Source organism: Paenibacillus sp. NPDC058367 (assembly GCF_042723305.1).
GTDB lineage: Bacteria > Bacillota > Bacilli > Paenibacillales > Paenibacillaceae > Paenibacillus_AQ.
On the sequence record NZ_JBHXIZ010000006.1, the window covers coordinates 173,015 to 230,685 of the forward strand.

The 57,671-nt window shown below is 43.8% G+C and carries 58 protein-coding genes, 2 riboswitches and 1 other annotated feature (1 of these 61 cut by a window edge); of the genes, 22 read left to right on the forward strand and 36 right to left on the reverse strand.

The genetic code is table 11. The annotated features are described in order from the left end of the window. Window positions 1-376 carry the start of a TrkH family potassium uptake protein gene (locus tag ACFWMP_RS26175; protein ID WP_339271789.1) on the reverse strand. The gene continues 920 nt to the left of window position 1, outside the view, so 376 of the gene's 1,296 nt are visible here — the first part of the coding sequence; the start codon lies at window positions 374-376; its stop codon lies beyond the left edge, outside the window. A gap of 134 nt (window positions 377-510) precedes the next feature. Then, a riboswitch (cyclic di-AMP (ydaO/yuaA leader) is annotated at window positions 511-692 on the reverse strand. Window positions 693-1,006: 314 nt separating this feature from the next. On the opposite strand from ACFWMP_RS26175, the gene ACFWMP_RS26180 reads away from it, so the two are divergent. Continuing rightward, the gene (locus ACFWMP_RS26180) at window positions 1,007-2,692 is read left to right on the forward strand and encodes a CPBP family intramembrane glutamic endopeptidase (RefSeq protein WP_341059539.1); all 1,686 of its coding nucleotides are present in this window, start codon (window positions 1,007-1,009) and stop codon (window positions 2,690-2,692) included. Between the two features lie 106 nt (window positions 2,693-2,798). On the opposite strand, the gene uvrC is transcribed toward ACFWMP_RS26180, so the two are convergent. Together uvrC and trxA are read right to left on the reverse strand one after the other, a co-directional pair. Next, on the reverse strand, window positions 2,799-4,751 hold the full coding sequence (gene uvrC, locus ACFWMP_RS26185; protein ID WP_339267016.1) for an excinuclease ABC subunit UvrC: 1,953 nt from the start codon (window positions 4,749-4,751) through the stop codon (window positions 2,799-2,801). A 121-nt stretch (window positions 4,752-4,872) separates the two neighbouring features. After that, window positions 4,873-5,190, reverse strand: coding sequence for a thioredoxin (trxA, locus tag ACFWMP_RS26190; protein WP_042130884.1), 318 nt, complete (start codon window positions 5,188-5,190; stop codon window positions 4,873-4,875). Window positions 5,191-5,548: 358 nt separating this feature from the next. Between trxA and ACFWMP_RS26195 the strand changes: the two genes are divergently transcribed. Next, window positions 5,549-5,704 carry a YqzM family protein gene (locus tag ACFWMP_RS26195; protein WP_143759540.1) on the forward strand — a complete coding sequence of 52 codons (156 nt, stop codon included), beginning with the start codon at window positions 5,549-5,551 and terminating at the stop codon, window positions 5,702-5,704. A 165-nt stretch (window positions 5,705-5,869) separates the two neighbouring features. On the opposite strand, the gene dnaI is transcribed toward ACFWMP_RS26195, so the two are convergent. From dnaI to ACFWMP_RS26210, 3 genes are all read right to left on the reverse strand, one after another. Then, window positions 5,870-6,826: a primosomal protein DnaI gene (dnaI, locus tag ACFWMP_RS26200; protein ID WP_042191560.1), complete on the reverse strand. Its 957-nt coding sequence runs from the start codon at window positions 6,824-6,826 to the stop codon at window positions 5,870-5,872. Between the two features lie 18 nt (window positions 6,827-6,844). Then, window positions 6,845-8,383: a replication initiation and membrane attachment family protein gene (locus ACFWMP_RS26205; RefSeq protein WP_379425166.1), complete on the reverse strand. Its 1,539-nt coding sequence runs from the start codon at window positions 8,381-8,383 to the stop codon at window positions 6,845-6,847. 292 nt (window positions 8,384-8,675) lie between these two features. Then, the gene (locus tag ACFWMP_RS26210) at window positions 8,676-8,972 is read right to left on the reverse strand and encodes a YuiB family protein (protein ID WP_042130887.1); all 297 of its coding nucleotides are present in this window, start codon (window positions 8,970-8,972) and stop codon (window positions 8,676-8,678) included. A 281-nt stretch (window positions 8,973-9,253) separates the two neighbouring features. On the opposite strand from ACFWMP_RS26210, the gene hemQ reads away from it, so the two are divergent. Then, window positions 9,254-10,006, forward strand: coding sequence for a hydrogen peroxide-dependent heme synthase (hemQ, locus tag ACFWMP_RS26215; RefSeq protein WP_042191564.1), 753 nt, complete (start codon window positions 9,254-9,256; stop codon window positions 10,004-10,006). Window positions 10,007-10,063: 57 nt separating this feature from the next. Here the strand turns inward: hemQ and ACFWMP_RS26220 are convergent, their stop codons facing one another. Continuing rightward, a complete protein-coding gene (locus tag ACFWMP_RS26220) occupies window positions 10,064-10,342 on the reverse strand; it encodes a hypothetical protein (protein WP_379425169.1) in 279 nt (92 codons plus the stop codon). A 1-nt stretch (window position 10,343) separates the two neighbouring features. After that, the gene (locus tag ACFWMP_RS26225) at window positions 10,344-11,537 is read right to left on the reverse strand and encodes an NAD(P)/FAD-dependent oxidoreductase (protein WP_042130890.1); all 1,194 of its coding nucleotides are present in this window, start codon (window positions 11,535-11,537) and stop codon (window positions 10,344-10,346) included. A 331-nt stretch (window positions 11,538-11,868) separates the two neighbouring features. On the opposite strand from ACFWMP_RS26225, the gene ACFWMP_RS26230 reads away from it, so the two are divergent. Continuing rightward, a complete protein-coding gene (locus ACFWMP_RS26230) occupies window positions 11,869-12,843 on the forward strand; it encodes an NAD(P)/FAD-dependent oxidoreductase (protein ID WP_094877850.1) in 975 nt (324 codons plus the stop codon). Between the two features lie 131 nt (window positions 12,844-12,974). Here ACFWMP_RS26230 and sda read toward each other — a convergent pair whose 3' ends face one another. Together sda and ACFWMP_RS26240 are read right to left on the reverse strand one after the other, a co-directional pair. Beyond that, a complete protein-coding gene (gene sda / locus ACFWMP_RS26235) occupies window positions 12,975-13,118 on the reverse strand; it encodes a sporulation histidine kinase inhibitor Sda (RefSeq protein ID WP_036685584.1) in 144 nt (47 codons plus the stop codon). A 314-nt stretch (window positions 13,119-13,432) separates the two neighbouring features. After that, window positions 13,433-14,095, reverse strand: a complete 663-nt coding sequence (locus ACFWMP_RS26240) for a YheC/YheD family protein (protein WP_379425172.1) — start codon at window positions 14,093-14,095, stop codon at window positions 13,433-13,435. A 330-nt stretch (window positions 14,096-14,425) separates the two neighbouring features. Here ACFWMP_RS26240 and ACFWMP_RS26245 point away from each other — a divergent pair, with 330 nt between their 5' ends. Beyond that, window positions 14,426-14,635 carry a hypothetical protein gene (locus ACFWMP_RS26245; RefSeq protein ID WP_042191571.1) on the forward strand — a complete coding sequence of 70 codons (210 nt, stop codon included), beginning with the start codon at window positions 14,426-14,428 and terminating at the stop codon, window positions 14,633-14,635. Between the two features lie 67 nt (window positions 14,636-14,702). Here ACFWMP_RS26245 and ACFWMP_RS26250 read toward each other — a convergent pair whose 3' ends face one another. Both ACFWMP_RS26250 and ACFWMP_RS26255 read right to left on the reverse strand, forming a co-directional pair. After that, complete coding sequence (locus ACFWMP_RS26250; RefSeq protein WP_076285244.1) at window positions 14,703-15,155, reverse strand: GNAT family N-acetyltransferase; 453 nt, start codon at window positions 15,153-15,155, stop codon at window positions 14,703-14,705. A 101-nt stretch (window positions 15,156-15,256) separates the two neighbouring features. Then, window positions 15,257-15,616, reverse strand: coding sequence for a HesB/IscA family protein (locus ACFWMP_RS26255; protein ID WP_042191575.1), 360 nt, complete (start codon window positions 15,614-15,616; stop codon window positions 15,257-15,259). 371 nt (window positions 15,617-15,987) lie between these two features. Here ACFWMP_RS26255 and mqnE point away from each other — a divergent pair, with 371 nt between their 5' ends. Beyond that, a complete protein-coding gene (gene mqnE, locus ACFWMP_RS26260; protein WP_076285245.1) occupies window positions 15,988-17,094 on the forward strand; it encodes an aminofutalosine synthase MqnE in 1,107 nt (368 codons plus the stop codon). A gap of 49 nt (window positions 17,095-17,143) precedes the next feature. Beyond that, window positions 17,144-18,205 (forward strand): NAD(P)/FAD-dependent oxidoreductase, encoded by a 1,062-nt coding sequence (locus ACFWMP_RS26265; protein WP_042191580.1) that lies wholly within the window; start codon window positions 17,144-17,146, stop codon window positions 18,203-18,205. Window positions 18,206-18,272: 67 nt separating this feature from the next. Here ACFWMP_RS26265 and ACFWMP_RS26270 read toward each other — a convergent pair whose 3' ends face one another. Then, complete coding sequence (locus ACFWMP_RS26270) at window positions 18,273-18,527, reverse strand: YuzB family protein (protein ID WP_149645001.1); 255 nt, start codon at window positions 18,525-18,527, stop codon at window positions 18,273-18,275. A gap of 81 nt (window positions 18,528-18,608) precedes the next feature. On the opposite strand from ACFWMP_RS26270, the gene ACFWMP_RS26275 reads away from it, so the two are divergent. Then, window positions 18,609-18,857: a NifU family protein gene (locus ACFWMP_RS26275; RefSeq protein WP_042130899.1), complete on the forward strand. Its 249-nt coding sequence runs from the start codon at window positions 18,609-18,611 to the stop codon at window positions 18,855-18,857. Between the two features lie 156 nt (window positions 18,858-19,013). Here ACFWMP_RS26275 and ACFWMP_RS26280 read toward each other — a convergent pair whose 3' ends face one another. The 13 genes from ACFWMP_RS26280 to ACFWMP_RS26340 form a co-directional block, all read right to left on the reverse strand. Continuing rightward, window positions 19,014-19,871 (reverse strand): MetQ/NlpA family ABC transporter substrate-binding protein, encoded by an 858-nt coding sequence (locus tag ACFWMP_RS26280; protein ID WP_379425176.1) that lies wholly within the window; start codon window positions 19,869-19,871, stop codon window positions 19,014-19,016. A 58-nt stretch (window positions 19,872-19,929) separates the two neighbouring features. Further along, window positions 19,930-20,589 (reverse strand): methionine ABC transporter permease, encoded by a 660-nt coding sequence (locus tag ACFWMP_RS26285; protein ID WP_042191587.1) that lies wholly within the window; start codon window positions 20,587-20,589, stop codon window positions 19,930-19,932. After that, window positions 20,589-21,605, reverse strand: coding sequence for a methionine ABC transporter ATP-binding protein (locus tag ACFWMP_RS26290; protein ID WP_379425178.1), 1,017 nt, complete (start codon window positions 21,603-21,605; stop codon window positions 20,589-20,591). The genes ACFWMP_RS26285 and ACFWMP_RS26290 overlap by 1 nt, the downstream gene beginning before the upstream one ends. A gap of 100 nt (window positions 21,606-21,705) precedes the next feature. Continuing rightward, window positions 21,706-21,845, reverse strand: a riboswitch (SAM riboswitch). A 100-nt stretch (window positions 21,846-21,945) separates the two neighbouring features. Beyond that, the gene (locus ACFWMP_RS26295) at window positions 21,946-22,680 is read right to left on the reverse strand and encodes a Cthe_2314 family HEPN domain-containing protein (RefSeq protein WP_042191592.1); all 735 of its coding nucleotides are present in this window, start codon (window positions 22,678-22,680) and stop codon (window positions 21,946-21,948) included. A gap of 109 nt (window positions 22,681-22,789) precedes the next feature. After that, window positions 22,790-23,767 (reverse strand): COX15/CtaA family protein, encoded by a 978-nt coding sequence (locus ACFWMP_RS26300; RefSeq protein ID WP_379425181.1) that lies wholly within the window; start codon window positions 23,765-23,767, stop codon window positions 22,790-22,792. An 89-nt stretch (window positions 23,768-23,856) separates the two neighbouring features. Then, window positions 23,857-24,201, reverse strand: coding sequence for a thioredoxin family protein (locus tag ACFWMP_RS26305; RefSeq protein WP_042194485.1), 345 nt, complete (start codon window positions 24,199-24,201; stop codon window positions 23,857-23,859). A gap of 78 nt (window positions 24,202-24,279) precedes the next feature. Then, on the reverse strand, window positions 24,280-25,908 hold the full coding sequence (locus ACFWMP_RS26310) for a putative polysaccharide biosynthesis protein (protein WP_042191597.1): 1,629 nt from the start codon (window positions 25,906-25,908) through the stop codon (window positions 24,280-24,282). A 27-nt stretch (window positions 25,909-25,935) separates the two neighbouring features. Next, window positions 25,936-26,421, reverse strand: coding sequence for a DUF456 domain-containing protein (locus ACFWMP_RS26315; RefSeq protein WP_042191598.1), 486 nt, complete (start codon window positions 26,419-26,421; stop codon window positions 25,936-25,938). A 36-nt stretch (window positions 26,422-26,457) separates the two neighbouring features. Beyond that, window positions 26,458-27,213, reverse strand: a complete 756-nt coding sequence (locus tag ACFWMP_RS26320) for a Cof-type HAD-IIB family hydrolase (protein WP_042191600.1) — start codon at window positions 27,211-27,213, stop codon at window positions 26,458-26,460. A gap of 75 nt (window positions 27,214-27,288) precedes the next feature. Beyond that, a complete protein-coding gene (locus ACFWMP_RS26325) occupies window positions 27,289-29,394 on the reverse strand; it encodes a peptidoglycan D,D-transpeptidase FtsI family protein (protein WP_339243425.1) in 2,106 nt (701 codons plus the stop codon). 26 nt (window positions 29,395-29,420) lie between these two features. Further along, complete coding sequence (locus tag ACFWMP_RS26330; protein ID WP_379425185.1) at window positions 29,421-31,496, reverse strand: peptidoglycan D,D-transpeptidase FtsI family protein; 2,076 nt, start codon at window positions 31,494-31,496, stop codon at window positions 29,421-29,423. A gap of 266 nt (window positions 31,497-31,762) precedes the next feature. Continuing rightward, window positions 31,763-32,908 carry a transglutaminase domain-containing protein gene (locus tag ACFWMP_RS26335; RefSeq protein WP_379425187.1) on the reverse strand — a complete coding sequence of 382 codons (1,146 nt, stop codon included), beginning with the start codon at window positions 32,906-32,908 and terminating at the stop codon, window positions 31,763-31,765. 61 nt (window positions 32,909-32,969) lie between these two features. Beyond that, window positions 32,970-33,407, reverse strand: a complete 438-nt coding sequence (locus ACFWMP_RS26340) for a hypothetical protein (protein ID WP_042191604.1) — start codon at window positions 33,405-33,407, stop codon at window positions 32,970-32,972. A 270-nt stretch (window positions 33,408-33,677) separates the two neighbouring features. On the opposite strand from ACFWMP_RS26340, the gene ACFWMP_RS26345 reads away from it, so the two are divergent. Beyond that, the gene (locus tag ACFWMP_RS26345) at window positions 33,678-34,865 is read left to right on the forward strand and encodes an MFS transporter (protein WP_340972753.1); all 1,188 of its coding nucleotides are present in this window, start codon (window positions 33,678-33,680) and stop codon (window positions 34,863-34,865) included. Between the two features lie 131 nt (window positions 34,866-34,996). After that, on the forward strand, window positions 34,997-35,344 hold the full coding sequence (locus ACFWMP_RS26350) for a DNA primase (protein WP_379425190.1): 348 nt from the start codon (window positions 34,997-34,999) through the stop codon (window positions 35,342-35,344). A 124-nt stretch (window positions 35,345-35,468) separates the two neighbouring features. On the opposite strand, the gene ACFWMP_RS26355 is transcribed toward ACFWMP_RS26350, so the two are convergent. Both ACFWMP_RS26355 and cyoE read right to left on the reverse strand, forming a co-directional pair. Then, complete coding sequence (locus ACFWMP_RS26355; RefSeq protein ID WP_331281395.1) at window positions 35,469-36,092, reverse strand: SCO family protein; 624 nt, start codon at window positions 36,090-36,092, stop codon at window positions 35,469-35,471. Window positions 36,093-36,109: 17 nt separating this feature from the next. Then, a complete protein-coding gene (gene cyoE / locus ACFWMP_RS26360) occupies window positions 36,110-37,042 on the reverse strand; it encodes a heme o synthase (protein ID WP_042191612.1) in 933 nt (310 codons plus the stop codon). Window positions 37,043-37,284: 242 nt separating this feature from the next. Between cyoE and ACFWMP_RS26365 the strand changes: the two genes are divergently transcribed. Together ACFWMP_RS26365 and ACFWMP_RS26370 are read left to right on the forward strand one after the other, a co-directional pair. Beyond that, complete coding sequence (locus ACFWMP_RS26365) at window positions 37,285-38,286, forward strand: metal-dependent hydrolase (protein WP_042191614.1); 1,002 nt, start codon at window positions 37,285-37,287, stop codon at window positions 38,284-38,286. A 108-nt stretch (window positions 38,287-38,394) separates the two neighbouring features. Then, window positions 38,395-38,583, forward strand: coding sequence for a hypothetical protein (locus ACFWMP_RS26370; protein WP_042130914.1), 189 nt, complete (start codon window positions 38,395-38,397; stop codon window positions 38,581-38,583). 1 nt (window position 38,584) lies between these two features. Here the strand turns inward: ACFWMP_RS26370 and trpS are convergent, their stop codons facing one another. Beyond that, window positions 38,585-39,571, reverse strand: a complete 987-nt coding sequence (trpS, locus tag ACFWMP_RS26375; protein ID WP_042191616.1) for a tryptophan--tRNA ligase — start codon at window positions 39,569-39,571, stop codon at window positions 38,585-38,587. Window positions 39,572-39,632: 61 nt separating this feature from the next. Beyond that, window positions 39,633-39,872 (reverse strand) — a binding site (T-box leader). Between the two features lie 134 nt (window positions 39,873-40,006). Between trpS and ACFWMP_RS26380 the strand changes: the two genes are divergently transcribed. Beyond that, complete coding sequence (locus ACFWMP_RS26380) at window positions 40,007-40,981, forward strand: aldose 1-epimerase (protein ID WP_076300354.1); 975 nt, start codon at window positions 40,007-40,009, stop codon at window positions 40,979-40,981. 202 nt (window positions 40,982-41,183) lie between these two features. After that, window positions 41,184-41,414, forward strand: coding sequence for an alpha/beta-type small acid-soluble spore protein (locus ACFWMP_RS26385; RefSeq protein WP_042130917.1), 231 nt, complete (start codon window positions 41,184-41,186; stop codon window positions 41,412-41,414). Between the two features lie 149 nt (window positions 41,415-41,563). Here the strand turns inward: ACFWMP_RS26385 and ACFWMP_RS26390 are convergent, their stop codons facing one another. Together ACFWMP_RS26390 and ACFWMP_RS26395 are read right to left on the reverse strand one after the other, a co-directional pair. Then, window positions 41,564-41,974, reverse strand: coding sequence for a hypothetical protein (locus ACFWMP_RS26390; RefSeq protein WP_042191621.1), 411 nt, complete (start codon window positions 41,972-41,974; stop codon window positions 41,564-41,566). Between the two features lie 361 nt (window positions 41,975-42,335). Beyond that, window positions 42,336-44,135: a M3 family oligoendopeptidase gene (locus tag ACFWMP_RS26395; protein WP_379425195.1), complete on the reverse strand. Its 1,800-nt coding sequence runs from the start codon at window positions 44,133-44,135 to the stop codon at window positions 42,336-42,338. A 118-nt stretch (window positions 44,136-44,253) separates the two neighbouring features. Between ACFWMP_RS26395 and ACFWMP_RS26400 the strand changes: the two genes are divergently transcribed. After that, entirely contained in the window at window positions 44,254-44,445 is a 192-nt protein-coding gene (locus tag ACFWMP_RS26400) for a YycC family protein (protein ID WP_042130920.1), read from the forward strand. Continuing rightward, window positions 44,442-44,672, forward strand: a complete 231-nt coding sequence (locus tag ACFWMP_RS26405) for a hypothetical protein (RefSeq protein ID WP_042130921.1) — start codon at window positions 44,442-44,444, stop codon at window positions 44,670-44,672. Before ACFWMP_RS26400 ends, ACFWMP_RS26405 begins: the two co-directional genes overlap by 4 nt. A 92-nt stretch (window positions 44,673-44,764) precedes the next feature. On the opposite strand, the gene ACFWMP_RS26410 is transcribed toward ACFWMP_RS26405, so the two are convergent. Then, on the reverse strand, window positions 44,765-45,475 hold the full coding sequence (locus ACFWMP_RS26410; protein ID WP_076285264.1) for a DUF2225 domain-containing protein: 711 nt from the start codon (window positions 45,473-45,475) through the stop codon (window positions 44,765-44,767). Window positions 45,476-45,511: 36 nt separating this feature from the next. Next, the gene (locus ACFWMP_RS26415) at window positions 45,512-45,895 is read right to left on the reverse strand and encodes a globin domain-containing protein (protein WP_042191628.1); all 384 of its coding nucleotides are present in this window, start codon (window positions 45,893-45,895) and stop codon (window positions 45,512-45,514) included. 412 nt (window positions 45,896-46,307) lie between these two features. Between ACFWMP_RS26415 and ylbJ the strand changes: the two genes are divergently transcribed. From ylbJ to ACFWMP_RS26435, 4 genes are all read left to right on the forward strand, one after another. Next, entirely contained in the window at window positions 46,308-47,570 is a 1,263-nt protein-coding gene (ylbJ, locus tag ACFWMP_RS26420; RefSeq protein WP_341146391.1) for a sporulation integral membrane protein YlbJ, read from the forward strand. Window positions 47,571-47,646: 76 nt separating this feature from the next. Next, window positions 47,647-48,450 (forward strand): NAD kinase, encoded by an 804-nt coding sequence (locus tag ACFWMP_RS26425; protein ID WP_042191633.1) that lies wholly within the window; start codon window positions 47,647-47,649, stop codon window positions 48,448-48,450. Window positions 48,451-48,607: 157 nt separating this feature from the next. Then, the gene (locus ACFWMP_RS26430) at window positions 48,608-49,792 is read left to right on the forward strand and encodes a stalk domain-containing protein (RefSeq protein WP_339267067.1); all 1,185 of its coding nucleotides are present in this window, start codon (window positions 48,608-48,610) and stop codon (window positions 49,790-49,792) included. Between the two features lie 20 nt (window positions 49,793-49,812). Next, window positions 49,813-51,252 (forward strand): S41 family peptidase, encoded by a 1,440-nt coding sequence (locus ACFWMP_RS26435; RefSeq protein WP_339798507.1) that lies wholly within the window; start codon window positions 49,813-49,815, stop codon window positions 51,250-51,252. Between the two features lie 126 nt (window positions 51,253-51,378). Here the strand turns inward: ACFWMP_RS26435 and ACFWMP_RS26440 are convergent, their stop codons facing one another. Beyond that, window positions 51,379-51,987, reverse strand: coding sequence for a YutD family protein (locus ACFWMP_RS26440; protein ID WP_379425199.1), 609 nt, complete (start codon window positions 51,985-51,987; stop codon window positions 51,379-51,381). 333 nt (window positions 51,988-52,320) lie between these two features. After that, window positions 52,321-53,226 (reverse strand): lipoyl synthase, encoded by a 906-nt coding sequence (gene lipA, locus ACFWMP_RS26445; RefSeq protein WP_042191639.1) that lies wholly within the window; start codon window positions 53,224-53,226, stop codon window positions 52,321-52,323. 294 nt (window positions 53,227-53,520) lie between these two features. Between lipA and ACFWMP_RS26450 the strand changes: the two genes are divergently transcribed. Then, window positions 53,521-54,594 (forward strand): M23 family metallopeptidase, encoded by a 1,074-nt coding sequence (locus ACFWMP_RS26450; protein ID WP_081383020.1) that lies wholly within the window; start codon window positions 53,521-53,523, stop codon window positions 54,592-54,594. A gap of 157 nt (window positions 54,595-54,751) precedes the next feature. On the opposite strand, the gene ACFWMP_RS26455 is transcribed toward ACFWMP_RS26450, so the two are convergent. Continuing rightward, window positions 54,752-56,452, reverse strand: coding sequence for an alpha amylase N-terminal ig-like domain-containing protein (locus tag ACFWMP_RS26455; protein WP_379425202.1), 1,701 nt, complete (start codon window positions 56,450-56,452; stop codon window positions 54,752-54,754). Between the two features lie 121 nt (window positions 56,453-56,573). On the opposite strand from ACFWMP_RS26455, the gene ACFWMP_RS26460 reads away from it, so the two are divergent. Then, window positions 56,574-57,605, forward strand: coding sequence for a LacI family DNA-binding transcriptional regulator (locus tag ACFWMP_RS26460; RefSeq protein ID WP_379425204.1), 1,032 nt, complete (start codon window positions 56,574-56,576; stop codon window positions 57,603-57,605). The last annotated feature ends 66 nt before the right edge of the window (window positions 57,606-57,671 follow it).

Sequence of the window (57,671 nt, forward strand, 5' to 3'; positions counted from 1 at the left end):
AGCCTTCGATGACCAAAGAATAAATAAGTACTCTCCGGATCAGTCGAACAATCCCCTCCATAGAGCCTTGGTTCATTGCTTCCTGAAGGATCAGTCTATCCCGCAAGGAAATTTTGCGTTTCATCATCATGGCAAATAAGGTCGCCATTGTCATAAACCCTAAGCCGCCCACCTGGATAAGCACCATAATTACGGTTTTCCCAAAAATGGTGAATGTCGTCCCGGTGTCCAGCACCACAAGTCCTGTCACACAGGTGGCCGATGTTGCAGTAAACAACGCATCAATAAAACTAACAGCATTCCCGCTGGTACTCGAAATGGGAAGCATTAGCAGCAAGGCTCCAATCAGAATGATCGATGCAAAACCAAGCACCATAATCTGAGGCGGAGAGAGCTTCAGGAACTTTGATTCAGAAACCCTGCGAAACTGTGAAGCCACTACGCTCACCCTCTTATCAAAATTTAAAGAATTCCAACAAAAAAAGCACTGGAAAACCAATGCTACCCTTGGTTCCTGCAGTAAATTAGCCTACGAGGTTAGCTGACGGATTCGGACTGTGCAGGCTGCCCTATTCGTTCCTAGAACGAAATTCACCCCTGATGAATAAAGATAACGCCTATGGCGTATACTCATCTTTTCATTACTTCTTATGGTTCCCCCGTTTTCACCTGAAATTCGGCTATTTACAATTGCATACAAATTATATATGTTATTTCGATAAATCACAAAGACACTATTAATGGTGATTCATATGAAAAATGCGGTTTGGAGAGGATGTACCACTAAGAGTGCCTTTTCTCATCACTTTTCCGTGTTTTCCCTGCAATTGCATCGATTTTCATGAAAAATGAAGAAAGAATCACCTTAAATTCATGGTATATATTCAGTTACCTATTCTATAATATCTCTATTACCCATAAAAAGAATATACGATGATTTTTGTAACTATCATGGCACTAATACTATAATGGAACATAACATTGTCAGTTTACAAGGAGGCGTTACATGAATCCCGTTGGCCAGCCCTTACAGCAACGTGCCCTCTCCAAGAGGCTCATCATCTCGGGCATTATCGGTCTTATTCTATTTATTATGTTTCAAATTGCTCCCTCGGTGCTAAATAGCCCTGCCGGGGAAGATACTACTGTCATCAGTAAGGCGGAAGCCCGCGACAAAGCCATATCATTCGCAGAACAAAAGCTGAACTACACCAAAGCACCAACCGATCAGTGGAATGTACTGTACGATACGGACTCTTCCTTTTATGGTTATATGTCCCGCGAGAAGCTTTTGGAGGACTATACAAAAAAGAAATTGGATCAACGATATCCTTTTGACATTTTCCGTGTAACACTTAGTCCTTCAGCGGAACAAGAGCCACTGATCTCCGTTGACCTCAATATGTATACTGGTGCAGTTGTCGCTTTCACACAAGGAGCAGAAGGATCAGGTACCGGATTACCAAACAATGTATCAACCAGTGCAAAAGAAGAGGACAAGGGTACTACCTTATCACTTGCACAAAAAGAAAATCTTGCCCGTCCCTGGCTTCAGGAATGGGATGTAAATCCCGCCAAGCTGCAAATTGAATCGAATACGGGAAACTACGGGCTCGTGTATACAGATCGTTCCGTTCAGATCGGTGAATCCTTATTACACTATTATTTCGATTTCACTGGCGAACAGGTATCCAGCTTTAAAGCAGGATTCACCGCTCCAGCCTGGCATACTTCCTATGTAAAGGACCAGACCTCTCTCGCGGAAAAGTTTACTTTATTCGGCTATGGTTTGCCTACTTTAGCTTTAGGAATTCTGGCACTCATCTACAGCATACTTAGAAGAGAACATACCTCCTTTAAGCGTGGAATATTCCTAAGCTCAGCTTATTTTGTAATCATGATGATCAGCACCTATAATATGCTCCCTGAATCCTCAGGCGAAGGACTCGAGGCTCAGATAACTTCCGTCATAATGTTCATCATTTATGCCTTATATAGCCTCCTAATGTCCTCGCTGCTCTATTTTTCTTTAGTTGGAGGGGACGGCCTATGGAAAAAAGAAGAGGGGATGAACCCATGGCCTCGCGCTAAAGAGCCTGGCTATGGAAAATATGTTCTGGATAGTATCCGGGCTGGATACGTCTGGGCATTCGTGCTGCTAGGGGTGCAGACCCTTATGTTCATCGTATTATCACTTACCTTGCAGAACTGGTCCACTACTGACGCTACTCAATCTCCTTACAACATGAGATATGCTTGGCTGCTGCCCATCGTTGCATGGCTCGCTGGTTTATCCGAGGAAGCTATTTATCGTTTTTTCGGAATTCCTATGTTGAAAAAAGTATTCCGTAGCACGTTCATTGCTTGCCTGATCACCACGCTGGTTTGGGCGTTTGGCCATACGCTGTATCCGATCTATCCCATCAGTTCCCGTCCTATTGAGCTGACCGTGATTGGTTTGCTCTTTAGCTATATATTCCTTCGTTACGGCTTTATTGCCGTCATGTTCAGTCACGTCGTGTTTGACAGCATTCTGATGGGCGCTACGCTGATCTTTATGAAGGAAAGCGTGAATGTAGGGGCTGGTATCTTCGCGATTATCATGCCGTTCATAGTCGCCTACATCGTCTATCGGTTTAATCCACCGCAAAAATCAGAACCTAAGCCGGTTGAACCTACATCTGTAATTTAAAGAAGTAACGGGTGGATAACCTATAATAAAAAAAGGTGTCACAGCAGAAAACTGCTGTGACACCTTTTTTATATTTACGTATACATCATTCCAATATTTCGAATGCCTATGTCGCTGGCTCTTCATCCTTGAGCGCCTCAAGAATTTGACTAGCCAGCTTTTCGCCAATAGAAAGTGATTTAAAATCTTCTATGGAGGCTTCTTTAATTTTCTTTAGCGATCCGAAATGCTTAAGCAGCGCCTTGCGCCGCTTCTCGCCTATACCTGGTATGGAGTCCAGTTTAGAAGTAACCATGGACTTCCCACGTTGTTCACGGTGGAAGGTGATGGCGAATCTATGCACCTCATCCTGAATCCGTTGCAACAGATAAAATTCCTGACTATCCCGAGCCAAAGCGACAGGTTCTGGCGGATCTCCAACCAAAAGCTGAGCCGTCTTATGCTTATCATCCTTGACGAGACCACAGACCGGAATGAATAACCCCAGCTCGTTCTCCAGAATATCAATAGCTGAGGATATCTGCCCTTTACCACCATCGACTACGATAAGATCTGGTATCGGCAGGTTCTCTTTCAGCACCCGTTCATACCGCCGCCGGATGACCTCGCGCATCGTTCCATAATCATCCGCACCCACCACCGTACGAACCTTATATTTACGATACTCTTTTCGTGCGGGCTTGCCATCAATGAAGACAACCATCGCAGAAACCGGATTAGTCCCTTGAATATTCGAGTTATCGAACGCCTCGATCCGGCTTAAGCGTTCGAGCCCCAAGCTCTCGCCTAAGCTCATTGCAGCACCAGAGGTACGTACTTCATCTCGTTCAATAAGCCGGAACTTCTCATCGATTGCGACTGTAGCATTTTGGCAGGCCATACCGACCATCTGCTTCTTGAGGCCACGCTGTGGCACTAGCACTTTGGTGCCGAGCCACTCCTGTAGAATAGAGGCGCCACCTGCAGCATCAACGACACCTGCTGCTGATGCTTCCGCAGCGGCCATTTCACGGGCCTCAACTTCTTCAGGCGATTCGGGGGTATCTTCCCCCTTTTGTAGATCTTCTTCGGCTGGAGCAGCAATGACAATCGCCGGTTTAGCCTCTTTATCAACCACTGCTTCCTCGTCAAGCACATCCGGCAGAAGAATCTCCTGCGGCAGAGCAGGATTATCACTGTAATACTGCGTCACATAAGACATAAAGTCACTGTAGGCTTCCCCATAGAACGGAAAGACAGAGGAGTGGCGCTGAATCATCTTCCCTTGTCTCATGTACAGAATCTGTACACACATCCATCCCTTGTCTACCGCATAACCAAATACGTCACGATCCTTAGTATCTGTGGTGTTAATCTTTTGTTTCTCCATCAATGCATCAATATGGATAATCTGATCCCGCAGTTCCTTCGCCCGTTCAAAATATAATTCCTCAGCAGCTTCCTGCATCTTCTGCTGTAGATCCTTCTTAACCGCATCATGACCTCCGCTCAGAAAAGCAGCGATATCTTGCGTAATCTGCTCATACTCGGATTTCTGCACTTCCTTCTCACACGGCGCCAAGCATTGGCCCATGTGATAGTAAAGACAGACTTCCTTTGGCATTACGCCACATTTACGGAGCGGATACATACGATCGAGGAGCTTTTTCGTTTGCTGTGCAGCATAACCATTAGGATAAGGGCCGAAATATTTTGCTTTATCTTTAATCACCCGGCGTGTGACTTCAAGCCGAGGGTGAGTTTCATTCGTTATTTTGATATAAGGAAATGTCTTATCGTCCTTCAGAAGTACGTTATAACGTGGCATATGCTTCTTAATCAGATTGCACTCAAGAATGAGCGCTTCCATGTTACTGGACGTAACAATATATTCGAAATCAGCAATGTTAGCGACAAGTCGCTGAGTTTTACCATTATGACTGCCTGTAAAATAAGAGCGAACCCGGTTCTTAAGCACCTTCGCCTTACCCACATAAATAATGGTGCCTTCTTCATTCTTCATCAGATAGCACCCGGGCAGGTCGGGTAATAGAGCCAGTTTGTTGCGGATATTGTCCAAAATGATCCCCTCCAGCTAAATTGGACCCATAATTAATTGGCATTCAGCACACAAAACGCCTCCGGAATGAACCGAAGGCGCTGAGCGGCAGGGCCGAGGCCCGAACAGTAGCATTTAACAATTATTGATGTTTAGCTACGATATTTTTCAGGGATTCTTTGGAGTTCAATCCCACAACTTTATCTACCGGTTGACCGTCTTTGAAGAAGATCAGGGTTGGGATACTCATCACGCCAAAACGGGAAGCCGTTTCCGGATTCTCATCCACATTCAATTTTGCAATCTTCACGCTGTCTCCAAGTTCTGCGGACAATTCGTCCAAGATTGGAGCAATCATCTTACAAGGACCACACCAAGGAGCCCAGAAGTCTACTACTACAGTACCTTGACCTTCCACTTCGTTACTGAAGGTTTGGTCAGACACGTTCACGATAGCCATGATATTGTTCCTCCTCTAAAGTTTTACGAAACATTACTCCACTCTAAACCAAAGCTTAGTTTATGGAAGCTGCTCCGAAAATATAAGTTAATAAATTGTTTCATGTAATATGATAACCAAATTACCACTTACCGACACAATTCCAGTATAACATATCTTTAAGGGATATGTTATATATCACATACAATTATATTGCTCTCAAACTAATTTTATTTACGTTACTCTTTTCTTTACAATCTCCCCAGCCTTTCGGTATACTCTAAGAAAGCGCATTAAATGTCAATGACTTATTTCATAATGGTCAACTCAATTTGCATCTTAACAATACAGGCATTGTCCCTGTAAGGAGGCAGAAGCTATGGATGTCAACGCGCAAGCACGGGACCCACGAGAACATATCAACGAAGAACCCCGCAATGATCTAGGCGATTTAATGAATGGATTTTTCGGAATGACTGCATTTATGACCGTTGTCTTTTTCGGCATGGTTATCATTAAGTTCATTTCGGAGTAAGGGAATCATCGCAATATAAACAGAGGCCGTCTCAAAAGTAGTGAATGCTACTTAGGGGGCGGCTTCTGTTTTTGAGAGTAAATAAGAAAAAACAGAGAGCAACGATCCTCCAATAAAAGGAGAATCGCTGCTCTTTTGAATGTTACGGTTATGAATATTTCGAGTTTATCTAATCGTCCCCCGTTGATTCTCCCCATGCAGTGGAATAACATCCACAAAAGGAGCAATACGATCCATCAAACGTTGACCTTTATAAATCTCCTCGCCATCCTTACTCGTAAAGCTAAGATGTTTCTCCAAACCATCGAGCGGATAATTTGAGGTATAGAAGGTTGGCTTACGGTTCATCCGATAATTCAGAATCGCACCAAGCACATGATCACGCGCCCAGGGATTCAAGTTCTCCGCACCAATATCATCAAAAATAAGTAAATCGCAATTTTTCAACGTATCTACGGTTTCCTTCATCTTCTGGCCGTCCATCATGATCGACTTCAAATCCTCGATAAAATCTGGCATATATACGATAACTCCAGTATAGCCGGCAACAGCAAGCTCATGAAGCAAGTAACACATCAGAAATGTTTTGCCTGTTCCGAAAGTCCCATGTAAATAAATCCCGCGCGAGGTCAGACCCTCTTCTTTAACACTCGTGATATAATCAAATATTTTATTAACCGCTGAGACCCGGCGTGGATCCTTGCCCATAATATCTATTTCATCATAACCGCCATTGAGCACACGCTCGTCCACATAAAAGCTACGGATACGTTTGCGGATGCTATCCTGATTATCCTGTGCCACTTTAAGCCGGCATGCCGTCTTGCGCTCATATAAGTCCGCCGAACCATTCACGCTCTCGACCGTAAGTTTGCTAAAGTGACCAGGGAAATCATTCGGACATTTCTCTAGACCCGGACAGTTCGCACAGTGGCGGCTTTCCTCTACATATTGATACAGGCGGCTCATATGAAGCCGCAGTCGCGAATCATCTAACTCAGGATGTTCAGACTGTAATGCCTTCACAAGCGGATGATTGAATAACTCCTGTTCAAGATCGCGTTGACGCTGCCGTAGAGTTGGATTGTTAATCGAACGAAGCACATCGCCCATAGACTCCATAGTTCCACCTCTCTTTCATTACGGCGCTTGGGAAACGCCTTTTTTCTTGTTGGCTTTAATTTCTGCCGCTTTCTTCATCATCGCCGCGAATTCCTCTTCCGATACCGTTCCGGCACTTCCATCGTCCAGCACAATCGGAATTTCCGGTTTAGCGGATCGACCTGTATTTTTAGCATATGAACGTGATCGAGATCCTGCCGCCGTGTTAGTTGTAGCTCCCTTGCCTTTCACTTTGGACTGATCCCTGATATATTTTACAGCCTTTTCGTAGGTGTTCACCTGTTTAACCAGCATATTGGAAGCGATAGCCTCCACAAAATTGCGGTTCATTCGCTGTTCTCCACCTGAGGCTACCATAGTCATTAAGTAATGAATAAGTACATTGATTACTTCACCGCTTAGCTTATAGTTCAAATCTATTTTCTCGAACATATCCATCAAATGACTGGGTACTGCACCTGGGAAAAAAGTTTGAAGCAGCCGCGTATAAGGTTCGTTCCGCAGCATCATATTATATTGGTGGATGTCACATTTGGACAAAAATTGTGGTGGTACTTCTACATAATACTCCATCTCTACAGATTGCTCCGGTGGTGCTATAGAATCATCATTCTCTTCAGAGGCACTGGAACGGATGGAAACAACCTTAGCAGCAGCAACTTCACGCTTTTCTTGTCGTTTCATATCCTGCCTGAAATGCTGGCTCGCTTTATATTGCAGTGCATCCAGAATAACCTCGCCATCCGGTGAGAACACGCCATCTTCATCCAGCAGACGACATAAATCCTGCGGACTGAGTTCGTACTTATGAGCTACATAGTTAATAACACCCATTTGAGTATGGTCAAAACGCAGTTTTTCTACATGAGCCCGGTTCACGGATTCCCTTGGAAAACGCAAAATAATATCACTATATCCAATCGCTTGTTCTCCAGATTCACGCATACCAGGCTGACGCACAGTGGCTACTTCTGCAAGTGCCTGCTCCAGCTCATAATCAATGACATGTGTATTAAGTTGAAAAATATCATAAAAAGGCACGGAGATATTCTCTTTGCCTATGGATCTGCGACTCCACTCTTCTGGCTCTCGATTCCAGAATTGTTCCCGTAAGGACAGCACAGCAAATTTGCCGATTCTATCGCGTAACAGCAACGTCAAATGCTGAGTGGCAAAAAAGTCAGCTGGCGATAGCGGCGGCATAAGCTCATATTCATATAAGTAATCATCGGTTTCCGGCACATAGATTCGACAGGTCTGTAGCAGACCTACCGCTTCTAACCGGGAAGCCTGATCTATTAAATATTTGCGGCCTTTCTCATTTGGTTCAACGCCTAGCGTCATAAATAATCTGCGCTGTTGCTCCACTCCAGAATAGCCAATGCTATCTGCTGGCACATGTTCAACCAGCAAGCGATAGAAACTGATTGCAAAAGCTCCTACCATAGGCTGATACACAGAGCTAAGCATACGTCCATCTATAACACTAAGACCAAATTCGCGGGAAACGCAGTACCGATGATGTTCGGTGAAATGATGTAAGTTACTCATGCGCATCTACGGATACCCCCTTGTTTTCACGAATTCATACAGGATTCTATTCTATCATAAAAAACGTCGCCGGAAATGTAAATAAACTACCAATTCCGACTCTTTTCGCTATATAATCAGCTTTTTCATACGATTATCTACCTCTATTAAACAAGAAGAAACGGCTTCACTGTCCTCTGGAAGAGGAAGGTTCCGTTTCTCGCTGAATTTCAAAATTGATTCTTAGCGTAGAACTAAAAGCTTATATGTTCAAAAAAACGACTCTCACATCAGAGCCGCAGGTCTTCCGATTAAATCTTTAAAACATCTTGTAACCGCCAAAGCGCAGTTTTTGAATGGTCCATCCACTCAATATAGCACCTGCAAGACCAGCGACACCAGTTAAGTAATCAACAAAGTGGAAACTGGAGAGATGCTCCCAGAGCGACATCGCGCTTCTATCCCAAATGGAATAGACTACGACGGGTAGAATAATAAGTACGAATAGATAAGCGGGAAACCAGGTTGTCTTCATTAACATGTTAAGAATAAATCCAATACCAAACATCATCACAAAGAATAAAACGGTTAGGATAAACACTGGAATAAACCCCATCTTACCGTCACTACCCCTTTCTATAAAGAAGCGCACATCTTATACGAGCTAGTAGTAAGTTTACTAGAAAAAATGTCACGAAGCAATGAACTTTATTCAAAATCAGGTCTAATTCTCTTACATCGGAATGTCATCATTTGCTCTAAGCAACTTGATTGCGATACAATGCATATAGATTAATAAATCATACATAGTCTATGATGCAGGAGCTTCGTAGCAAGTTTTACGCGACGTTATTCAAGCGGAGCCTATGCTTCGTAAAACTTTTAAGGAGTGAGATCATGAACGAAGCCGCTATGACACTGGAAGGCTGGTATGCATTGCATGACTTCCGCTCACTGAACTGGACCGCATGGACGGCAGCAGATGATGAAGAACGTGCCGTTGCTCTGGAAGAATTACATGCTTTTATGCAAGAATGGAGTCCTGTCGAAGAAGCCAAACAAGGCAGCTCCGCGGTATATTCCATCGTTGGCCAGAAGGCCGATTTCGTAATGATGTTCTTGCGCGAAAGCTTGGAAGATCTGAACCAGCTTGAGACGGCCTTTAACAAAATCGCTTTTGCTCAATATACAACTAAAGCCTATTCCTACGTAAGTATTGTTGAATTAAGCAATTACCTTGCGGGGGGCAGCGATGGTAGTGATCCTATGCAGAATCCGCATGTTATCGCACGTCTAAAACCTGTTTTGCCGCAAGCGAAGCATATTTGCTTCTACCCAATGAACAAGAAACGCGAGCTCGCCGATAACTGGTATATGCTTGATATGGATAAACGTCGGGAGCTGATGGCTTCTCACGGATTAATCGGACGTGGTTATGCGGGTAAGGTGAAACAAATTATTACCGGCTCCGTAGGTTTTGATGATTGGGAATGGGGCGTAACCCTGTTCGCTGAAGATCCGCTGCAATTCAAGAAGCTGGTTTACGAAATGCGCTTTGATGAAGTCAGTGCTCGCTACGGCGAATTCGGACCTTTCTATGTCGGCAACCTGCTGACTGAGGATTCTTTTGAAGAAATGCTTAAATTGTAATTGTTAACAAAAAGGGTGAGTCTCCAGATCTTTATGGAGACTCACCCTTTTTAAATGCTATAACGAAGTTCCTGCTTCCTCATCCTCTTCGCTGTCATCTTCATCATCACGCAGACTTTCCAAATATTCAGCCGTAGCCCTGTCACGCGCTCGCCCTTTATCCTTTAAGCGTTCAATGCCAGGGAGAATGAGCAGATCAATTTCCTTTTGAACAACATACGCTAGATCGTACTGATTCTGATCCTCAAGATAAGATCCAACCTCAATCAGTCCGTTATATCGGTCCAATTCTTCTCGGGTCAGCAATCCACGCACCTGCACGCTGCAGTGACGCATCTTATAAGAATCTTCCTTTTTTCAGAACCAGCGGAATCCCACCGATAATGAACAAATAGCGCATATCCACAACTTTTTTCAATTGAGCTGCAGTCCAGCCCTTGTAAGTTTTGCTGCCAACTACAGCAATCCCTTGACCTTTACCTAGAGAAGCTACTGTTCCTTTATTGCTGAATGCAAATTTCTTGGGTTGTTGATTACGGATCGCAGCCACCAAATTATGTGCACAGCACTCTCCCTGTTGCATAGCAATTTGTGCCGTTGGCGGATAAGGACGCCCTTCTGGGTTAATCATCAAGGAGCCGTCTCCAATAATGAAGATATTGTCTTGGCCTGGTGCACGTAAATATTCATCTACTTTCACACGTCCACGCATAGCTTCAAATCCTGCAGCTTCAATCAGACGATTCCCTCGAATTCCGCCTGTCCAGACAATCGTAGAAGCCTTAATCTCTTCGCCTGATGCCAGAATTACACCGTTTGGTAGACATTCCTTGATCGCAACGCCCATCTTGAATGTAACACCCTTCTTAGTGAGCAAGTTCATCGCATACTCAACAAGTTCAGGAGCAAATCCAGGCAGAGCTGTTGGAGCAGCTTCTATGTTATATATATTTACCATGCTTGGATCAACGTCAAATTCTTTGCACAACCCAGGGATGCGGTCAGCTAATTCGGCCACAAATTCAATTCCGCTAAAGCCGGCACCACCGACTACGAAATTGATATGCTCCTGTGCATTGTTCTCGTTCTTATATTTGGCAAATTGATACTCAATATGTTCACGAATCAAACGAACGGAGTTGATGCTCCGGATCGTCAGTGCGTATTTATCAAGTCCTGGAATACCGAATGTTTCAGGCTCTCCGCCCAAAGCAATGACGAGATAGTCATACGAAAGAGTACCATCCTCCAAAATAATCTTTTTCTGCTGGGTACGAATTTCCTGAACAGATGACTTAACGAGATCGATCTTGAATTCATCGATTAGTTTAGAAATAGACACCCGAGTGTGTTCAATACTATCTGTACCCGCGGCAGGCATATGTAGATGGGTAGTAAAATAGTGGTACTCGTGACGGTTTACGAGCGTGACATCCGCTTCATTATAGTTCAAAGCCTTCTGTAAGCGCTGTGCGGTCAAAATACCCCCATAGCCCGCGCCTAAGATTACGATTTTGGGAATACTACTCATGTTCCGGCTCCTTCCAAGAGGTAAATCTGTCTTTGTATTTTTTATTGAAACAATGTACGGTCCTTTTTGTGAATTTATACACTTATATTTAGAAGAAATTCCAATCAAACTTAAAGGATTTCTAAATTGACCATATCCATTGTAAACCTTAGTGTACTATTAATCAAACATTAAAATACTAAAAAACGTCACATTCTTATTGTGTTCTAAAGTCTTTCTTTGCAGGTATGTGTCACAATGTTTATAATAAGAAAGAATACAAGTATGGCAAAATGAATATATCAACTCGGAGGTGTAATATCCCGTGACACAAGAGCAATCCGGCATTCCTATGAGCGACCTTTTAATCATAGGTGGCGGTCCAGCTGGCATGTTTGCCGCATTTTACGGTGGGATGCGTCAGGCATCCGTAACACTTATTGAAAGTATGCCCCAATTGGGAGGACAACTTGCTGCACTTTATCCTGAAAAATACATTTATGATGTAGCAGGTTTTCCAAAAGTAACTGCACAAGAATTGGTTGACAACCTGACACGGCAAATGGATATGTTCCAATCGAATATCCGGCTGGAGGAGAAAGTAATTTCTGTTCAGAAACGGGACGAACGCCATTTTGTAGTTACAACTGATGTAGCAGAATATCACAGTAAAGCTATTATCATTACAGCTGGCGTAGGCGCTTTTGAACCTCGTCGTTTAGAACTGCCAGACGCAGGACGGTTTGAAAAAGCCAACCTTCATTATTTTGTAAATGATTTAAATGCCTTTAAAGATAAAAAAGTTCTGATTAGCGGTGGTGGAGATTCCGCAGTAGACTGGGCACTAATGCTGGAACCGATCGCGGAGCAAGTAACCCTGATTCACCGCCGGGATAAATTCCGTGCGCATGAGCACAGCGTAGAGAATCTGATGGCTTCCAAAGTTAACGTAATTACACCTACTGAAATTACAGAACTGCATGGTGACGAGTTTATTACTAAGGTTACCTTATCTCATATCAAGACCAAGGAAACACAAGAAATCGAAGTCGACAGTGTAATCGTCAATTTCGGATTTGTTTCCTCTCTGGGACCCATTGCAGAGTGGGGCATCGATATTGAAGGGAACTCCATTGTTGTTGACTCACGTATGGAAACGAGTATTCCGGGAATCTTTGCAGCTGGCGATATTACCACATATCCAGGTAAGCTGAAGCTAATTGCTGTAGGATTCGGCGAAGCCCCAACGGCTGTGAATAATGCAAAAGTCTACATCGATCCGGAAGCCAAGCTTTCACCAGGACACAGTAGTAATATGAAACTCTAATTCTATCTACCACAATAAAAAAGGGTATTCTGACAGGCCTATCAATACTAGCCTATCAGGATACCCTTTTATGTTTGTGACTCGCGGTTTATTTATATGTAGCCAGCTACAAAGGTATACTTTGCGCTCTTTTAATGAAGAACCGCATGAACTGGAGAGTGTAAGTTTCGTTTGCGAATCTCAACGAGTAGAAGAGCGATGAAATCATGCTCTAGTTGCAGTTCTATCGCTCTATGGTAAGAGTCTAGAAGCATCTCATCGGACAATTCAACCATAACGTTCATCTACCTTTCCTGTATTTGGATCTGAATCTATCATATCAAACTATCATTTTTCGAACAAGCGTTCGTGTTATCCACAAGTACATGTGGAAATCCTGTGTATAATATGTGCGTAAGCGTTACAAAGGTGATACCTGCACAGTGGAATATGGGGATAATAGTTATACACAGGACTGAACCACTTGTATACAGCTAAAAATATATTTTTATTATAAATAAATTACAATATAATTTACCCCAAAAGAACGCAACTAAACGCAATTTTATCTTACTACTCTATTATCGTCAATTCTAAAATTTTTGTTAATTTACTGAGGTCTTGTATTAACCTCCAGAATCCATATTTCACCTGAATAATCCACGGCGTAATCAAAACCCAGTTCCCCTATTCCAGGGAAATGCCGCTCCATCAGTTCGATACATACGAGCGTTAGCCTGCGCATTTCTGCTTTCTTCGCTGAGGCTTTAATTCGAGGCAAGGATCTGCGAAGTCCTTCTCGACAAGAAAGCATCGTGCCACCTTTACATAAATTAGTTACGAACAGGCCAGGCCGGGCCAATCTTCCCACCATAGAGCGAAACTCCCAAACACCGCCATTTCTCACTACTTTGACCCGATAATCAATAGGACGCCCACCAATTCTGGCGAGAGAAATCCCCTGTTGAATCAAATATTTACGTCTAACCTTGACGAAATGAAGCGCTCGTCTCATGGATCTAAAGTCCTTGTAAATTCGAGTTCTGTCCATATAAGTAAATCCATAACCTCGACTATCCCGAAACACTTTAATTACACCGTAGCCTCCACCGCCAACTATTGGTTTAATAACAACATTTCCGTATCTCCGGAGCATAGCTAACAGTGAGTCAGCCGAATACACCCTCGTCATTGGTATATAATGAGAAACCCTCGCGTCACTGAGCAATGCTTCTGTCTTCAACCATTTGCTAGCCAATTGTCTTCCCGACATCGTCCTTTCCCTCCTTTCACATTCCAGCCTACCCTATACATTACTCAGAAAAGGCCCCACCCTCTTGTATGATTGTCCGTGTAGGAGGAAGCTCTTAGCAAAAAGGGCTTAGAGCTTGTATCGACAACATTCTCAACCTCGCAGGTTAGATTGCAGATTTTGTAGAACCTCATTTCTGAACATTCGACATCTAAATCGCAATGGATGAGTTCACTATAACTAGAATAATCTTCAAAATCGTTGTATTATTAATAGCGGTTACATTTTTAATTCCTACTATATAATAATGAATTAGAGGCTCGCTAAAAAACAGCGCGGGGAGGGCTCGGAATGGCTCAGTTTTTCGAGGTATTATATTGGGTGGCCATGCTTGGGATGTCCATCGTATTGGCTGGAACGACTATACTGATCTGCGCTATTGGCTTTAAATTCATTAAAGACAGGCGCAGAGCACTGGGTGCTGGCTGTATTGCCTTTTCCCTTGGAGCCGCAGGGCTCATCGTGTTTATGATTAATTACAAGTTTATTATTCCAGCCTAATTGTACGCAGGAACAAACAAAAGCCCTCTCGAGGAATTCCATCGGAGGGCTTTTGTTTGTATGTCACTCATATATCTAGCGTAAGACGGATCATATCCACTACCTTGATCCCATTTTCAACAATCTCTTCACTGTAATGTCTGATAAAAAAATCTCTATCGATTCCGGTAATTCTAAATCCACATTTCTGATAAAGAGCCAGTTGTCCTACACTAGAATTCCCCGTACCCACTTCAATCGTCTTCGCACCAAGTAATCTCGCATTCTGAATCGCATGATAGACCAACTGCTTTCCTATCCCTTTACTTTGCTGATTCTCATCAACGGCTATATTTACTAGCTCCACTGTCTCAGGTCTCGTTTGTAGCAAAACATAGACACCTATAATGCAATTCTCCACTTCAGCTACAAAACATTGCCCTCTTTTTAAATACGCTTCAACAAGACTTAGGGAAGGATCGGCTAATAACAACAAATGTAAGGGTGGTTGTTCTTCTGCGTTTAATTTCCTAATTAGCATGCTTAGAGCTCCTTGTGATGACTTTTGTCATTGAGAATAAAAAAAGCCTCCAAGCCCGTGTTGTAGAACTCAACATGGGGCTTGAAGGCGTAACGTCGCGATTAGCAAGGCTCTTCGTTCGGTTTTCCTGCATCCGTAGCTGTACGGAAGCTTGAGCCACAGCCACAGGTTGCAGTAGCGTTCGGGTTATTAATGGTGAAGCCACCTGTCATGCCGGATTCTTCAAAATCAATTTCGAGACCATCAAGGTAACGAAGATTTTCTTTCTCCACGACAACCTTCATTTCTTGGATGTCCATATATACGTCCTGATCGGTTTCATTATCATCAAAGCCCATAGCGTAAGAGAATCCACTGCAACCGCCGGGCGTTACTCCAATACGGAGGAACATGTTCGGCACTTCTTGTTCAGCAAGCATCGCCTTTAATTGTTCTGCTGCCTTTTCGCTAATATTAATCATGATCAAATCCTCCTATAAATTAACTTACTTCAACAGAAAAACTTATGTTTAAGGGACCTTCCGGTCAAAAATTACTTTCTTAAAAATATATACTTAATAAACTCAGTATAACCGACTATTCCATTACCCTCAAGTCACAACTGCCTTATGCCTGACCTGCCGCACCAAAATAAACCATCCATATCCAGCTGTTGATCCCCTTATAAGAGAGGTTTATAATAAGGAAGGCAAACATAAGTAAAAATTCGGAAATTTGTCACGGAGGCTAAACCTCCGGTTTATTTTCATGAATGAACAGCTACCGTCTGGGTAAGTCTGGGAATTATCTGCGGGCAATGGACCCCGTAAAACTTTCAGGAGGAATTTATTATATGTCTACTCTTTTCACCCCCCAAACAGACGCCCGAATGATGAACATTATTGAAAAAGTTCGTGGCGGCGAAAGATTGAATTTAGAAGATGGCGTTTATTTATATCAAAGTAACGACCTACTTACGATTGGCCAATTAGCAAATGAAGTCAATCTTGCAAAGAACAACAACAGGGTATATTTTATCGAAAACATGAGTCTATATTTCACCAATGTTTGCGAATCTCACTGTGCATTCTGCAATTTCCGCAAAGATGATGGAGAAGAGGGTGCTTATACCCTTTCCGGTCAGGAAATGGTGCAATATGTCGAACAGCATATTCATCCAGGTGTGCGCGAATTCCATATCGTAGGCGGTCATAATGACAAGGTTCCTTTCCAGTATTACGTGGATTCTTTAAAAGCCTTGAATGAACGTTTCCCTGAGGTAACCTTAAAAGCATACACTGCAGCCGAAATCGATTTTTTCACCCGAATTAGCGGATTGAGTATTCGTGAGGTACTCGAGCAGCTGCGTGCTGCAGGACTTAAGACACTTACTGGTGGCGGCGCAGAAATATTATCCGATCAATACCGTAAAAAAATGCGTGTAGATAAAGCTAATGTGGAAGAATATCTAGAAGTTCACCGAACAGCACATCAGCTTGGCATGAAGACACATACAACTATGCTTTACGGCTCGATTGAATCTCATGAAGATCGTATCCGGCACATGATGCAGATCCGCGATCTACAAGATGAAACCAATGGCTTTATGGTATTCATTCCATTATCTATGCAGCCTAAGAACAAGAATGCAGGAATTATGCGCCGCAACTCCGCTTATGAGGATCTGAAGACGATTGCGATCAGCAGATTGATGCTGGATAATTTCGATCACATCAAAGCGTACTTTATTAATATCGGTCCTCAGCTTACTCAAGTTGCACTGAACTTCGGTGCTTCTGACGTCCATGGTACTATTCTTAAAGAACGCATTAGCCATGCGGCTGGTGCCTTAACACCTGAAGGCCTCACTCGCGATGAATTGATCTGGTTAGTAAAAGGTGCTGGACGAATTCCAGTAGAACGCGACACGTTCTACAATGCGATAAAGGTATACGAATAAAAGACTACCTAGATCCGTTATCCTATATTGGAAAGGAAGTTCGGTCAGCATGAGAACACTACTCGTTCTGGGCGGCGGCTATGGCGGCTTGGCCCTAATTCAAGAATTGCTCAATAATCACCTTCCACAGGATATTGAAATTATCTTAATTGACCGAATGCCTTATCAAGGAATCAAAACGGAATATTATGCGCTTGCCGCAGGTACAGTAACTGACTATCACTTGCGGATCCAGTTTCCGGTTCATCCCCGTCTCACTATCCGTTACGGTGAGGTGAGTTCCATTGATTTGGAGAGTAGAATCGTTACAATGGAGCCTGACGAGACTGTGTCTTATGACATACTTGCCATTGCACTAGGTTGTACCGACAATTACCATAACATCCCTGGAGCTGATCAATATACTTGCAGTATCCAGACCTTTGCAGGAACACGCGAAACTTACCAACGTTTAAACGATGTGAAGCCTTATGGAACAATAAACATTGTAGGCGGAGGACTAAGTGGAGTGGAATTGGCGGCAGAGCTTCGGGAGAGCCGACCAGATCTTAATATTGCTATTCTGGATCGCGGTGAACGTGTCTTATCTGCCTTCCCTGCGAAGCTGTCACAGTACGTGGAGGAATGGTTTCACCACCATCAAGTACAGACACTTGGACGTGTCTCCGTATCCCATGTAGAGAAAGATGCGCTTTTTAACGGTACAGAGGAAATTCTTTCAGATGTTACGGTATGGACCGCAGGGATCCAACCGGTGAAGGTTGTTCAGGAATTAACAGTCCCGAAGGATCGCGGAGGACGAATCATTCTGGATGAATATTATCGTGTACCTGATTATCCAGAAGTGTATGTAATTGGCGACTGTGCCAGCCTGCCATTCGCTCCAAGCGCACAAGCCGCAGGAGCGCAGGGTGAGCAGGTTGCTCAGGTTATTCAAGCCATGTGGCGCGGCGAGACCCCTAAGCTTCATCCTATTCGTCTAAAGGGTACCTTAGGCTCACTAGGCAAGAAAGCTGGATTTGGTCTGATGGGCCAACGCTCCGTCAAAGGACGGGTTCCCCGTATCCTTAAGAGCGGGGTGCTCTGGATGTCAAAACGCACTTTAGGATAAACCTAAGGGCTGCTCTTTCCGTTATAAATACGAAAAAGAGCAGCCCTTTATTTTCCACAAAAAGCATTTAATCAAGATCCATATTAAACCAAGCCTCTAGCTCTTTGATTTTAGCATCAATTTTCTCTTCTAGCTCGGCAACCGTATCTGCAGCAACAATGTCACCTTCAACCATGGCAAAGGGAGTTAAATAACATTCCCCACAATTGTTCAGGCATCCATATTCGATCACATCGTAATCTGGATTTTCCTCCAGCTTATGCATTAGCTTGTCTGTTCCGTGACCCATGTTACTGGCACAAAATTCAATAATTGGTCTCATGATGATCTCCCTATTCCGCCTAACCATTTTATTTTTTAACTTTTTGTACTATAATGAACTTATGAAAGGAGTGATTGAGAAATGAGTGAGAATGCACAAAGCACCGAAATGTATGATGAAGTATTGGAAGTGCTGGATAAGCTTCGTCCGTTCCTGCAACGCGATGGCGGCGACGTTGAACTGGTCGATGTAGAAGACGGCATCGTTAAGTTGAAACTTATGGGTGCCTGCGGCAGCTGCCCAAGCTCCACGATCACCTTGAAAGCCGGGATTGAACGCGCCCTTCTTGAAGAAGTAGAAGGCGTACAAGAAGTTATGCAAGTATTCTAATCCCATTCAATATCATTCCCGATCCTCCTCTTCAGGAGATCGGGATTTTCTTATTATAGAGGATTTAGCCTTCCCCTACAACATACAGCATAAAACCCGCATGCCATTAGGCAGCGGGTTTTATGCTGTAATTAGAGACTAAGTTAGCTTTCTGTCTTAAAATGCTGGAATGATCGAGCCTTTGTACTGCTCTTCAATAAAAGCTTTAGCTTCTGGAGAATTCAGTGCAGCGGCAAGCTTTTTGATTGCATCGGAATCTTTATTGTCAGGACGAGCTACCAGGATGTTAGCATAAGGGGAATCCGTTCCCTCGATGAACAATGCATCTTTAGTAGGAACTAGGTTAGCTTCCAAAGCATAGTTAGTGTTAATCAAGGCAAGATCTACTTCATCCAATTGACGACCTAACATTGCTGCATCTAGCTCAATGATTTTAAGATTTTTCTTATTCTCAGTGATATCTGCTTGGGTAGATGTGATGTTGGTATCATCTTTCAAAGAAATCAGTCCATTTTTGGCAAGCAGGATCAGTGCACGACCACCGTTTGTAGCATCATTCGGGATGGCAACTTTCGCACCATCAGCCAGCTCGTCGATGGATTTGATTTTTTTGGAATAAGCACCAAAAGGTTCAACGTGAACGGCTGTAACAGAAACTAGATCCGAACCGTTCTTTTGATTCTGGTCATCCAGGTAAGGTTGATGTTGGAAGAAGTTAGCATCCAGATTCTTCTCTGAAAGCTGAACGTTTGGTTGAACATAGTCAGTGAATTCTTTGATTTCTAATGTAATTCCTTGCGCTTCAAGCAATGGAGCAATAGCTTTTAGGATCTCAGCGTGTGGAACAGGTGAAGCACCAACCACCAATTTTACAGGTTCTGCAGATGACTCAGTTGCAGCACCATCTTTTGGTGCATTAGTAGCAGCCGAGTTAGAAGTATTATTGTTATTGCCGCAAGCAGCCAGCACCACAACCAGTGTCAGACTAAAAAAAGTAAGTAGTAATTTTTTCATTTTAAATCCCCCTCTTATCCTTGGTATTTGTATGAATAAGGCTATATATGGACGTACCTTATTTCCGTGTGAAATGTCGTACTAGTCGATCACCGGCCATTTGTAGCAGTTGCACCAGTATGACCATCAAGACTACAGAGATAATCATAACTTCCTTCTCATATCGGTAATATCCGTAACGAATCGCTAGATCCCCTAGCCCGCCGCCGCCTACCATCCCGGACATTGCCGTATAGGAGACCAGTGTAACCAGTGTGATCGTAACCCCAGCGAGCAGACCTGGACGAGCCTCTGGCAAAAGAACACGCATAACGATCTGATTCGTGGATGCTCCCATCCCTTGCGCCGCTTCGATTACTCCACGATCCACTTCTCTTAATGCCGTTTCCACCAAGCGAGCAAAGAATGGAGCTGCACCAATCACGAGCGGTGGAATCGTACCAAGTACTCCAATGGAGGTTCCAACGATGGTTTTGCTAAAAGGAATTAAAGCCACCATCAAAATGATAAACGGTACGGAACGCAAGATGTTTACAAAGAATGATAAGACCGAGTAAATTACTCTGATTACTATACTATTCGATCTTCCCCATAAATACAATAGAATTCCGAGTGGTAAACCAAGAATAATTGTGAACAATCCAGAGAATATTAACATTTGCAAGGTAGCAACTGTAGCATCCATCATTTCTTGCCAGTTTAAGTCTGCGAAATTCATTACGAAATTACCTCCACTTCAAGGCCTTGAGCGGTTAGTTCGGCTATCGTCACAGCGATCGCTTCAGCTGGCCCTTCGAACCGAACAATCATTTGTCCATAAGGTACGTCTTTTATCGTTGAGATGGTACCATGCAGAATGGCAAAGCTAACACCTGTCTCACGTACTACATTGGAAAGTGCAGAGCCGTAGGTCTTCTCTCCGAAAAAAGTAATTTTGACGGCCTGAGAGTTGTCTCCAGCAGCAGCGTCAAGCGCCGTACGAAGGGGTCCCTCATTCTGTGATTCACTGCGAATGAAATCGCGAGTGACCTCATGCTGCGGCTTCAGGAATACCTCCGTAACTTTATCTTGCTCAACGATACCACCACCATGAATGACCGCAACACGGTCGCAGATACTCTGAATCACGTGCATTTCGTGAGTGATCAGCACAATGGTCAGATGGAATCGTTTATTAATATCGAGCAATAGCTTAAGAATAGAGTCTGTCGTTTGTGGATCAAGCGCAGAGGTTGCTTCGTCACACAGCAGCACATCAGGGTCGCTGGCAAGTGCCCGTGCGATGCCCACCCGTTGCTTTTGTCCGCCTGATAATTGGGAGGGGTATTTATCCCGGTGTTCTTCAAGCCCCACTAAGGCAAGCAAATCTTTCACTTTAGTATCAATATCTGCTCTCGAAGTGCCTGTGAGTCGCAGAGGAAAAGCAATGTTATCGTACACCGTCGCAGAAGATAGCAGATTGAAATGTTGAAAAATCATCCCAATTTTGCGCCGTTGTTCCTGCAGCTGACCTTGAGTAAGCTTGGTTAGTTCAATGCCATCTACCCAAACTTCCCCTTCTGTCGGACGCTCCAACAGATTAATGCAACGGATCAATGTACTTTTCCCCGCTCCAGAATGGCCAATAACTCCGAATATTTCACCTTTTTCGATAGACAAATTCAATCCGGAAAGTGCTGTAGCCGCATGGCTGCCTTTTCCATATACCTTTGTTATTCCTTTTAGATTAATCAACGCTCGTCGCCCCCTTTATAATTCACTTATTCCATACAAAAAAACCTCCGACGATCGATGCAGATCGCAAGAGGCTCTGTGTGTTTATTTAGACAATGCCTTCTCATCTGCCAACGACCACAAACCTTGCGTCATTGTAGGAATTAGCACCATGACATTTGTACAAAACGCTAATCGCGCTGTATACAAATCGGTTGCCGGGCTTCATCGGGCCTATCCCTCCGCCACTCTCGATAAGATATAGAGTATGAAATTTTATGTTTGAATTCGTACAGACTTTAATGCAAGCATAAGTATAGTAAGTTTCTTGTTTTTTGTCAAAAGGAAATATCTTGAACGCTTAGGATTGTACACGCTTTGCCTTGCTTATTTCCTTACGCAGCTGTTCATTGCTGTAGCTGAATGCCGCGATTAATGTTTTACAGTTCATTTCAAGGGACTGCTTTAAATCCTCAAGATGGCTATCTAAATCCTCAAGCTGAATTTTGTCATGCAAGCCTTGATGTCGCTGCCATAAATCATCCTGCATTTCGGAATTCATATAATGAATTTCAGCATTTCTGCGCTTGCGTAGATTCTCCAGTGGATCACGATAAGAGTTCTTGATCTGTTCCAGTTGATCCGCTAATGCAGGATGCACATTCAATAACTGAAGTTGACGCAGTACTGTAAAATAAGAAAAGTGCGTTTTTAATTTGGAGGTTTTGAGGTCATAAAAATGATTCAGTACCGTTCCAAGCTTGTCCAGAAGAGAGAACACACGAATAAATCCATCTTTATAAAAATAAACATACCGCGCATAATCGCCTTGTTCCACTGGTGACATATCGTCCATATAACCAGCGATTACCGATTTCCGGTAAAAAGCAGCTGCGAACCAGCTTTGCTCCAATTCATCCAATGAGGAGATCAGTCCACGTGTCCAAATCTCCAGCTTGCGGTATTCATGGTCATTATCCTCATGAGCGTTCATTTCCTTGCGCAGTAAGGCTGCAAATGTGGCCATGTTCTCCATCGCGTCAGCCAATACACCGCTGTTCTTTCGAGGCGGCTCTCCAAGTATAACCCGCAGCATATCCCAGTCCTCCTAAAGTTTTGTCCAGCACCACGATATACCGATTTCCACTTTATTATTCCGCAGGTAAAGCGACTCTATCCACGGTGGGAACTTTCTACCAAGGGTGTTACAACGGTGTCATTGGATTCGTTGGATTTTTTTCAACAACTACATTTCTCGCGCGATTCAGCTGCCAGACTCTTACACTCATATAACATAAGACACCAAACAAACTAGCGATCAACAAAATATGAGCCAAAGCGGCAAATATGTACAATCTTTCATTATCTAGTGTGTAAACAACAGCAGCTCCACTAAATACCTGCATCAAGCACAGCAGAACAGCCGCTACGCCAAGAGCTCTTAGCTCTGGGTAATCCTTATGTTTCCAAAAAGCTAAATGTCCAAGCACCGCAGTAAGAATGAATAAGATCAAAGCCGCAATCCGGTGCGTAAAAACAATACCTACTCCCCCGGAAAGCTCGGGAACCCATTCACCGTTACAGAGCGGCCAGCCAGAACATCCACCGCGCGAATCCGTATGACTAACAAAGGCTCCAATATAAACAACAACATAGGAATAAAAGGCCGTAAAGCAGGTTAAATTGCGGAAAGCCTTACTGACGGGTTGCTTCTGAAGCTCCATCTTAGGATCGTACTCACCTGCTTCATGTCGCCTTTTAGTTCCTAGAGCCAGCATTAGAGAACTTGAAAAAGCGATCAAAGAAAAGCCCATATGTAGTGCCATTACAGCAGCAGATTGGGATTTAATCACTGCAAGCGCTCCCATACCACCTTGAACAATTACAAACAGCAACGTCATGAATGCATATACTAACAAGTCCCGCCGATTTCGAGCATAATGCCAAAAGGCAATCATCGAGGCAAGTGACAATAACCCTGCCAATCCGCTAAACAAGCGATGGGTGTATTCAATCATCGAACCTACAGTATAGGCCGGAATCAATTTCCCATGACAGAGCGGCCATTCATTTCCACATTCCAATCCCGATCCAGTCTTCGTTACAACCGCTCCCCCTAGTACAGCGAGGAACATGATAAGGCAAGTAAGATAACTAAGCCATTTCAACTGATTTGTCGACAAAAATATCACCCGCAGTTTTTAGTAATGAAGAAGCATCTTAAAAAACCACCGCTTTTGCTCGAACAGGCGAAAGCGGTGGTTTTCCGGAATTACTGTTGAAGGCTTTGATGCACTTGAACCGCTTTATCCAGGAAATTCTCAATTTCCTCGCGGGATTTACGTAATTTATTAACGAATCTAACCAATTCACGTCCATCGGAATACGCGACAAAGCTTGGAATACCCATAATATTTTGTTCCTGACTAACGTCACCCACAGCATCAACGTCAACCTCAACCAGCGTTAGACGATCTGCATAGGCTTGCTCTACCTCAGGAATAAAAGGATCGATAAATTTACAATCCGAGCACCAGTCCGCCTTGAAGATGGCTACAGTTAATCGAGGAGATTGAATGGCTACCTGAAATTCAGCAGGAGAACTAATTTTGTCCATAGCTTGTTCAGTCCTTTCTTCCATATCTGTCAAATTTCTATTCTTTAAGTGAAGCAAAATGTCATGCAGAAGTCAAACTTATTCTCTCATACGAACACGCGCAGGCTGCAATTTCATCAGCGGATGGAGCAATTTTTGCAATGCACGCGGATAACTGGAGATTTCCTGTTTAGTAAGCACACCCAGTACAATTAGCATGACCAGATAAATAACAACAACTGCGGCCCCTACAACAAGACAAGTGATCAGAAATGCCAGACGTGCAGGCATTAGATCTGTTAACAGAATTCCAGCTTGGTTAAGTCCAAAACCAATACCACCGGACACCAGAACCGCAATTGCGAAGCCGCCCCACCGTTTACCCATAATTTCGAAAGGTACAATGGATTTCAGCATCCGTAAGTTAAGAATAGTAATAACTACGAAACAAAGTGCTGTTGCGCCGATAATCCCGTAGATCCCAAATATCTTACTTAGTAAGAAGCTTGCGACTAATTTAACAATAATACCCACTAGCACATAATACATTGAAATGCGTGATTTGCCCATACCGAGCAAGATGGAGTTCGTTGTCATCATGGTGATCTGAAAGATCGTTCCAATCGTAAGCATCGCCACAATTCCGCTTCCGTCCAAGCTGCTGAACAATAACCCGTTTACAGAATAAGCTGCTGCCACAAGTGCCAACACAATTGGCATCCCTGTCAGGATAGAAATCCGCAAAGCAAGTGTAATTTGCTTCTTCAAGTGTCCCTCATCACGACGGGCATAGGCAGCTGAAATGATCGGAATCAGCGAGGTACCTAGCGCAATGGCTAGTACCGGCGGAATTCCGGCCACACTTTGAGCACGCGTGGTTAGTATACCCAAAGCTGCTGTTGCACTCTCTCTGCCCATCTGATCAATAAGCAGTGGAACAGCCAAAGAAGTATCAATCACATTCACTACGGGAATCGTAAGTGAAGAGAGCACGATCGGAATTGATAGTGTGAAAATATCTTTGTAAATTCCCCAAATCGGCAATTTTTGAGTGGTATTGTAATTTAATCCTTGCTGTTTATCCTCTCGGCGCAGCTTGATTGCAAAATAAATCATGACACCAAATGCTGCAATACTACCAATTACGCTACCGAAGGATGCTCCCGCAGCTATAGTTGTATTGTTATACCCCTGCTGTAATAGAATATAAGCTAGTAAAATAGCGACTAGTACGCGAGCGAACTGCTCTACAATCTGTGAAATACCACCAGCCATCATATTGTTGCGCCCTTGAAAATATCCACGCATCATGGCAATTGCCGGAAAAAGTAAAAGCGCAGGTGCAATAGCCCTAACTGCCATCGCTGATTCAGGTACATCAGCAATATGTGTCGCATAGAACGGAGCGCCTATGTACAGCAAGGCCGTCATGATTACCCCTGCTGCTACTGAAAATAGCAATGCTGCATGATACACTTGTCTCGCCTCTTCAGGACGATTCAGAGCGTACCGCTCGGAGACCATTTTACTGAGCGTACTTGGAATACCTGCTGTAGCCACGGTGAGCAGCATTAAATAGATATTGTTCGATACCCCAAATGATGCTCTCCCCACATCATCAAAAATATGATCCAGCGGCACCCGCTGAACAAGCCCGAGTACCCTTGCCACCAAAGCTGCAGCAGCAAGGATAAGCGTGCCTTTTACGAAAGACTCTTTCTTGGACAAACCATTTCCCCTTCTTCACTGTTAAAATTAAAACCGGACGACCCATATAAAAAAGAGGACGACCATAATAATTTGTAGCACAATTTTGACAACAGTACTACTAAACAACCCAAGTATTGATCCTACACTTACTTTGGCAGCTTTAGCCGGTGAAGAACCTACGATCAATTCTCCTATAAAGGCACCCAGAAACGGACCAATAATAAGTCCAAAGGCTGGGATTACAAAAGGACCAATGATTAGCCCAATCGTACTCCCGATAATCGATGAACGTGAGCCGCCAAATTTCTTAACGCCCCAAGCCCCTACAACGTAATCAGCAATAAATAAAACTACAACGATCAGCGTTTGAATGATCCAGAACCAGGCACCAAAAGGCTCGAAAGAAAAGAACCAGCCATATACGAAAAAGGCAAGATAAATCGCAAGCGCACCCGGCAGTATAGGGTACACAGCCCCCGCTAGCCCTACGGCAAATAAAGCAATAATAAGAATCCAACCCAGGATCGTCAACACTTAACCTCCTAATAGCAAATATGCTCTATGGATTCACTTCGCAATAGCTTCATTAAAAATATATTTTTGAATGACTTCTGCAATTCCATCATTATTATTAGAAGCCACCACAACGTCAGCCTCTTCTTTAACCGTCTCCTGAGCGTTGCCCATGGCAACCCCAAGCCCTGACTGCTGAATCGCTGCAAGGTCATTGAGGCTGTCACCAACCGCTATAACTTGGGACATGTCTAGTCCTAGCAGCTTACAGACTTCCATGATTCCGGCTGCTTTATTCACTCCTAGAGGGTTAATCTCCAGGTTATGTGGAGAGGAGTTCGTAATCTCCAATCCACCCATATCTTGAAGACGAAGCAGCAGCTTATGACGAAGCTCATCATCTTCGGTGTGATAACCGAATTTAAGCCATTCTCTGCCCGTTACATCCCCATCCCAGTTATCCTGTTTGTGGACTTTTTCCGTAGAATAGGCCCAGAACCAGATGTCATCTTCTTTAGCAAGTTCATACATTTGCTGTACCAGCATAGGGTCCATCAATGATCGCCGATAAATTTCATGTGGAGCTCGCCATACCTCACTACCGTTCACAGTAATCATAGGTGTTTCTAGTCCAAGCTGCTCAGCATATGGAAATGCACTTGTAAAAGCCCGGCCTGTCGACAGACAGACATGAACGCCTGCGTCGACCGCCTTTTGAAGCCATTTCACCGTTGTAGGTGTAATAATCTGTTCATCATTCAGTAGGGTTCCATCCATATCCAAAGCAAGCAGGCGGTATTTGGCAGTCATTGCCACCCCTCCATTCTTTTATGCTCTCAATAGAGCAGCTGTTTATTTTTAATCATTATTCCCTTAGAGTCAAAGTTACTGAGTACCTGTAGTCGTTCCTTCATTCGCAGGATCATTCGTATTATTACCTGACTGTAGACTCTTCTTCGGAACGCCATCAAGTCCATATTCCCAATCATAAGCATCAAAAATTTTACGTGCGACCGGCGCAGCACTCTGGGAACCAAAGCCCCCTTCTGGAATGACTACGGCTACTGCCAGCTTAGGATTATTTCGTGGGGCATAGGCAATAAATACACCATTATCGCGAATTTGACCCTTCGCCACTTGTTGGGATGTTCCCGTCTTACGAGCAAAATCATAAGGGAAATCAGAAAAAGCACTAACTTCACTTCGCATACCCTGTTGAATTTCTTTCCAATAGGATTTATCAAAGGCTGTTACTTCATCTATTACCTCACGACCGAACTCCTTGACTACTTTTCCGTCAGCATCTGTAATCTTACTAACTAGCTGAGGTTTGATCCGCTGTCCTTCATTAGCAAGTGTAGCTACGTATTGGGCAAGCTGCAACACCGTATAACTACCTTGTTGGCCGAAAGAAGCATATACAAGTGCCGCTTGGGCACTACCCGCAGCCTCTATATTGGTATAGTTAATCTGTCCTAAGAATTCATTTGGCAGACCACTTCCCGTGGATACACCAAGTCCAAACTCTTTCATATACCTATCCCAGATATCTACGCCTTTGCTTTTGTATTTGTCATACAATCGTTTACCGATCATATCCACCATGAACGCATTCGAGGATTTCTCAATCGCTCTTGCAGGGTCCATAGAACCGTACACATGTCCTCCAGAGTTTCTTACCTTAGTTTCATGACCTGTTTTACCAAAAGTCGCGAAACCTCTATCCGAATAGTAAGTTGAGGTTGTAAAGAGACCTTCATTCAAACCCACGAGTACGCTCAAAGGTTTAATCGTTGAACCTAACAGCAGCACAGACCTAAGTCCATTACCTGACGTCCCTGAAGAAATCGGATTAATGGTACCGTTCTGATAGTTGTCCATAATACTGTTCCAAACATCAGTGGATAAGGATCCCGATGTCCAAATATTCGTATCGTAGTCCGGCATACTTGCCATACTGACGATATTCCCCGTATCAACTTCCATCGCTACAGCGTAACCAGTTAAAGCATTAGGATGCGTTTTACCCTGTACAGTATTGGAATGCAGCCACTTAATCTGATCCATAATCGCCTGCTCTGTCTTCATCTGAATGTTCTTATTAATGGTTGTCCAGACGTCATTGCCTTTCACAGGAGGGACTACACGTTCGACTTTTTCTGCCATGTTCTGTGGATTGACGGAGATTTCCTGATAGCCGTTTTGTCCCCGAAGCTCTCTCTGATACTGCAGCTCCAGGCCGTCAAATCCGACAAATTCATCGTCCTTGTAAGTTAGTCCTGGCTCCGGATTGTTCTTCATAGCATTTAAGATATTCTTATAAATATTAAGGCTGTTTGCTGATTTAAAAGGCTTGATATAACCTATCGTCTGTACGGCAACCGTATCTTTATCGTAATGACGAATGCTTTCCTCGACAATTTCAAGGCCTGGGTATTCTCCCTTATGTTCCATGAAATAGGCTACTTCCTGAGTAGTCAGGTCCGCCTTAATTCGCCGTGCCATAAAGCCAAGTGATTTCCGGAAATATAAATCCAGTGCGTCAATAACATCTTCTTCTGTCATCTTCTCAGCTTTTGGATCACCATATTTATTGAAATCAGTTACCAGCTTGGCTGCCAATGCATCTGACTTGGCTTTAGCTTCTGGAGTTAGGGTAGTTTTACCGGTATTTTTATCTGTTTGCTTAGCGGTATACTCCTTATTGAGCGTAATATACAGCGATTGAACCGGTGTAGAGTACGCTAACTTCTCACCTTCAGCAGCATAAATTACACCTCTCATGGATGCAAGGGGTACATTTTTGGTATCTCTGCTTGTCTCCACTTCAGTTAAAGTTGGTCCTTCCACGAATTGCAACACAGCCAGGCGTATAATAATTACGCAAAATATAACAAACGTGCTAAAGAAAAACACGTTGAGTCGCAGGCCTATGGAACTTTTACTGTTGGTCTCATCTGGAGGTGAGGCCTGCTTACGAAAAAAACTCACAGTTTATTTCTCTCCTTTTTCTCTAATTATTTTTGAACGGGGTCTGACGCAGGAGCAACATTCTTTTTTGGCACACCATCGAGCCCATACTCCCAATCATAGGCGTCAAAAATTTTACGAGCCACCGGAGCAGCGCTTTTGGAGCCAAAGCCCCCTTCTGGTATAACAACCGCTACGGCTAGCTTCGGATTTTCTCGCGGAGCAAATGCAATAAATACCCCATTATCACGGTTTATATTTTTTCTGTCTGTTTTTTCAGAGGTACCTGTCTTACGTGCAAAATCATAAGGAAAATCATCAAAGGCACTAACTTCACTGCTCATCCCCTGTTTGATCTCTTTCCAGTAGGATTTGTCAAACGTTACTGTATTAAGCACTTCTCTTTTAAATTCCTTAACCAGCTTACCTTGTGCATCCGTGATCTTACTAACAAGTTGAGGCTTAATACGCCCCCCTTCATTAGCAAGAGTAGAAGCATACTGGGCAAGCTGCAATGTAGTATAACTGCCCTGTTGGCCAAAAGAAGCATAGATAAGTGCAGCCTGCGAGCTGCCTGCGGCCTTAAGATCAGTATAGTTAATCTGGCCCGGTGATTCACCTGGGAGACCACTTTTCGTTGATACACCCAGCCCGAATTTTTTCATATAATTGTCCCAGACCTCTATGCCTTTATCCCCCGGATATTTCTTGTAAAGCTGCTTACCCACCATATCAATCATAAATACGTTAGAAGATTCTCTAATGGCTTTAGCTGGATCTAGTGGACCATATACGTGACCCGATGAATTTCTTACGGATGATTTATTATCCTTACCGAAATAAGTAATGCCCACATCTGAATAGGTAGTTGAGGTATTAAAGAAACCTTCCTTTAAACCAATTAACACACTTAATGGTTTGATCGTAGATCCCATAAACACAAGTGAACTAAAATCATGACCTGATCTACCAGATGAATTCGAAGTAATCGTACCGTTTAGATGATTATTCATTATTTTATTCCAAACAGGTGTTGGTAAGGAGTCTTTAGTCCATACATTTGAATCGTAATCCGGCATGCTTGCCATGGCGACAATATTTCCAGTTTCCACTTCCATTGCTACGGCGTATCCGGTTAAAGCATCTGGATGCGTCTCACCTTGAACAGCATTGGTATGCAGCCATTTAATCTGATCCAAAATGGCCTGTTCTGTCTTCATCTGAATCTTCTTATTAATGGTCATCCAAATATTATTACCTTTTACAGGAGCAACGTTCTGTTCAACCTTCTCAGCCATATTCTGAGGAGTCACCGAAATGACCTGATAACCATTTTCTCCTCGTAGCTCTCGTTGATACTGCATTTCCAGACCATCAAACCCCACATATTCTTCTGCTTTATACATAAGTCCAGGGGGAGAATCTTTTTTCATTTCACTACGGACATTCTTATACATCGCTATATCTTCAGTCGATTTAAACGGCTTTCCAAAGCCGACTGTCTGTACCGCTACCGTATCTTTATCGTAGTGACGAACACTCTCCTCCACGATCGTTAGCCCCGGATAATTGTCTTTATGCTCCATGAAATAGGCTATTTCCTCTGGAATTAATCCAGTCTTGATCCGTCGCGGCACATAACCTAAATACTTTTTGAAATCTAAATCTAATAAATCCAAGATATCTTGCTGCGTCAGCTTCGGTGCATTCGGATCTCCATATTTAGCAAAATCAGCCGCAAGCCTTGCCGCAAGCATATCGGAGTTATTCTTCGCCTTTTCCGTAAGTAAGGTCTCACCCGTTACTTTATCTGTCGTTCTAGCTGTGTAATCTTTAGTTAATGTAAGGTAAAGCGACTCCGTAGGTGTTGAATAGGCAATCTGCTCTCCTTCGGCAGCAAAAATAATCCCACGCATCGCTGCGAGCGGAACAATTTTCGTTTCCCGGCTCGTTTCTTCTTCACTCAACAGAGCTCCCTCAGTAAACTGTAAACCTGCAAGACGTACGATAATAATACAAAAAATAAAAAAAGTGCCGAAGAAAAAAATATTCAGTCTCAGACCTACAGAATTTCTTGAAGATATCCCGTCCTTAGGCGGGGGCTGCTTACCAAACAAACTCACCAGCTTTCTCCCCTTCTACAAGCATAAACGCCTTGACCTTCCTTATAAGGGAGGTAAGTGTTTATGCGAGAAATATAAGACATAAAGTATAGTGCTTATACTTTCTTATATTTTAAAAAAATGTCTGACAACCCTTTGCCTGCGACATTACTCTTATGATGAAGGTGAGTTCTTAGCTGCTTATTGTGAGCATGCCCTCGCATTTAAGTTAGAACTGACGTTACTTGAGTTTATTGTACCACACCCCAGGAGTTCAACGCCCTCACTCAGAGGGCGTTCACCCTAATATGCGTTTCATCAAAATCCTTCGGATTGAACCAATCTCCACTGCTAGCCCAAGTCGGATCCAGCGGAATCCAAGCTTGCCGATCACTTATATATACTTCATTCCAAGCATGTGCACCATATCCGCCACGCCCATCATAACCCTGACCTGTTACAACCCGTACCTGCAAGCCCTGTGAACGAGCCATCACAGCGTACAGTCGGGCATAGTCTATACACACCCCTTGCCGAGTGTCGAATGTATCCTGTGGTGTCTGTTCATGCCAGACCCTGTTTTGCAAATAATTGTCAGCCTTAGCATAATCGTAAGTCACGCGTGTACCTACCCAATCATAGAGAAGTCTCGCTTTTTTCTCTTCTTCTTGCGCTTGTCCAACAATGTCTTCTGCTGCTCCTATAATATCCTGAGGAATTTCATGATCGATAACCTCATATTTTCTGCGAAGGATATCATTCATCTCTGCTGCAACGGTCTTCGTCAGAATTGGAAGTTTCTTCTGCACAGTCTCACCAACAATAGGTTCAAATACAGCAGCAGCGCTCTGACTATAGATTGGAGAGGACTCCACATAACGACTAAATCCACTCTCCGGATTTAATCCAACACAGATGAAAAGAGCAAGAACAATTACCAGACTACGCATTAAGCCGATAATTAATCCAACCATTGCTCCTCCCATACGGCTTACCTGCGTAATCTTTCTGTCTTTAAACTTCTTAGTACGCCGCAATTGTGGAAAAGGTAGCAACATGGATAACAGTCCTAAGAGCATACGAATTAACAGATAAGAAATCAGGAGTAACAATAGAAATCGAACCAGCGGTGATTCTGATAACACAGACACCGCCGTATAATAAATTTGCTGCCACTGTGTAAGCTTCGTATCAGGAAGACTAATCCCCGATGCCCAAGTCTCTACATAGGGATTGAGGTAGGCCGCAGCTGGGATAGCTAATACCAAAGATGCTATAGTAAATAATCCTGTTCCCAGCAGCCCAAATAATCTTCCGGTAGCGCTTGAGAAACCTCTGCTCCAGCCTTGCAATAGAGAGAAGACTACAACCAGCAGGAGGGCGATGGAGATGATATTAGCATCACTCACACTAGTCATCCATCCGTTTATCATATCCGCTCTCTCCTTTCAGTCGCGTGCTTGCTCGCTTGTTATATTTTTGAGTCCAAGCCTGTTATTGATGTTTTCGGGCTTCCTCGATAAATGTTTTTGTCGTATCTGTAACACTCCACTTCCCAAGACTCACACCACGGAAAGTAACCTCTACTTTATCTTCACCCGCTGCGCCCTTCACTTCAATATTCGGCGTTGTAATCGTAAAGGTCCCGTCTCCATTTGAAGTGTACTTCGCATCCTGCGCTTCTTTAAGCATAACCTCTTGCGCTTCCTTCTTTAGGGTGCTTACCGTTCCATCTGCCACCTTATTCACAGCGTTACCAATTTGGTCCATTGTAACACCACTATAGATGAACAAACCTACAACGATCACAATGACAATCGCCCATTTCAGAACGGTTTTAACCAAATTAACAACCGCAAACAGCAGGACAAGCGCAATTACAATAACTAGCCAATTTTCCCTTATAAACTGTGACCATACCTCTGGATCCATCAATCTCACAACACCCCTATCGCCTAGTTTCGTCCCAAGGATTCTCTCTTCCCATAGACATAACGCCAATATTAATTATTATACATGAATACCCATCATAATTCATGGTTCCACCCTCCGTAAAAGGAATACCTACCAGCGGAATTAAAAAAGCGGTATAAGCCCTCTCTGTCCCACGTAAAGTACAAGTAGTGCTTAAGAATTCGTTCTTCATTATTACGCCGTCCTGCATTCACTTGTGCTGTAGGTGGCTCTCGGAGGTGTTTCCCTGTGAAAACTGCGCTGTGGCTATACTTATTTCTCTTTTTGGCGTTCTTCGATTTACATGCTCAGTATCCCGTCCTTACGCCCTTTGCCATCTCTCTTGGTGCGGGACCCACCTTTATTGGCTGGATGATGGGCATGTACTCGTTGACCCACCTTCCCGGCAATCTGCTTGCAGGCGTACTCGTCGATCGTAATGGCTCCCGCCGCTACATCGTCTTCAGCCTTGTCGCAGCGGGAGCTATCCTACTGCTGCAAGCTCATGTACAGCTTCCATGGCATCTGCTGATGCTAAGAGCAGCAAGTGGATTCGTGCTCGCTTTCCTCTCTCCAGCCTGTATGACGTTACTCGCTTCTTTGTCATCGGATGCCACAGAGCAGGGTAAATATATGTCCGGACATGGTATCGTTCATACGTTAGCTTCAGTTGTATCGCCTGCTGCGGGAGCTTTTATCGTAGCAAAAGCCGGCTACTCTGGCACCTTCACCACACTTGGATGGCTCCTTATCGCAACAGGAATCATGGCTTTTTTTAGTGTACCTGCGCCTTCGAGACATATATTAAAGCCGCTAAGCTCAGCGCCATCAGCATTAAAAGTTCCAGATAAACCTTCTATACCAACGAAAGATGATGATCTGGTATCCAAACGGTATTACCTTTTACCTTTTTTCGTTTCCTGTTCACAAGGCGTTCTCTTTTTCGAGCTCCCGCTATCTCAAACAGGGAGCAACAGTATTCTTTCCACTGGTATCCTACTGTCACTCCTCAGTTTAGGTGCTTTGGTAACGCTCAGCATGCTCTTCCTTAACCGTCTTTCTCCGGGGGGAAGAATAGCAGCGGCATTACTGGGAATGGCCATCAGCTTCTTTGCACTCGCCTCATTTCACAGGATTCCGACTGCTGCGATTCTTTTTATGCTCGGCGCAGCCAAAGGAGTGTTGTTTCCTGCAATGGCATCACTCTTTATTAGTCTCGGTGGCCCTGGGCGAATGGGTCGGACTTTCTCCATGCAGTCGATAGCCATGTCACTCGGTGCATTCGCTGGGCCCGTGGCTGCTGGACAGCTAAGGTCCTTCGTTTCTCCTTACTTCATAGCCTTTCTAATACTAATGGTAGCATTGCTTCTTCTTCCACCTAAAAACACTGGTAAACTATCGAACCTCACTTCCAAATGGAACGGGCGAGCCGCATGATTCTTTGCTTTTACGACATTTCCCGGGGAATGAAGACTTTCCTGCAGAAACAGTTGTTAAAAATGACGATCCTTCGGTAAACTATAATGAGCCTGAAGCTTGGACCCATTCCCGGAGGTGATTGTCAGCTAATGTCCATAACGATTATTGTCGAAGGTAAGAACGATCGCAGCAGATTACAGCGCGTGCTGGTACCGGAAGTAGAAATCCTATGTACCTTTGGTACATTAAATACACTAAAATTAGAATCCCTCCGGCAACAAGTAGGAGATGGAGAAGTATACCTTTATTTGGATAACGATAGCTCTGGCAAAAAAATACGCAGTGTGCTCCGGGATGCCTTCCCTGATGCCGATCATATTTATACTCGTCGCGGATATGCTGGTGTGGAAGGTACGCCTGATGAATACAACATCACTCAGCTCGAAAAAGCCGGATTGGAAGATTTCATCGTCTACCCTGAACCACTTCCATTTTAGCTGAAACAAGTATAAGGATAATGTATAGCATGAAACTTATACTATCGTATATTTAAAAAAACGCCTTTTTCGTTATCCGCTCAATAAAGAGGGATTCGAAAAAGGCGTTTTTAATGTTTATGTTCTATTCCCGAGCCAATTCCGTCAGCTGATCGGCAAGAAATTCAGGAGTTACGTTCTCCGTATCTCCTGCGTCATACAATGCACGAAGTTGATTGTTCCGGTCAACTAACGCTATACGGTTGGCATGTACGAAATTTTCTTTGGAATTCCCTGCGATTAGTACTTTAAAAGAATCCGTCGCTAACTTACGAACTTCTTCCTGATCCCCCCGCAAGAAATACCATCCATCATAATTCGCCTGAAACCGGTCTGCAAAAGCCTTAATAGCTTCCCGAGTATCATTCTTCGGATCAAAAGAGATAGAAACAAAACCCGTATCTTTACCAAAACTGCCATCCTCGACCAGAATCTTCTGTGTCTGAGATAACAAAAACGTAGTTATAGGACATACATCCGGACACTGTGTAAAAAAGAAGTATACCAGCCGTGCTTTACCTTGTGTATCAGCCAGAGTAACCTGGTCTCCATTCACATTTTCAAGAGAAAAGTCCTGCACTTCTCCGATTACTGGCAATTTCTCTTTTCCTAAATTCAAAGAGTTAATTGCCAGATAACCAGCCATAATCAAAGCAAGTATTAGCAGAAGCCAAGTCCATTTATAACGCTTAAAGGTTTGCACGGACACGTATACCCTCCCTCTTCTTAACCGTGAATCGTATTCAATACAAGTACGATCAAACTAACTGTCAGGTAGTTAATGGAGAAGAGGAAATTCTTCTTCGCCCAGACTTCATCATCTTTAGCCTTAAAGCCCATCAAGGTCAATACTAACCAAGCCAAGGACAACGCTGATGAAATGATTAGAAAAAATATGCCTGCGTAATCGTAGGCGTACATTAACACTGGAATAGGCAGCAAAAGGGCTACATAAGGAATCATCTGAAATTTCGTACGTCGCGTCCCTTTAACTACAGGTAACAATGGAAATCCTGCCGCTCTATATTCTTCTTTACGTCTAATGCCCAACGCCCAGAAGTGAGGGGGTTGCCATAGAAACAACATGGCAAAGATCAGCCAAGCGCCTAGATCAACCGTTCCTGAAACCGCAACATAACCAATTACCGGGGGCATTGCTCCAGAAATCGCACCTACGGAGGTGCTCCATGTTGATGTCCGCTTCAACCAAAGCGTGTATACTACTACGTAAACGAACATACCAACAATTCCAAACAGACCGGCAAGCATACCTGAAAAAGCAAACAGCACGATCAAACCTGCAATACCAAGCCCAATGGCGTATAATAACACAGTGTTTGGTTTTAGTCGTCCTGTAGGAAGCCCCCGTTCACGGGTTCTTTCCATCTTCATGTCCAGATCCCGGTCGAAATAGTTATTAAAAACGCAGGCCGAAGCCATAACCAGCATAGTACCGAGCAGAGTCAGAACTAATCTGCCGTAATGAACATCCCAACCCGAGGCCAGCCAATATCCCGCAAAGGCCGCAATAAGGTTAGATCGGATAATACCGGGTTTTGTTACAGCAATGAAATCACGCCAGCTAGCACCTTCCGGTGGAGATTTTGCAGACATGGCTGCAGAGTCGGAAGAAGCTTGAAATGTTATATGATTGTCCACACCTAATGATCCTCCTTCTAAACGAACATGTAACGTTCTAACCGAAGTTTTTTTAACTTCGCTGTTAACTTTATCATAACAAACCCGTGAAGACTTTGACAGTCATGGAACAGTAAGTTCATGAATTCGACAATTACGTGACAATATTTATTTTGTATTTATTTCAATCCCCTTAATAACCAGGGCTGTATTTGGGTAATTATTAAATAGAGAACTTCCGAACAACAAAGGAGAACTGACCAATGGATACTGCTACACATTTAGTTATGGGCCTAGGCTTAGCCGGGCTTTCCTTCGTTGATCCCATCGTTGCTTCTGATCCGAAACTGGCCGGGGCTGTTATGCTGGCAACAGTGCTCGCCTCTCAGGCTCCTGATGCCGATACTGCGCTACGACTGAAGGACAATGCAATGTATATTCGAAATCACCGAGGAATCACACATTCCCTACCCTTTCTAATTCTGTGGCCTGCGCTGATTTCCTTCGTGTTAGGCCCCTTATTTGGTTTTACTGATTTACAAGCTCTAAGCCATATTGCGCTCTGGAGCTTCATTGGTGTAGGTGTTCACGTATTTTCTGATCTATTTAATACCTATGGCACTCAGGCTGCACGTCCATTCACGGAGAAATGGATTGCATGGAACATCATCCACATTTTTGATCCGTTTATATTTGGTAGCCATATCGCAGCCATCCTTCTCTGGATCACCGGGATCATTCCACCGCAACCTTTATTTATTACACTGTATGCCTGTACTATTCTTTATTATATTTGGAGAACCGTCGTTCACGCACGTCTCACGCGTAATATTAAGCTTAAGGATTTACATCATAGTGCCGGCGAACGTTATATTGTAATCCCTACAATTTCACTAAAGCGCTGGAACGTAGTCAAGGTGAAAAAAGATGGCAGCTATGATGTTGGGCAGTTAGTCAATAACCGACTGGAATGGTTCAAACATGCTGTATGCTCGACTCATCCTGCTGTGGAGATTTCCAAGTCGCACCCTGATATTCAGTCCTTTCTATACTTCACCTCTTATGCAGTAGCCGAAGTCGAGGAACTCCCTTCAGGATATATGGTGCGCTGGGGGGACGTACGTTATTTACATCGCAAACAATACCCGTTTGTGGCTGTATTAGTGATGGACAATCAATATCGACCTTTAAATACTTATGTAGGTTGGCTTAGCAGCGAGAAGCTCGACAAACGATTTTCCATTGACCCTGGTTCTTTACGATGAAACTGTAGACTTACGCAGAGATCTATTCTATAATCACAAAAAATCCCGGAGTATTATTATCATACTCCGGGATTCATTTTAGCAGACATAGAAAGGAAGGCTCTCTTAATGGGTAAAGGACTTTCACTTTGGTTCGCTTGTTCTTCTATTCTTATTCTTACTGCCGCTTCAATCGCGATCAGTTATAGCTTTTGGTTGGCACTTCTGCTCGGGTTTCTCTGTGTCATGAATATTGGCTGGGGATTTATCCTCAAGGCCAAGATCAGACGCAAACAGGAAAGCCTAAGCGCTGATTAGATTAACGAGCTGGCAGAAATCCCATCCGCTCTTTAACTCCATTCAACGTCTCAGTTGCAACAATACGTGCACGACCAGCACCTTCAGCAAGAATATCTGTAATCGCACCCGAGCTACGAATTTCATTATATCTTTGTTGTAAAGGCTCAAGCGTAGATACAACCACTTCAGCAAGATCTTTCTTAAAGCCGCCATACATTTGCCCTTCATAACGATCGGCAATTTGCTGGAGTGTCATTCCAGAACATTCGGAATAAATACTCATCAAATTACTGATCTCTGGCTTATTAGCTGGATCAAAAATTACTTCACGTCCTGAATCAGTCGTTGCACGGCTGATTTTTTTACGGATTACGTCCGGTGAATCTAACAGAGCAATGTAGCTGCCTGCGTTAGGATTGCTCTTGCTCATTTTTTTGGTGCCATCATCCAGAGACATAATACGTGCACCCACCTCTGGAATGTACGGCTCCGGAATGGTAAAGAATTCGCCAAAACGATTATTGAAGCGACCAGCTAAATCACGAGTCAGCTCCAAATGTTGTTTTTGATCTTCTCCAACTGGCACAAGATCCGCATTATAAACAAGAATATCTGCTGCCATCAAGGAAGGATAGACGAATAAACCAGCGCCAACAGAATCTTTACCTGATGATTTATCTTTAAACTGGGTCATACGCTCCAGCTCGCCCATTGCTGTAAGTGTCGTCATGATCCAGCCCAGTTCAGCGTGTTGTGGCACATGCGACTGCATATAGACATTAGAACGTGCAGGATCAATTCCTGCTGCAATAAAGAGGGCCGCTACGGATTCTGACTGTTCACGCAGTGCCGCAGGATCTTGTGCTACAGTGATTGCATGCATATCGACAACCATAAAGAAACATTGATGATCATCTTGCAGCTTCACAAAATTTTTCAGTGCTCCAATGTAGTTCCCCAATGTAAGTGAACCGCTTGGCTGAATGCCTGACATTACTTTTTTCATAATATAGACCTCCGTTTGATGTCATTTCTAAGTTTCCGAGAACGCAAAAAAAGCCTCATCCGCAAGGGACGTGAGACCGTGGTGCCACCCTTATTCGCTGCTTAATCTAGTTTGGACAAGAAAAAAACAGCCTTAGTCTTCCGTTAACGGGGAAGATCCGGCCGGTCTACTAGGGTATCTAGCTCCCGTTCAAGCTCGGCGCTCAGGGGTCCATTCATCAGGTTTGTCCTACCGGTTCGCATCAACCACCGGCTTTCTGAAGGTGCAATGCCTGCCTACTTGTCCCCGTCATCACATTATCATCATGAATTAATGCCTTCATCATAGAACCATAAAGAGAAGTTGTCAAATCACTTAACCACTACCGTATAAATCTGTTATGATAAGGTTATCCATGTTCTATTCGATTACAGTTACGATAAAGGAGCATATCTCATGAAACAGGTGACCAAAGGGCAGTGGGGCGGTTATGATACTTATATTTTGCACAGCCGTGAACTGGAAGTCACGCTTTTGCCGCGACTAGGAAATAACGTGATTTCATTGTTTGATGTCAAGAAACAACGGGAAATTCTACGGCGGCCTGATGAAAGCGATCAAGCTTTCTTTATGCAAAAACCTTACCATTTTGGCATGCCGCTATTAATTCCACCCGGAAGAATTCGTAAGGGCCAATTTCAATTCGAGGGTACAAGTTATCAATTTGACCAGAATACCGCTAATGACAATCATATTCATGGTCTACACCGAACTCAGGCCTGGTGTGTCAGCGATATTGAAGAAGATGAGGATGGTTGCGCGGTCACTACTGAATTCCGAACGGAAGATGATCCACACTGGATGGAGCAATTCCCTATCCCACTTAAATTCGAAATGACGTTTAGGCTTCAGGAAGCCCGATTTACCCAAACTTTAAAGGTTACAAATCTTGGAGATCATCGAATTCCTTTTGGGATCGGTTATCACACCTGGTTTATGATTGATGGAGAACCTGAGCGCTGGAATCTTAAGCTCCCAGTAAATAGTATTTATGAACTGAACGATGAATTGCTCCCTAGCGGCAATCTGATTCCACTTGGTGATCTGGAAGCCTTGAACACCGGAATGAACATGCAGGGAACTAATTTTGATACTGCTCTACGTATTGGAGAAAAACAGCCTGTAGAAGCCTTATTATTACGTGATGATGGTTATGGCCTTCGTTATACTGCTGACGAGAATCTATTCCGTCACTGGGTGCTATATACCAAAGGACCGGCTGATCAATTTCTGTGTATTGAGCCCTATACCTGGCTCGCGAATGCACCGAATGTATCCGAGGATGCTTCCTTCACAGGTCTTTTAACGGTAGAACCCGGTCAAAGTCAGAATCTATCCACCGTGCTGGAAATGATCTATCCTGAGATTTAAAGCAGATATACATTATATCGGTCTTGCCTTGCGATTACGTAAGGGAAGACCGATTTTTTTGTGTAATCCCTAGTAATAAAGGATTTCTATCCTCACTTTTATTTCACTAATAATTACCATCCTTAAAACCTTTCGAAGTGATGCATGAATTAACCTCCTAGCGCTCATACTATCTTCACAACGGGCGAAGGAGGTGACACACATGGGTCAAGCAGGTCAAGGTCGTAGCAGCCGTTCCAATAACCTGGTCGTTCCTCAAGCAACTGCGGCATTGCAACAGTTGAAATATGAAGCAGCACAGGAGCTTGGAGTAACGATCCCAGCTGACGGTTATTACGGGAACTACACTTCTCGCGAAACTGGTTCTCTGGGCGGTTACATCACTAAACGTCTAGTACAACTGGCAGAACAACAACTGTCTGGTCGTCAGTAACAACGTTATCTTAAGTGTTTTATCCGGCTAGGGCGATATCAAGCATAAAGCCTAAAGCCGAGTAGCTTTTGAGCCCTCTCACACTTCTTTCTGAAGCTGTGGGAGGGTTTTTGATTTTCACAATTATTGAAATTTTATGTAAACAACGCTTAACCAAAAAACTGTTCGGAACTTTCAGCATAGGCATTACGAGGCGATCGAATCATTAGATTCGCCATATTATAATTGGACTCCAACGTAGCATCTACAATCACCATTCCCTGTCTAATGGCGAATTCATAAGAAATCTCACCATGCGTCCAACGCCGCTTGTATTTCAGGCTTTCCAGCGCCATTAGTCGAAAAGAAGACTGTTGTCCATCTGTCATCCCTTCTTTTGCATCAGTGAATACCCCGCTTCGCCCAGAAAGAGGATTATGTCGTATCCCGAATTTTCCGATCATGTTATTTCGTATTTGCACAAAAACCGTACCAGAAGTTAATCCCGATAATTCTTCCTGCAGCTCCTTAAACACCATATCCATCTGTCTCGCTAATGATAGTTGTTCCGTCTTAAGCATTACTTCTCCTCCTAAAAGTTTTGTGAGCATAGCTTGATTTGAGTGCACTTCGCAGAACCGACCTCGTAAGCGCTTGCTTATTTTTGTGAGTTCAGCCAAGTGGTACTCTAGCGTGCCTTATATAAGGCTTAAGACTCATTATAGGTTACTAACAAATGGCAAACAACATTATTCGGCAAAATTGGGTTATTATCCCTATAGATGCGCGAAATCCATAGATTAATCGCATATTTCTTTTTATAAATCGTGATTTTTCGACATTTTATCATTAAAAAAAGCCCCTGTATCAGGGGCTTTTGCGTGTTCATGCTGAAAAATTATTGTTTTTTCTACCGCTAAATTTGTCTTAGTTTAGACTTTTTCAAACTAATTGCTCCGTCATCTCCAAGAACTCATTAATGTCAGCTACAATCAGATCTGTAGCGCCTTGCCAGAAGTCCGGCTTCGTAAGATCCACACCCAGATGCTTAAGTACCAAATCCTCTAAAGTCATCACACCAGTATCTTGCAACAAGCTATCATATTTGTCTGCAAAGGACGCTCCTTCTTGCAGAGCCAGTCGATACAAGCCTGTGCTGAACATGTAGCCAACGGTGTAAGGGAAGTTATAGAACGGCACATCTGTGATATAAAAATGCAGTTTAGAAGCCCAGAAATGAGGATGGTATTCCGAAAGCACCCCACAGAAGGCTTCCTTCTGTGCTTCCACCATCAATTCAGACAGCTCCTCAGCATTTACAAGGCCTTCCTTACGTTTCTCATAAAAACGAGTCTCAAATAAGAACCGAGCGTGAATGTTCATAAAGAAGGCTACGCTGTTTTGAATTTTCGTTTCAAGCAACGCCAGTTTCTCTTCAGCGTTGCTAGCGGCTTTAACCTGAGCGTCAGATACAATGACCTCTGCGAAGGTTGAAGCAGTCTCTGCAACGTTCATAGCGTAGTTCTGATTAAATACAGGTTGATCATCCAGCAAGTAAGAATGATAAGCATGTCCCAGCTCATGTGCCAAGGTTGAAACATTGGAAGTTGTACCGCTATAAGTCATGAAAATCCGCGATTCCTTACTCTCAGGGAAGGATGTACAGAAACCTCCAGGACGTTTTCCCGGACGATCCTCAACCTCAATCCAGTTATTATCAAAAGCACGCTCTGCAAACTCTGCCATCTTCGGACTAAATTTGCGGAACTGGGTAACGATATCTTTAGCGGCCTGATCATATGGGATTTTACCTGAAGATTTACCCACTGGCGCTTCGACATCTACCCAAGAAAGAGCATCCAGTCCAAGCAGCTTAGCTTTACGCTGAAGATAGGTCAAGAGTGCAGGCTTGCTATTCGTAATCACGTCCCACATCGCATTCAAAGTATCTTGTGACATGCGATTGATGCTCAGCGGATCTTTCAGAATATCTTCCCAACCTCTTCCTTTATAGAGCTTCAGACGGAAGCCTGCTAAGTGATTCAAGGTATCCGCACAGTTATCTGCTGCTTCGGTCCATGCTTCTTCCCATTTATGGAACATGGATTGACGTACTTTCGGATCTGGATCATCCAGCTTGTTAAAAGCTTGACCTGCGGAGAGGAGCTTTGTTCCTTCTTCATCCTCAAATGGGATCTTAATCGAGCTTACAATCGTATCATAGTGCCCGCTCCATCCATGATATCCGTCAACGGCTAGTTCTAGCGCTAAGCTTTCCAACTCTGGACTCATCTTCTCACGGGCCAAGTCACGGCTCTCGCTCAGCACGAACGTTAATGGAGCAATCTCCGGACGTGCCATCCACTCTGCCCATACCTTGTCTGTAGTCTGACGAAGCACATTACTGAATTGTGAGCTAATGCCTTCGAATCCGGCACGCATACTTGTCACTCGAGCCGCCAGTCTTACCGCACCCTTGTCCATTTGATTCTGAGCGCCCAGACAGTCTGCGAAGGAAGAGACCTCCACAAGTCTTCCTGAACAGCTCTGAAGCAGTTCTATAACCTCGTCCAGCGCCTTTGTAGACTCAACATCCGTTGGAGCTACAGCATTCTTCACCAGACCCTGTAAGGCTGCAATATCTTGTTCAAGATTCTTTAAAAAGCTTTCTAACTCAGTAGAGGACGATCCTCCAGGAAATATGGAATCAAGTTCCCAAGTCAGTGATAATGGTTGTTTCATGTCTTCTCACCATTCCTTTGCTCTCATTTGGTTTTCTTTGTAATTGACTTAACACCATGGTAAAGTGAATAACGATACCGGAACATTCATAGCCGATAAACTTTAGGAGGGCATCCATATGAAGCCACTACAAATTTCACCGGAAACAGCCATAACGTTATCCAAGCAACTAGGCGTTCCACTGGAACACTTAATGCATATGCCCCAACATATTTTGCTACAAAAAATAGCTGAGCTATCCAAAAAGCAGAATTCACCGCAAGCTGAGGATGGAAATGAAGAGTCTCCTTCTGGGAAGGATTCACAATGATTCCTTTTAGTCATACCTGGCCTTATGACATTATTTTAGGCGATATGTATGTGCAGTATTGCCCTTTCTGCAACTCGGAGAATGTTCTTCTCCCTATGAAGCCAAAAGAATTGCAAATCGTTCGTGACGGCAAGAAAAAACTACTTGTCTTCCCATGTTGCAGCGCCAGTCCCACAGTTGTAGATAACGACGGAGATTACCTCCTATTCGATCGGGCAGTCCGATAAATAGAAGGTCATCTAAATCCCAATCTTACCATTTTTATAAAGCGCAGACGAGAGCATTACTCTCTTCTGCGCTTTTTGTTGTTCGTGAAGCTTTAAGAACCTGAAGGCAATCCATCGGCATCAATATCTACAGCTTCGCCGCGCATTTGCTCTCTTAGCACAACCCACTGCTCCCTGGCAGCTCGAATCATCGCAGCATCCATAATCTTCTGATCATTAATCAGGCGGGAAAACCACATTACAGCCACAGAGAACTCTCCGATGCGCCGGTTAAGTTCGCCGATAAGATACATGAGCCGGGCATCATTGCCAGCTATTCCGTCTTTTTCGTATACCTTCACATATTCAGCTAATGAATAGCGCAAAAAGCGTTGTTCCTGTTCCGTATTCCCTTGATACCGATACAACCAGGCAATGTGATGAAGCAGACTTGCAATAATTCGATCCTTATCGTTAATACTTTGAGCGCATAAAAGCGCCAGTTTATAGGTCTCAAGTGCAGTTTCCCAGCTTCGTTTATCCCCAAAGTCACGGCTCTTCCATCGTTTTCCTACCTGTTCATTAAATGCTTTTCGCTGCAGATCCGTCAGCTTGTCCGCTGAATTTTCTGTAGAGGCAAACCCACAACTCGGGCAGACACGTACAACATAATAATCCGGATTCTCGTTTTTGTAATATGCGCAAAAATCAGCATCGCGGCGGATAGCCTTTTTTAGGCTAGGGCGTACGCGAGAGGTTGAAAATTCATGTTCACAATTGCAACATTTGACCTTAATAGAATATAGGGGTATTAACTCTGGCAAGTACTCTCATTCCTTTCAGGATCAACCTGTCCCTTATTATTCCTGGGGCATGTTAACAAAATGATGTGCGGGACCTGCAAGGCGGCTAAGGACGAACGAACGTAGCGGCTCTTCTACGCCGGTCTCCTCAAGCGCCTCTTTCATACACTGCAACCATTCTTCAGCACGTTCTGGAGTAATGGGAATATGCATGTGCCTTGCTCTCATCATGGGATGTCCATGCAGTTCTGAATACAATGGGCCACCGCCAAAAAACTGTGTCAGGAATTGATACTGCTTCTCCAGAACAGGAGAAATGTCTTCAGGAAATAACGGACCCAGCTGCGGATGAAGCTGCACTTTGGCATAGAACACTTCCACCAATCGATGTAGCGCCTCAGCTCCTCCTAGGTTCTCATATATACTCTCATTTGGATTCATTGAGGTTACCAGCTCTCTTCCATATTAATGAAACGTTTCTTACTTTATTATACCAAAAAAAAGCACGGCTCGGATATCCGTCGAAAGTGCCCCTAAACGGCAGAAAAAAGACGCTAAACTATAGTTTAGCGCCTGGAGGTTATTGTCAGTAGGTCCGAAATTCTTCATCACCTGAAGGGACGAGAGAGACCCGGATCACATATACAAAAGCACAAACGAGAACTCCGGCTACAACGCTCATCGCCATCACTCCATCCCATTTATTCTTGTAACAGAGGGTGCATTTCTTATTTACATAATATCATATTTCGAACGAAAAAGCACCGATTTATGTAACCGCTTCCTTTATTTTTTTTGTGCTGTTTGTCCTTCTTTTCGCATACATCTAACCATAGATCAGGAGGCGTTAATTATGACTTTTAAAAAGATTGGCGGCCCACTGCTGGGATTAACATTGGCAGGCTGTATGCTGCTGATGTTGCTTCATCCGGAGGCATCCCTTGGCGCAGCCTTACGAGGCCTGGCCATCTGGTGGGATGTGTTATTCCCCTCCCTATTTCCATTCTTCGTCATATCCGAAATCATGCTAGGCCTAGGGATCGTTCATCTCTTCGGTGCACTGCTCGATCCATTGATGCGCCCTCTTTTTGGTATACCAGGTAGCGGCGGGTTTGTCGCTGCGATGGGATATGTATCAGGATATCCTGTTGGCGCTAAATTAACCGCTAAGCTGCGGGAACAGAATCTGATTAGCAGAGTAGAGGGCGAACGATTAGTCGCTTTCACAACCTCCTCTGACCCAATCTTTCTGTTAGGTGCAGTATCCGTTGGTTTCTTTCGAGACGCATCGTTGGGGCTTATCCTAGCCCTCGCCCACTATGGGAGCGGTTTGATTGTTGGCTTGCTAATGTCGTTCCATGGACGCAAAGAACAGAGCTCCCCCTCCCAAGACCCATCCATAACTAGTTCTACTGCCCCCTCTGTTCCAGCCAAAAAAGGTTTTGGAAGAATCCATGCAGCACTTCTTGCCATGGAGGAGGCTCGGCGCAAAGATGGACGGAGCTTTGGGGAGCTATTAAAGGGAGCAATCCAGTCCTCGCTAAAGCTTATTATTGTCGTAGGCGGTTTGGTTGTATTCTTCAATGTGCTAATGGAACTGCTAGCCCGTGCCGGTATCCTATCCTCCCTTTTTAACATGACCGGACATCTTGTGTCCCTTGTAGGTGGTCCTCCAGAACTAGCTCAGGCTCTCATTAGCGGATTCTTTGAGGTGACAATCGGTGCCCGTTCAGCAGGTGAAGCCGCAGCTTCCATCCCGCTTCAGTTCAAGGTAGCGGCAGCTGCCTTCATTCTCTCTTGGGGCGGATTATCTGTACATGCCCAGGTGGCAAGTATTCTGAACGGTACCGGGCTGCGGTATCTGCCATTTTTGACTGCACGGCTAATTCACGCCATACTCGCATCAGGATTGGTCTTGCTGCTCTGGAACCCTGTGATGAACACAGGGCTGTCTACCACATGGGTATCATTACCAGCCTCTGCTGCCTTTACTCCTTCTGCCTCAGGGATCACGGCAAGCCTCGCCCTGCTGAGCCTATTATTAACTGCTGCAATTCTAGTCTCACTGCTTATCCCTGTATTCATGACAATGATTCGATGGGTACGGCGAAGTTGATTAACATATTGTGTTCCGGGTCAAGATTGATTATGATCGGTGTATGACTGAATTATACAAAAGGAGCCTGTACATCTTGAGATATTATGTTCTGGACCGCGGTGATGAACTATCAATCAAACTTGCCGAGCAGTTTCACAAGCTGGCGGCGGAGCGGGACCTGCAACTGGATGCCGAGTCTCCCGAAATCGTCATCTCTATTGGCGGAGACGGCACAATGCTGCACGCTTTTCATACCTTTATCGATCAAATCCCCAATCTAGCCTTCGTAGGTGTGCACACAGGACACTTAGGCTTCTATGCGGACTGGCAAGCGGAAGAGCTACCCACCTTAATCGACTACATGTGCGGAACCGAGGATTCTGAGCCTCAGAAACCTCGTATCGTGAAATATCCGTTGCTTGAGCTGGAAATTCACAAGAAATCCGGTTCTTCGTCCCACATTGCCCTAAATGAATTTACCCTTAAAGGGGTAGATGGAACTATAATGATTCAAGTTGACATCAATGATGTTACCTTCGAAATGTTCCGGGGTGATGGGCTTTGTATTTCTACTCCTTCTGGTAGCACGGCCTATAACAAAAGCCTTGGGGGAGCCATGGTTCACCCATCTATAGAAGCGCTGCAGATTGCCGAAATCGCCTCAATTAACAACCGCGTATTTCGAACAATGGGGTCGCCATTACTACTGCCGAAGCATCACCATTGCGATATTCTTTCATGTAAGGATCAGCGCTTACTACTCACGATAGATCATAACAATATCCCAGTAGATGATCTGATTTCAGTACGCTGCCAAGTATCGGACAAGAAGGTCAGTTTCGCCAGGTACCGTCCTTTTCCGTTCTGGAACCGTGTACGTGAAGCTTTTTTAGTTTAAGATTAACCTTCGATCCAACGATTTTCAGTGGCTGGAGATATCCATTTCTCCGGCTTTTTTGTGTGACAAAACTAACACCAACTGATAGACTGAGAGAGAAGCCAAATGGTATAATGAGGCTATTTTACAAAGAGTTACATAAAAGGAGAGAGTACTGTTGAAAAGATTTTTATCCCTCTTAAGCATAAGTCTACTGGCCCTCATACTTGCGGTCCCGGCTTTTGCAGCATCGAAACCAATTGATGTTTATATTAACGGAAGTAAGGTTTCCTTCACCGCTGGATCCCCATACTTAGCGAACAATTCTGTACTTGTACCTTTCCGGGTTGTCTTTGAGAAGCTTGGACTTCAAGTTCTCTGGGATGCCAAAACTGGAACGGTAACAGGAAAAAGTTCAAATCTTGCGATTACCCTCAAAATTGGCAGTAACCGCGCTACTGTTAACGGAACCGTTAAAAAACTAACCACTGCACCAGTTTCCTCAGCCGGCACTACATACATCCCTTTGCGTTTTATCGCAGAGGCAACCGGGGGCACAGCTGTCTGGAATTCTACCAGTAGAAGTGTACAAATTACTACTCCTGTCTCCAAAGGTAAGGACGAAGCAGCCATTACAGCATTAATCCGTTTGTCTAATCAATATTTCAATGAAGAAAAAGCGACTAGCTTCTACTCCCTTATGGATCCGGAGTACTCTTACACGGAATCAGTGGCCGAACTCAATGAATCTTTTAAAGCTTTTGACATAAAGAATACTATTGATAGCTTGGAAATCCTCGACATTACAGCTGACGAAGCCACTGTGTATACGCTTGAAAGTTCACGCAGAATAGGTGGAACTTATACTCCAGATACAGAGAATGAATACGTATATACCCTGGTCCGCAAGAACGGAAGCTGGAAGATTTCATCCGTGGAATCCCAAAGCTCGACCGTTCTCCTTACTCATGAACAAGGTATAAAACCAGCAGCCAACATCCCTCAAAACGATGCGGATGCCATCAAAGGTACTATTAGCAAGTATTATCAAGCAATGAACGAACAGAATCCTACAGCAGTTCTTTCCACGATGACTTCATATGGAGAAGAATATGATTCCTCTCTCAAGGCAGATTTGGATGATTTCTTTGCTTCGTATGATATTACCTATACTCCAGGCATTTCAAATATTTATTATTACAGTGCCAAGGAAGCTGCTATATATGTAGAAAGCAAAGACAAGGAAGCTAGTGAAGAGGAGACTTATGAGCAGGGCCTTATCTATATTCTATCCAAGTCGGATACTGGTGTTTGGACAATCGATGACACATATAGCATCTACAATAAACTTGTGAAATCCTAATAAAAAGGGTGTTTGATTCCATGAAATCAAAAAAAATAATAAGTGCACTGTTAACCAGCTGTCTAGCTTTATCTATTACATTTGCTCCACTGGCTTCCGCTGCAGATGCCGCTAAAGCTTCCACAGACAACAGTGATCTTATTAATGAAGTAATGAAGCTGTTGGAGAACTATAATCTTTCAGATGTAGATAAAGATATTTTGATTCGCGGAGCAATTGACGGCATGGTGAACACACTGGATGATCCATACAGCCAATACTTCAATTCCGAGGAAGCGGCGCAATTTGAACATGCGGTTGATCTCGAATACGTTGGCATCGGTGTTAAACTTCAATATACGCCAACAGAGCTCTACATCGAAGAAATCTCTCCAGGTTCTCCTGCTGAAAAGGCAGGCTTGAAACGCGGCGATACGATTCTCAAAATCAACGGAATACCTGTTGACGAAACGGATGATTCGGAACTAAGTGGAGCCGCGGGCACTAAGGTCACCCTGCTGATCCTCAGAAATGGTGTCACAAAATCTTATGTTGTCACCCGAAATGAATTGAACTCGACTTCCGTTTTTGGAACCCTCATTGGTCCGAAGATTGCCTATATTTCGCTAAGTGGTTTCACACAGAATTCTGATGAAGAATTCGCCGCTATGCTGAAGAAGATGCGTACAGCGGGAATGAAATCCATGGTGCTTGATTTACGCGATAACTTGGGTGGCTACATGGATTCGGCATACAACATTGCCTCTAGTTTTATGGATAAAGGCATCATGATGTATACCTCTGATCAAAGTGGCGCGTTAACTCCTGTAACGATTACTAGTGGCAGCAAAATCGGTGTGCCCGTCGTAATTCTAACCAACGAATACACTGCAAGTGCGTCAGAAGCTCTTACGGGCGCCCTGCGCGATAACAAGCTGGCTACTGTTGTAGGCACTCGTTCTTACGGCAAAGCGCGTATTCAAAGCCTACTTCCAGTGTCTAATGGCGACATGCTGAAATTGACCACGCAGAAATATCTAACACCTAAAAAAGAAGACTTTAATCATATTGGTCTCGCACCGGATATTGAGGTAAAAGGGAAAACTGCACAGTTGATTACCGCCCTGCAGATTGCTGGAATGAAGACTTTAGAAGTCACCGGAGATCATCATATCTTAAATATCAACGGGGTTCCTTTTGCTGGTAATGTTGGTCTTGTTAAGCAGGGCGATAAAACTTATGCTTCATCGCTGGTGCTGGCTGCGCTTGTCGAGGGCGAGATCACCTGGGATGCCAAGAACAAGAAGGTCATCGTAAAGAGCGGAACAGGCACATCTACAGGCTTTACGCTTTCCTCCAAAGAGGCGCTATCTCAGAATGGTGAGACCTACATTGAATTAAATGCCTTTAAGAAGAAGTTTCCGGCACTCGTATGGAGTTACAATGCTACACAGAAGCAATTGAAATTATCTATAAAATAATCCATAAGAAAAGGCAGCAATTCTCCAGAGACAGGGTTTGCTGCCTTTATTATTTGTACATATCTATTCAAAAGAAAAAAGCTGTCTCATTCGTAGAAGGACTCTACTTATGGTCAGCTTTCATCGTTAAGATTGTGGATTTTCTATGTTTTGTGTGTTTTGATTATTTTGAGGCTTTTGTGTGTTTTGGGGTTTTTGGGATTGACCTTGTGGTGGTCTGCTTTGAAATTCCTTTTTGGATTTCTTCCCTTGCGAATCTTTACCCCGGTGATTTCGACTTTGATGTTCTCTCAAAGGTCTATCCTTAGCAGAAGTCATCTCTTTAAATGCAGCAGATGAATTCGAACCTTGCTTAGATGATGTTTCTTTAGAGGAGAGCTCCTTATCTATAGCCGCTCCATCATTATCTTCAGCTTCTAGCTCCGAATCTTCTTCCTCACTCGGCTCTGGTATTTCTTTGATCAGAATATCCTTGAACAAACCTTCTTGTGGTACCTCTTTTAACTTATGCAACACAAAATATGCGCAGCCAAAATTGCAATATTCATTAATATAATCGACCATGCCAGAAATCGCTGTATCTCGATTCACCTTTGGGTGGTTGTCCCGATAAAAACCTTTCAAACGCAGCTGACTGTAACCCCAGTCACCAATAATGTAGTCGTATCTTTCCAGCACTTCGCTATATCTTCCGCGAAACGCCTCCGGATTCCAACCATCCTTATGATCTAACATTAGTTCGTAGCCTTTTCCGCCTATAACGATCAAACCTTTTGTCGCCTGCCTTTCGAAGGAAAGTATTTTCGTTGATTATGCCGTCATTTCCGAGAAATATTGGGCTTTCGGTCGCTGTTGTTGATTAATTTCTTCTATTTGAACCGCATCAGCGGTGAAATTAATCAACAAAGGCGAACGCTACGCTCCTACAGCTCCAACATTTCTCTCCAATGACTCAAATCAACGTTTTTTTATGTGTAACCTATGGGCTGAGTGTTTCAGAACGCTATCGCTCCTTCAACCCTCTCCTTAATAAAACCTTTTTGTGACTTTGTCACTATTTCAAAAAAATTAACTAGAAGAAACCGTGCGCTCCTCACGAGCTTGAGCAGCAGATTTCACCTGCTCATGCGCACGATAAGAGCTGCGAACAAGCGGAGCTGATTCCACATGGCTAAAGCCACGCTTCAATCCCTCTTCCTTAAGCAGCGCAAATTCCTCTGGTGGATAATATTTCTCCACATTCAAATGCTTTGGAGAAGGCTGTAAGTATTGTCCTAAAGTCAATATATCACAATTTACGGCTCGTAAATCATCCATTGCTTGTAAAATCTCATCCCACTCTTCACCGACTCCAAGCATAATGCTTGATTTGGTAGGAATATCCGGCTTCATTTCCTTAGCTCTGCGCAGCAGTTCCATCGAACGGCGATACTTCGCTTTAGCCCGAACACGGTCTGACATCCGTTCCACCGTCTCAATATTATGGTTAAGAATGTCTGGATTACTGTTCATAACAATCTCTAGACTATTCCGTTCTCCCAGGAAATCTGGAATCAATACTTCAACACTACATAACGGAAGGCGTTTACGAATTGCCGCTACCGTCTCAGCAAAAATCTGGGCGCCACCATCCGCAAGATCATCACGTGCCACACTGGTCACCACGCAATGGCGAAGGTTCATTCCCTCTGCAGCTTCTGCTACACGTTCAGGCTCCTGCAGGTCCAGCTCTGTCGGCAACCCTGTATTCACAGCGCAGAAACGGCATGCGCGAGTACATATATCACCAAGAATCATAAAGGTAGCCGTTCGATTTGCCCAGCATTCATAAATATTCGGACACCTAGCTTCTTCACATACGGTATGTAAAGTTTTAGAACGCATCATGCTCTTGATTTCCTGATAGTTATCACCGGTAGTTAGCTTGATTCTAATCCAATCCGGCTTAGGCTGCTTTGCTGTTTTATTCGTCAAAATATTAAACCCCGCTTCCTCCTGAATGTGATGCTGCAGATGAAAGATGCTGCCTCATATTATACCATGTGCGCTTTACAATTGCCTGTTTTTGTGAAATATGCAGGGCATCTCAATTTCGATTCCGGCGAAGAATTTACTGGTACCTTTAGACAAGAACGGATAAAAAGTAGCCTTTTGCTTCAATCTATAATAAAAGCTTTATCCGAAGTGCCTACATTCAATTCTACGCCCGGACAAAAGGAGGCTGTTATCTTGCTGGCCCTATTTAAGAATACTAATAACCGGAGATCTATGTTATGTCTGTCCGCGGCCGCTATCCTTTGGGGTGGTTTAGGCCTTCCCGTTCCAGCAGCTGCAGTACAGGCTACAGTCCAACCGGTGGAAAGCAGCGGCAATTCTGTTAATGCTAGCAAAGAATCCATATGGTCTGCCCGTAGGGGGATTTATGATCAACTGAGTGCAGCCACTGGAATCCCTTGGTTTAGATTCGCAGCCATTGATCAATATGAACGCACCATCGCCAAAAAAGGTTCCTCAGACAAACCCGTCACCAACCGTCTTACTGGAATCATGATTCCAGCACCCGTATGGTCCGGTCCACTCAACCCGGATCAGGAGGATACTTCTCCTGAATCCATCACTTTCTTTAACGGCTTCGGCCGTGATGGCTCAGGTGATGGAATCGCCGATCCAGAGAATGATGCTGATGTTCTATATAGTATGGCTAGACACTTGCAGAAATATGGTGATTCACCTAATGATTTCAGCATTGGCATTTGGGAGTATTATCACAATGGTCGTGCCTCTCAGCGCATAGCTCAGTTCGCCAAGCTATATGAACATTTTGGTCGGCTTGACCTATCAGGTAATGCTTTTCCACTTCCCTTAAGTAATTCTTATTCTTATCGTAGCACTTGGGGAACCGGCAGAAGCTGGGGTGGGGCACGTATTCACGAAGGGACTGACCTCTTTGCACCGCAAGGTATGCCAGTACGCAGCACCTGCTTTGGTTTAGTGGAAACTAAAGGCTGGAACCGCTACGGTGGCTGGAGAATTGGAATTCGTGATATCGAGAACCGTTACCATTATTACGCCCATTTATCCGGGTATAACAAATCCATTTCTCGTGGAGATATCGTCTCACCAGGTGAAATCATTGGCTGGGTTGGCAGCTCAGGTTACGGAAATCCAGGAACACAAGGGAAATTCCCGCCACATCTACATTTTGGCATCTACCGTGACCGAGGGATTACTGAATGGGCTTTTGACCCTTTTCCGTTGCTAAAACAATGGGAGAATCAGGAGTATAGAGACTTAAAGAACAAAAATAAAAAAAGTGCTACAAACAAGGAAAAACGCCTTTAGCGTCCCTAAAGGACGGTCAGCGTTTATGCGAGAAATATAAGGATAATCTTATACTTTCTTAAATTTTAAAAAAGAAACGGCTTCGCCATCCTTTGGAGATGACACCCGTTTCTTGATGAATAAGGCCCCTTCTTTTGAAGAGAGGCCTTATACTATTTTAGTACAACATTAAACATCCAAACGGTTCAATGCTCACTATAAGCTTGTTATTATTTTTAAAAGTAGCTCCTGACTGTAAATCAGTAAGCAAATTCTTATCCGAACGATATACATTAAGCTCAAGCTCGTACGCGTTCGGAGAATTATTGATAATTAAACCTATCTTCTCTTGATCTATTCCCCGTGTATAACCGAAGACATTACGGACTTCATCCGTGAACCAAGGACGAAACTTACCTTTTCGTAGAATATCACAGCTTTTTCTTAGGAAAATCAGCTCTTGATACCACTTCAGCAGCGCTGTATTTTGAGCTTGCTCTTGCCATACCATAGCTTTTCTACAGTGAGGGTCCGTAGCTCCTTCCATCCCAACCTCATCCCCATAATAGATCATCGGAATACCGATATAAGTCATCTGAAAAAAAACTGCCAACCTCATGCGCTGTATTGCCGTACTCTCGCGGTCCCAGCCACGCCCCCCCTCCTTACACGCTGTAAGAAAACGCAACGTATCATGACTGCCAATCAATTGAAACATAGCCGAATTCGCCTGGTCATTATACAACGCCTCCTGATGGAGTACTTGCTCCATAAAGCGATCTGGCCCTGTTGACTGCTCTGCAAAGAATTCCAGCACGGCATCCCGAAGCACATAATTCATGCCACCATCGAATTGATCCCCTCTAAGCCAAGGCCCAGAAGCATGCATTATCTCTCCAATGAGTAGAATTTCAGGAAATTCAGACTTGAGCTCTTGCTGAAACCGGGACCAAAAAGCCGGGTTGACCTCATTCGCTACATCAAGACGCCAGCCGTCTATTTCTGCTTCACGAATCCAATACTTGGCAACTCCAATCATATAATCTGCCGTCTCGGGATGATCCATATTCAGCTTAGGCATATGCGCTTCAGCTTTAGCGAATGTCTCATAATTCGGGGCAGGCGTCTGTGTTACGGGAAAAGAACGAATAAAGAACCAATCTTTATATGGAGACTGCTCGCCTTTTTCCATCACATCTTTAAAAGCAAAGAATTGATCTCCCGAATGATTAAACACGGCATCCAAAATGACCCTAATTCCATGACGATGTGCCTCACTGACTAGCGTCTTCAATCCATCTACATCGCCAAATGCAGGGTCGATCTTATAATAATCGGAGGTGTTATATTTATGCTCGGAAGGAGACTCAAATACAGGCGTCATGTAAATAGTGTTCACACCAAGCTGCTGTAGATAAGGTATTTTGTCCGTAATGCCTTTTAGAGTTCCACCATTGTAGCTGCTAGGATAAATTTGATAGGTCACCGCATCCTGGCTCCATAACGGTAACTTCAAAGCCTCAGAATGGTGAAGATATGCATATTGAAAAGAACCTGCACGCTCCCGATTCTCCGACGCGCCCCTCTCTCCATACCAGATATACTGCCCCGCAGCATTCGCTATATGGAATAGATATCTGCTTCTTCTAGTGCTGGTCTGAATAATTGCTTCATGAATCTCATAAATACCGGCCGACCCAATCCGCTCCATCTGCAAAGGAACTTCTTGCCCCGGAGAATCATAACGATCCGAGTGGATTACGGTACAGGATAATTGCTGTCCAGCTTGTGTAAATAATCTGAGCTTCAGGGTCCCTGTACCTACAGGATAGGCAAATGGATCTTCACTTGTATGATATACAAACCATGATTGAGGCATAACTTATGGACTCCTTCTATACTTTTATCGTTCTATCTATCTGTTCATACATCATTAGAGAGACTGCTAAATTTGTGTTATTATGGTTACAAATACCGTTTTCAAGTTATGAGGGACGACGATGAAAGTAACGATTTCTGATATTGCTAAAGCAGCCAATGTGGCTAAATCTACTGTATCTAAAGTACTAAATGATTCCCCAAAAATATCACAGGAAACGAAACAAAAGGTTCGAGAGATTATGAAGCAAATGAACTACACGCCAAGCAGTATTGCTACTGGGTTAGCTAGACAAAGCAGCTGCAATATTGGCTTACTGGTCGATATGTCTAAAGAAAGTGAGTTTCTGAACCAATTCTTCTACAACATTATTGGTGGAATCGAGAGCGTAATTGCACCTTTAAAATACGAGCTGACCATTTCCAATGTGCAACATAGCAGTCCAGAAGGCCATTTTCTAAATAGGCTTGTGTTTAGCAAACGTGTCGACGGTATTATTGCCAACAACTCCGTGCTGACTGAAGAGCTATCTGAAGAACTGAATCAACTGGAGTTTCCTTACATCTCCATTGGAGAGATTATGACCCCCGGAAGTTGGGTTGATTTCGATAATGAAGCAGGCGGCAACATGCTGACCGAGCATCTCATCGAACAAGGTTATTCAAAGATAGCCTTCATAGGCGGGCAGCAGCAGGAAAAAATTTATACACATCGCCTAGGTGGATACTTAAGCGCATTACAGCAGGCTGACCTTACCGTTCCTCAGCAATGGATCATTAACTGCAAGGCTGATGAACATGAAAGCTATCATGCTGCACTTGAGCTTTTGCAGCGTGAAGAACGGCCAGACTCTGTGGTGTGTATGAACAGTTATGTAGCCTTTGGGGTGCTTCAAGCCGCAAAAGCACTCGGAATTGATGTTCCATCTGAACTCGGCATCGCCGCTTTCGATGAATATCCGCTGTCCCGATATACAACACCTCCTTTAACTTCGCTTAATATCGATACGTTTAAGCTGGGTGTATCTTCAGGGCAGCTGCTGATGGAGCGCATTCGTGGCAATGATGCGCCCCACAAGCATTTGCTACTAGAGCCAGAACTAATTCCTCGTCAATCCACGATGAGAGCTAAATTCTCTGGAGCAACTTCATAATTGGACTACTTTTCTATTGTATCTTCTACAATGAAAAAGCTTCGTACTACTTACCAAGGAGCGGCC

Excerpts from the sequence above, each read along its gene's own strand:
- ACFWMP_RS26440 (WP_379425199.1), bottom strand. The coding sequence starts at position 51,987 with ATGTTAGATCATAAGGATGGTTGGAATCCGGAGGCGTTTCGCGGAAGA.
- ACFWMP_RS26220 (WP_379425169.1), bottom strand. The coding sequence starts at position 10,342 with ATGCGTCACTGCAGCGTGCAGGTGCGTGGATTGCTGACCCGAGAAGAA.
- ACFWMP_RS26455 (WP_379425202.1), bottom strand. The coding sequence starts at position 56,452 with ATGCCTCAATCATGGTTTGTATATCATACAAGTGAAGATCCATTTGCC.
- ACFWMP_RS26450 (WP_081383020.1), top strand. The coding sequence starts at position 53,521 with ATGTTATGTCTGTCCGCGGCCGCTATCCTTTGGGGTGGTTTAGGCCTT.
- ACFWMP_RS26380 (WP_076300354.1), top strand. The coding sequence starts at position 40,007 with ATGAAACAGGTGACCAAAGGGCAGTGGGGCGGTTATGATACTTATATT.
- ACFWMP_RS26340 (WP_042191604.1), bottom strand. The coding sequence starts at position 33,407 with ATGGATCCAGAGGTATGGTCACAGTTTATAAGGGAAAATTGGCTAGTT.
- ACFWMP_RS26400 (WP_042130920.1), top strand. The coding sequence starts at position 44,254 with ATGAAGCCACTACAAATTTCACCGGAAACAGCCATAACGTTATCCAAG.
- ACFWMP_RS26305 (WP_042194485.1), bottom strand. The coding sequence starts at position 24,201 with ATGGACAAAATTAGTTCTCCTGCTGAATTTCAGGTAGCCATTCAATCT.
- ACFWMP_RS26365 (WP_042191614.1), top strand. The coding sequence starts at position 37,285 with ATGGATACTGCTACACATTTAGTTATGGGCCTAGGCTTAGCCGGGCTT.
- ACFWMP_RS26390 (WP_042191621.1), bottom strand. The coding sequence starts at position 41,974 with ATGCTTAAGACGGAACAACTATCATTAGCGAGACAGATGGATATGGTG.
- ACFWMP_RS26270 (WP_149645001.1), bottom strand. The coding sequence starts at position 18,527 with ATGAGACCAATTATTGAATTTTGTGCCAGTAACATGGGTCACGGAACA.
- ACFWMP_RS26460 (WP_379425204.1), top strand. The coding sequence starts at position 56,574 with ATGAAAGTAACGATTTCTGATATTGCTAAAGCAGCCAATGTGGCTAAA.
- ACFWMP_RS26210 (WP_042130887.1), bottom strand. The coding sequence starts at position 8,972 with ATGGGGTTTATTCCAGTGTTTATCCTAACCGTTTTATTCTTTGTGATG.
- hemQ (WP_042191564.1), top strand. The coding sequence starts at position 9,254 with ATGAACGAAGCCGCTATGACACTGGAAGGCTGGTATGCATTGCATGAC.
- ylbJ (WP_341146391.1), top strand. The coding sequence starts at position 46,308 with ATGACTTTTAAAAAGATTGGCGGCCCACTGCTGGGATTAACATTGGCA.
- ACFWMP_RS26205 (WP_379425166.1), bottom strand. The coding sequence starts at position 8,383 with ATGCGCATGAGTAACTTACATCATTTCACCGAACATCATCGGTACTGC.
- mqnE (WP_076285245.1), top strand. The coding sequence starts at position 15,988 with ATGTCTACTCTTTTCACCCCCCAAACAGACGCCCGAATGATGAACATT.
- ACFWMP_RS26245 (WP_042191571.1), top strand. The coding sequence starts at position 14,426 with ATGGCTCAGTTTTTCGAGGTATTATATTGGGTGGCCATGCTTGGGATG.
- ACFWMP_RS26385 (WP_042130917.1), top strand. The coding sequence starts at position 41,184 with ATGGGTCAAGCAGGTCAAGGTCGTAGCAGCCGTTCCAATAACCTGGTC.
- ACFWMP_RS26295 (WP_042191592.1), bottom strand. The coding sequence starts at position 22,680 with ATGCTGCGGGTTATACTTGGAGAGCCGCCTCGAAAGAACAGCGGTGTA.
- dnaI (WP_042191560.1), bottom strand. The coding sequence starts at position 6,826 with ATGGAGTCTATGGGCGATGTGCTTCGTTCGATTAACAATCCAACTCTA.
- ACFWMP_RS26240 (WP_379425172.1), bottom strand. The coding sequence starts at position 14,095 with ATGTCGGGAAGACAATTGGCTAGCAAATGGTTGAAGACAGAAGCATTG.
- ACFWMP_RS26350 (WP_379425190.1), top strand. The coding sequence starts at position 34,997 with ATGTCCATAACGATTATTGTCGAAGGTAAGAACGATCGCAGCAGATTA.
- ACFWMP_RS26435 (WP_339798507.1), top strand. The coding sequence starts at position 49,813 with ATGAAATCAAAAAAAATAATAAGTGCACTGTTAACCAGCTGTCTAGCT.
- ACFWMP_RS26335 (WP_379425187.1), bottom strand. The coding sequence starts at position 32,908 with ATGATAAACGGATGGATGACTAGTGTGAGTGATGCTAATATCATCTCC.
- ACFWMP_RS26250 (WP_076285244.1), bottom strand. The coding sequence starts at position 15,155 with ATGCTAATTAGGAAATTAAACGCAGAAGAACAACCACCCTTACATTTG.
- ACFWMP_RS26370 (WP_042130914.1), top strand. The coding sequence starts at position 38,395 with ATGGGTAAAGGACTTTCACTTTGGTTCGCTTGTTCTTCTATTCTTATT.
- ACFWMP_RS26415 (WP_042191628.1), bottom strand. The coding sequence starts at position 45,895 with ATGAATCCAAATGAGAGTATATATGAGAACCTAGGAGGAGCTGAGGCG.
- ACFWMP_RS26255 (WP_042191575.1), bottom strand. The coding sequence starts at position 15,616 with ATGATTAATATTAGCGAAAAGGCAGCAGAACAATTAAAGGCGATGCTT.
- ACFWMP_RS26265 (WP_042191580.1), top strand. The coding sequence starts at position 17,144 with ATGAGAACACTACTCGTTCTGGGCGGCGGCTATGGCGGCTTGGCCCTA.
- trpS (WP_042191616.1), bottom strand. The coding sequence starts at position 39,571 with ATGAAAAAAGTAATGTCAGGCATTCAGCCAAGCGGTTCACTTACATTG.
- sda (WP_036685584.1), bottom strand. The coding sequence starts at position 13,118 with ATGGTTGAATTGTCCGATGAGATGCTTCTAGACTCTTACCATAGAGCG.
- ACFWMP_RS26180 (WP_341059539.1), top strand. The coding sequence starts at position 1,007 with ATGAATCCCGTTGGCCAGCCCTTACAGCAACGTGCCCTCTCCAAGAGG.
- ACFWMP_RS26405 (WP_042130921.1), top strand. The coding sequence starts at position 44,442 with ATGATTCCTTTTAGTCATACCTGGCCTTATGACATTATTTTAGGCGAT.
- ACFWMP_RS26395 (WP_379425195.1), bottom strand. The coding sequence starts at position 44,135 with ATGAAACAACCATTATCACTGACTTGGGAACTTGATTCCATATTTCCT.
- ACFWMP_RS26195 (WP_143759540.1), top strand. The coding sequence starts at position 5,549 with ATGGATGTCAACGCGCAAGCACGGGACCCACGAGAACATATCAACGAA.
- ACFWMP_RS26320 (WP_042191600.1), bottom strand. The coding sequence starts at position 27,213 with ATGACTGCCAAATACCGCCTGCTTGCTTTGGATATGGATGGAACCCTA.
- ACFWMP_RS26280 (WP_379425176.1), bottom strand. The coding sequence starts at position 19,871 with ATGAAAAAATTACTACTTACTTTTTTTAGTCTGACACTGGTTGTGGTG.
- ACFWMP_RS26275 (WP_042130899.1), top strand. The coding sequence starts at position 18,609 with ATGAGTGAGAATGCACAAAGCACCGAAATGTATGATGAAGTATTGGAA.
- trxA (WP_042130884.1), bottom strand. The coding sequence starts at position 5,190 with ATGGCTATCGTGAACGTGTCTGACCAAACCTTCAGTAACGAAGTGGAA.
- ACFWMP_RS26285 (WP_042191587.1), bottom strand. The coding sequence starts at position 20,589 with ATGAATTTCGCAGACTTAAACTGGCAAGAAATGATGGATGCTACAGTT.
- ACFWMP_RS26230 (WP_094877850.1), top strand. The coding sequence starts at position 11,869 with ATGAGCGACCTTTTAATCATAGGTGGCGGTCCAGCTGGCATGTTTGCC.
- ACFWMP_RS26225 (WP_042130890.1), bottom strand. The coding sequence starts at position 11,537 with ATGAGTAGTATTCCCAAAATCGTAATCTTAGGCGCGGGCTATGGGGGT.